This window comes from Aeromonas sp. S41-2 (assembly GCF_027705845.1).
Lineage (GTDB): Bacteria > Pseudomonadota > Gammaproteobacteria > Enterobacterales > Aeromonadaceae > Aeromonas > Aeromonas hydrophila.
In genome coordinates this window covers 115,344-173,014 of record NZ_JAPDCG010000001.1, presented here as the reverse complement: position 1 = coordinate 173,014, position 57,671 = coordinate 115,344, and the positions used below count along the sequence as shown (strand labels likewise).

The 57,671-nt window shown below is 60.5% G+C and carries 46 protein-coding genes (2 of these 46 cut by a window edge); 26 read left to right on the top strand and 20 right to left on the bottom strand.

Translation table 11 applies throughout. The features are described 5' to 3' along the window. The 6 genes from OKC44_RS00760 to OKC44_RS00735 form a co-directional block, all read right to left on the bottom strand. Nucleotides 1-930 carry the 5' portion of an Lcl C-terminal domain-containing protein gene (locus OKC44_RS00760; RefSeq protein ID WP_270810462.1) on the bottom strand. The gene continues 444 nt to the left of window position 1, outside the view, so 930 of the gene's 1,374 nt are visible here — the first part of the coding sequence; the start codon lies at nt 928-930; its stop codon lies off the left edge, out of view. 59 nt (nt 931-989) lie between these two features. After that, nucleotides 990-3,404 (bottom strand): proprotein convertase P-domain-containing protein, encoded by a 2,415-nt coding sequence (locus OKC44_RS00755; RefSeq protein WP_270810460.1) that lies wholly within the window; start codon nt 3,402-3,404, stop codon nt 990-992. A gap of 32 nt (nt 3,405-3,436) precedes the next feature. Next, nucleotides 3,437-5,515, bottom strand: coding sequence for a prolyl oligopeptidase family serine peptidase (locus OKC44_RS00750; RefSeq protein WP_270810458.1), 2,079 nt, complete (start codon nt 5,513-5,515; stop codon nt 3,437-3,439). Further along, the gene (locus OKC44_RS00745; protein WP_270810455.1) at nt 5,515-7,677 is read right to left on the bottom strand and encodes a TonB-dependent hemoglobin/transferrin/lactoferrin family receptor; all 2,163 of its coding nucleotides are present in this window, start codon (nt 7,675-7,677) and stop codon (nt 5,515-5,517) included. Before OKC44_RS00745 ends, OKC44_RS00750 begins: the two co-directional genes overlap by 1 nt. Before the next feature lie 307 nt (nt 7,678-7,984). Further along, entirely contained in the window at nt 7,985-9,835 is a 1,851-nt protein-coding gene (locus OKC44_RS00740) for a DUF3413 domain-containing protein (protein ID WP_016350314.1), read from the bottom strand. A 43-nt stretch (nt 9,836-9,878) separates the two neighbouring features. Next, a complete protein-coding gene (locus OKC44_RS00735) occupies nt 9,879-10,106 on the bottom strand; it encodes a DUF1414 domain-containing protein (protein WP_011705556.1) in 228 nt (75 codons plus the stop codon). Nucleotides 10,107-10,179: 73 nt separating this feature from the next. Between OKC44_RS00735 and yejK the strand changes: the two genes are divergently transcribed. The 5 genes from yejK (at nt 10,180) to OKC44_RS00710 (ending at nt 16,643) form a co-directional block, all read left to right on the top strand. Then, on the top strand, nt 10,180-11,229 hold the full coding sequence (gene yejK / locus OKC44_RS00730) for a nucleoid-associated protein YejK (protein ID WP_016350315.1): 1,050 nt from the start codon (nt 10,180-10,182) through the stop codon (nt 11,227-11,229). Between the two features lie 395 nt (nt 11,230-11,624). Beyond that, entirely contained in the window at nt 11,625-12,806 is a 1,182-nt protein-coding gene (gene malE, locus OKC44_RS00725; RefSeq protein WP_011705558.1) for a maltose/maltodextrin ABC transporter substrate-binding protein MalE, read from the top strand. Nucleotides 12,807-12,881: 75 nt separating this feature from the next. Further along, nucleotides 12,882-14,534, top strand: a complete 1,653-nt coding sequence (malF, locus tag OKC44_RS00720) for a maltose ABC transporter permease MalF (protein WP_011705559.1) — start codon at nt 12,882-12,884, stop codon at nt 14,532-14,534. Nucleotides 14,535-14,546: 12 nt separating this feature from the next. After that, nucleotides 14,547-15,437, top strand: a complete 891-nt coding sequence (gene malG, locus OKC44_RS00715) for a maltose ABC transporter permease MalG (RefSeq protein WP_005299600.1) — start codon at nt 14,547-14,549, stop codon at nt 15,435-15,437. Nucleotides 15,438-15,506: 69 nt separating this feature from the next. After that, the gene (locus OKC44_RS00710) at nt 15,507-16,643 is read left to right on the top strand and encodes an ABC transporter ATP-binding protein (protein ID WP_011705560.1); all 1,137 of its coding nucleotides are present in this window, start codon (nt 15,507-15,509) and stop codon (nt 16,641-16,643) included. A gap of 115 nt (nt 16,644-16,758) precedes the next feature. On the opposite strand, the gene ppk2 is transcribed toward OKC44_RS00710, so the two are convergent. Further along, nucleotides 16,759-17,574 carry a polyphosphate kinase 2 gene (gene ppk2 / locus OKC44_RS00705; RefSeq protein ID WP_270810453.1) on the bottom strand — a complete coding sequence of 272 codons (816 nt, stop codon included), beginning with the start codon at nt 17,572-17,574 and terminating at the stop codon, nt 16,759-16,761. A gap of 112 nt (nt 17,575-17,686) precedes the next feature. On the opposite strand from ppk2, the gene OKC44_RS00700 reads away from it, so the two are divergent. After that, nucleotides 17,687-18,487 (top strand): alpha/beta fold hydrolase, encoded by an 801-nt coding sequence (locus tag OKC44_RS00700; RefSeq protein WP_101615835.1) that lies wholly within the window; start codon nt 17,687-17,689, stop codon nt 18,485-18,487. A gap of 72 nt (nt 18,488-18,559) precedes the next feature. Here the strand turns inward: OKC44_RS00700 and OKC44_RS00695 are convergent, their stop codons facing one another. From OKC44_RS00695 to OKC44_RS00685, 3 genes are read right to left on the bottom strand one after another with little or no spacing between them, the layout of a single operon-like run. Next, the gene (locus OKC44_RS00695) at nt 18,560-19,366 is read right to left on the bottom strand and encodes a MipA/OmpV family protein (protein WP_270810451.1); all 807 of its coding nucleotides are present in this window, start codon (nt 19,364-19,366) and stop codon (nt 18,560-18,562) included. 35 nt (nt 19,367-19,401) lie between these two features. Further along, the gene (locus OKC44_RS00690; protein WP_039215776.1) at nt 19,402-20,469 is read right to left on the bottom strand and encodes an AI-2E family transporter; all 1,068 of its coding nucleotides are present in this window, start codon (nt 20,467-20,469) and stop codon (nt 19,402-19,404) included. 15 nt (nt 20,470-20,484) lie between these two features. Further along, a complete protein-coding gene (locus OKC44_RS00685; protein ID WP_270810449.1) occupies nt 20,485-20,727 on the bottom strand; it encodes a sulfurtransferase TusA family protein in 243 nt (80 codons plus the stop codon). A 128-nt stretch (nt 20,728-20,855) separates the two neighbouring features. Here OKC44_RS00685 and OKC44_RS00680 point away from each other — a divergent pair, with 128 nt between their 5' ends. Further along, nucleotides 20,856-22,310 carry a beta-barrel assembly-enhancing protease gene (locus OKC44_RS00680; protein WP_442865688.1) on the top strand — a complete coding sequence of 485 codons (1,455 nt, stop codon included), beginning with the start codon at nt 20,856-20,858 and terminating at the stop codon, nt 22,308-22,310. Between the two features lie 119 nt (nt 22,311-22,429). Here the strand turns inward: OKC44_RS00680 and OKC44_RS00675 are convergent, their stop codons facing one another. Further along, a complete protein-coding gene (locus tag OKC44_RS00675; RefSeq protein ID WP_270810446.1) occupies nt 22,430-22,912 on the bottom strand; it encodes a TlpA family protein disulfide reductase in 483 nt (160 codons plus the stop codon). Nucleotides 22,913-22,972: 60 nt separating this feature from the next. Between OKC44_RS00675 and arsC the strand changes: the two genes are divergently transcribed. The 3 genes from arsC (at nt 22,973) to OKC44_RS00660 (ending at nt 25,081) form a co-directional block, all read left to right on the top strand. Then, on the top strand, nt 22,973-23,323 hold the full coding sequence (gene arsC, locus OKC44_RS00670) for an arsenate reductase (glutaredoxin) (protein WP_011705568.1): 351 nt from the start codon (nt 22,973-22,975) through the stop codon (nt 23,321-23,323). Further along, nucleotides 23,320-23,715 (top strand): DUF2069 domain-containing protein, encoded by a 396-nt coding sequence (locus tag OKC44_RS00665; protein WP_139391999.1) that lies wholly within the window; start codon nt 23,320-23,322, stop codon nt 23,713-23,715. The genes arsC and OKC44_RS00665 overlap by 4 nt, the downstream gene beginning before the upstream one ends. Before the next feature lie 295 nt (nt 23,716-24,010). Then, nucleotides 24,011-25,081, top strand: a complete 1,071-nt coding sequence (locus tag OKC44_RS00660; protein ID WP_270810442.1) for a linear amide C-N hydrolase — start codon at nt 24,011-24,013, stop codon at nt 25,079-25,081. Nucleotides 25,082-25,117: 36 nt separating this feature from the next. Here the strand turns inward: OKC44_RS00660 and OKC44_RS00655 are convergent, their stop codons facing one another. Further along, nucleotides 25,118-25,738: an acyl carrier protein phosphodiesterase gene (locus OKC44_RS00655; RefSeq protein ID WP_270810440.1), complete on the bottom strand. Its 621-nt coding sequence runs from the start codon at nt 25,736-25,738 to the stop codon at nt 25,118-25,120. A gap of 175 nt (nt 25,739-25,913) precedes the next feature. Here OKC44_RS00655 and iadA point away from each other — a divergent pair, with 175 nt between their 5' ends. Further along, nucleotides 25,914-27,044, top strand: coding sequence for a beta-aspartyl-peptidase (iadA, locus tag OKC44_RS00650; protein ID WP_270810438.1), 1,131 nt, complete (start codon nt 25,914-25,916; stop codon nt 27,042-27,044). A 109-nt stretch (nt 27,045-27,153) separates the two neighbouring features. On the opposite strand, the gene OKC44_RS00645 is transcribed toward iadA, so the two are convergent. Then, nucleotides 27,154-28,056, bottom strand: coding sequence for a lysine exporter LysO family protein (locus OKC44_RS00645; protein ID WP_073352391.1), 903 nt, complete (start codon nt 28,054-28,056; stop codon nt 27,154-27,156). Nucleotides 28,057-28,589: 533 nt separating this feature from the next. On the opposite strand from OKC44_RS00645, the gene OKC44_RS00640 reads away from it, so the two are divergent. From OKC44_RS00640 to OKC44_RS00625, 4 genes are all read left to right on the top strand, one after another. Beyond that, nucleotides 28,590-29,360 carry an ABC transporter ATP-binding protein gene (locus tag OKC44_RS00640; protein WP_011705574.1) on the top strand — a complete coding sequence of 257 codons (771 nt, stop codon included), beginning with the start codon at nt 28,590-28,592 and terminating at the stop codon, nt 29,358-29,360. A gap of 65 nt (nt 29,361-29,425) precedes the next feature. Beyond that, the gene (locus OKC44_RS00635; RefSeq protein ID WP_011705575.1) at nt 29,426-30,199 is read left to right on the top strand and encodes an ABC transporter substrate-binding protein; all 774 of its coding nucleotides are present in this window, start codon (nt 29,426-29,428) and stop codon (nt 30,197-30,199) included. 204 nt (nt 30,200-30,403) lie between these two features. Further along, nucleotides 30,404-31,144, top strand: coding sequence for an ABC transporter permease (locus tag OKC44_RS00630; RefSeq protein WP_011705576.1), 741 nt, complete (start codon nt 30,404-30,406; stop codon nt 31,142-31,144). 3 nt (nt 31,145-31,147) lie between these two features. After that, nucleotides 31,148-31,840, top strand: coding sequence for an ABC transporter permease (locus OKC44_RS00625; RefSeq protein WP_039214955.1), 693 nt, complete (start codon nt 31,148-31,150; stop codon nt 31,838-31,840). A gap of 51 nt (nt 31,841-31,891) precedes the next feature. Here OKC44_RS00625 and OKC44_RS00620 read toward each other — a convergent pair whose 3' ends face one another. The 3 genes from OKC44_RS00620 to OKC44_RS00610 form a co-directional block, all read right to left on the bottom strand. Continuing rightward, nucleotides 31,892-32,533, bottom strand: a complete 642-nt coding sequence (locus tag OKC44_RS00620; protein WP_227289780.1) for an energy-coupling factor ABC transporter permease — start codon at nt 32,531-32,533, stop codon at nt 31,892-31,894. A gap of 86 nt (nt 32,534-32,619) precedes the next feature. Further along, complete coding sequence (pflA, locus tag OKC44_RS00615; RefSeq protein WP_011705579.1) at nt 32,620-33,438, bottom strand: pyruvate formate lyase 1-activating protein; 819 nt, start codon at nt 33,436-33,438, stop codon at nt 32,620-32,622. Nucleotides 33,439-33,503: 65 nt separating this feature from the next. Further along, complete coding sequence (locus OKC44_RS00610; RefSeq protein WP_227289778.1) at nt 33,504-36,443, bottom strand: sensor domain-containing phosphodiesterase; 2,940 nt, start codon at nt 36,441-36,443, stop codon at nt 33,504-33,506. 134 nt (nt 36,444-36,577) lie between these two features. On the opposite strand from OKC44_RS00610, the gene OKC44_RS00605 reads away from it, so the two are divergent. From OKC44_RS00605 to pbpC, 3 genes are all read left to right on the top strand, one after another. Next, nucleotides 36,578-38,266: an FAD-dependent oxidoreductase gene (locus OKC44_RS00605; protein ID WP_270810434.1), complete on the top strand. Its 1,689-nt coding sequence runs from the start codon at nt 36,578-36,580 to the stop codon at nt 38,264-38,266. Between the two features lie 165 nt (nt 38,267-38,431). Further along, nucleotides 38,432-43,321: an alpha-2-macroglobulin family protein gene (locus tag OKC44_RS00600; protein WP_442865685.1), complete on the top strand. Its 4,890-nt coding sequence runs from the start codon at nt 38,432-38,434 to the stop codon at nt 43,319-43,321. Next, a complete protein-coding gene (pbpC, locus tag OKC44_RS00595; RefSeq protein ID WP_270810430.1) occupies nt 43,287-45,695 on the top strand; it encodes a penicillin-binding protein 1C in 2,409 nt (802 codons plus the stop codon). Before OKC44_RS00600 ends, pbpC begins: the two co-directional genes overlap by 35 nt. A gap of 101 nt (nt 45,696-45,796) precedes the next feature. On the opposite strand, the gene OKC44_RS00590 is transcribed toward pbpC, so the two are convergent. Further along, nucleotides 45,797-46,756, bottom strand: coding sequence for a hypothetical protein (locus OKC44_RS00590; protein WP_270810429.1), 960 nt, complete (start codon nt 46,754-46,756; stop codon nt 45,797-45,799). Between the two features lie 178 nt (nt 46,757-46,934). On the opposite strand from OKC44_RS00590, the gene thiI reads away from it, so the two are divergent. Further along, a complete protein-coding gene (gene thiI / locus OKC44_RS00585; protein ID WP_270810428.1) occupies nt 46,935-48,383 on the top strand; it encodes a tRNA uracil 4-sulfurtransferase ThiI in 1,449 nt (482 codons plus the stop codon). A 76-nt stretch (nt 48,384-48,459) separates the two neighbouring features. On the opposite strand, the gene OKC44_RS00580 is transcribed toward thiI, so the two are convergent. Then, nucleotides 48,460-48,852 carry a hypothetical protein gene (locus OKC44_RS00580; protein WP_039214967.1) on the bottom strand — a complete coding sequence of 131 codons (393 nt, stop codon included), beginning with the start codon at nt 48,850-48,852 and terminating at the stop codon, nt 48,460-48,462. Between the two features lie 101 nt (nt 48,853-48,953). Next, on the bottom strand, nt 48,954-49,586 hold the full coding sequence (locus tag OKC44_RS00575) for a trimeric intracellular cation channel family protein (protein WP_270810427.1): 633 nt from the start codon (nt 49,584-49,586) through the stop codon (nt 48,954-48,956). A gap of 416 nt (nt 49,587-50,002) precedes the next feature. Between OKC44_RS00575 and OKC44_RS00570 the strand changes: the two genes are divergently transcribed. The 7 genes from OKC44_RS00570 to OKC44_RS00540 all read left to right on the top strand — a co-directional run bounded on the left by OKC44_RS00570 (nt 50,003) and on the right by OKC44_RS00540 (nt 57,164). Continuing rightward, nucleotides 50,003-50,923, top strand: a complete 921-nt coding sequence (locus OKC44_RS00570) for a flagellin N-terminal helical domain-containing protein (protein WP_073349729.1) — start codon at nt 50,003-50,005, stop codon at nt 50,921-50,923. A gap of 580 nt (nt 50,924-51,503) precedes the next feature. After that, the gene (locus OKC44_RS00565; RefSeq protein ID WP_073349730.1) at nt 51,504-52,421 is read left to right on the top strand and encodes a flagellin N-terminal helical domain-containing protein; all 918 of its coding nucleotides are present in this window, start codon (nt 51,504-51,506) and stop codon (nt 52,419-52,421) included. A 36-nt stretch (nt 52,422-52,457) separates the two neighbouring features. Then, nucleotides 52,458-52,880 carry a flagellar protein FlaG gene (locus OKC44_RS00560; protein WP_073349732.1) on the top strand — a complete coding sequence of 141 codons (423 nt, stop codon included), beginning with the start codon at nt 52,458-52,460 and terminating at the stop codon, nt 52,878-52,880. A 24-nt stretch (nt 52,881-52,904) separates the two neighbouring features. Further along, the gene (fliD, locus tag OKC44_RS00555; RefSeq protein ID WP_073349734.1) at nt 52,905-54,305 is read left to right on the top strand and encodes a flagellar filament capping protein FliD; all 1,401 of its coding nucleotides are present in this window, start codon (nt 52,905-52,907) and stop codon (nt 54,303-54,305) included. A 23-nt stretch (nt 54,306-54,328) separates the two neighbouring features. Further along, entirely contained in the window at nt 54,329-54,751 is a 423-nt protein-coding gene (gene fliS / locus OKC44_RS00550; protein WP_073349736.1) for a flagellar export chaperone FliS, read from the top strand. Then, on the top strand, nt 54,748-55,074 hold the full coding sequence (locus tag OKC44_RS00545; protein WP_224480281.1) for a hypothetical protein: 327 nt from the start codon (nt 54,748-54,750) through the stop codon (nt 55,072-55,074). Before fliS ends, OKC44_RS00545 begins: the two co-directional genes overlap by 4 nt. Beyond that, nucleotides 55,074-57,164, top strand: coding sequence for a motility associated factor glycosyltransferase family protein (locus tag OKC44_RS00540; RefSeq protein ID WP_083557437.1), 2,091 nt, complete (start codon nt 55,074-55,076; stop codon nt 57,162-57,164). Before OKC44_RS00545 ends, OKC44_RS00540 begins: the two co-directional genes overlap by 1 nt. Before the next feature lie 12 nt (nt 57,165-57,176). Here the strand turns inward: OKC44_RS00540 and OKC44_RS00535 are convergent, their stop codons facing one another. Continuing rightward, nucleotides 57,177-57,671, bottom strand: the 3' portion of a protein-coding gene (locus tag OKC44_RS00535) for an acylneuraminate cytidylyltransferase family protein (protein WP_224480283.1). Its footprint extends 198 nt past the window's final position; the window shows 495 of its 693 coding nt (coding positions 199-693); the start codon falls outside the window, past its right edge; the stop codon is at nt 57,177-57,179.

Genomic DNA, 57,671 nt, shown 5'->3' with positions numbered 1-57,671 from the left:
GGTGCGGTGCAGATCGCGCGGGCTGGCGGGATCATCGAGCTTCTTCTCCCAGACCAGGCCGGTGTTGAGATCCTCCACGCACTCCCAGGCGGGGGCGTCATCGGCCAGCGGCTGACCCTGGCCGTCGAGCTTGCGATAGCGCAGCGGCGCCTTGTTGAGGCTGGCTTCCTGCCCCGGGTGGTCGGCGGGCTCCTGGGTGAGCAGGTAATCGACCCCGTCCGTGTAGGTGGTGACGCCACTGCCGGTGATCAGTGGATGGGAGTGCTGTTGCAGCAGCCGGGCACTGACGCGCTCCTGCTGGCTGGCCAGCTCGCCGTGCAGGGCAAAGTGGCTGGCCAGCTCGGGCAGCAGGCTGCCGATGGCCGGCCACACCAGCATATGCAGGGTGGCGGTCGAGAAGCCCTCCTGCGCCTGTAGATCGGTCTCGACGACCGCCTGCAGCAACTGACCCAGCGCCAGGTTGAAGTCGCTCAGCCGTGAGAGGGCGGCCAGATCCTGGCCCGGTTGCAGCGGTGCCAGCGCGCTCAGCAGCTGGTCGAGGGCCTGCCTCGGGGGCTGCCCCTCGGCGATGCGGTATTGCAGCAGGGTGCTGAGCGGGCTGGGGGTGAGGTGCTGGCCGTCGAGCCGGGCGGCGGGGTGCAGCAGCACGGGGGCGGCCGGGTTGCTTGGCAAGAACAGCAAGGTACTGGTCAACAGCGCCGGGGCGCTGCCGCTCAACCGGTGAGTACCGGCCGCGCCGCTGACACTGGGTTCCCCCGCATCACAAGATGCATTCTGGTTGAGGTTGACGCACAGGGTGCCGGCTTCGGGCAGGGTCACGGTCAGGCTGTAGTCGGGGGCCGCCAGCGGCGCCTCGTCCGAGCCGCCACCGCCACAGGCGGTGAGCAGGGGGGCCAGCAGGCAGGCCAGGCGGGAGTAATGTGGTGTCATCTCTTGTCCTTGGGCAAGGGGGCCTTGGCCCCCTCTTCTTATATATGGATGGGGTGGATTCAGGTGCGCTGGCGCAGGCGGCGCCAGAACGTCAGCGGCAGCAACCAGAGCAGGTTGGCTGCCCCGCCGCCGCTGCCGTCGTCCACCTGGAAGTGGATGATGCCGTCATCGGGCGGAGTGATCGGCTTGCTGCACTGGGCGCCGGTGCGCTGGCTGATGCTCCAGCCGTTGATGCGGCCCCGATTGCCGGGCTTGCTGTCCACTATCTCCAGGGTCCAGCGGCCGGCCAGCGGCTCCCCTTCCAGCGCGCTGAAGGGCTGCAGGGGCAGCAGCTCGGTGGGGAACACCCCCTTGAGGCGCGGCAATGGGCTGTAGCCCTTGTTCCAGATCTGGATGCGGGTGCCGGAGGGGGAGTTGAGCCAGATCTCCAGCTCATCGAGCGCCGGGTGTTGCAGATCCAGGTTCAGTTGCAGCCGGTCGCTCACCCTGGCCTCGCTGCTCCCTATCAGCAGGCTGGTTTCACTGAGGCCACGCACCTCGTCGCTCATGGCATCGCTCAAGGTCAGCGGCTGGCCGCTGGCACGGCTGACGATGGGGGCGCCGATGGGCAGGGTCAGCGACTGCTGCCACTGGCGCTCGGTCGGGCTGGTGCCGCTCATGGCGAGGCTCACCGGCAGCGCCACCTCGTCGCCACAGGCGAGCGGGCTCTGGGCCAGCAGGCGCAGGGTGGTGGTCATGCTGGCACCCGCCGCGAGGGTCGCCGGTTGCCAGCTGTAAGGATCGGCCTGCAACCCGGTTGGCAGGGTGAGGGCCAGCTCATTGAGGGTGACCGGCGCCTTGCCCTGGTTGGTGAGGGTCAGCTGCACCGACTGGCGCTGCCCCAGCTCGATGACACTGCCATCACTGAGGCCCACATTGACCGGTGCCTGCAACAGGCCGTGCTGGCGAAACGCCTGCTCCAGCAGCCTGGCATAGGGGCGCGCCGGGTAGAGCCGGGCGGCGGTATCCACCGTGATGCGGGCCAGCTGCGGCATGCGGATGGCCGGGCCGAGACCGAAGTGGGACTCGATGATCAGGCGATCAAACTCGTCCCGCGCCCCTTCGCCCTGCTCGGCGACCGCGGCCAGCAGCGCCTGGAACAGCGGAGTGCCCCACAGCTGGTCGCCATTGCTGCCGTTGATGGTGCGGTGGGCCGGGTAGTTGTAATCCGGGTGGTAGCGGGCGCGCAGATCGTCCAGCTGGCGCGGGGTGCGGTCGGTGAAGCGGGCATCCCAGTTGAACACCATGGCGGGTTCGAACTGGCGGCCGGCCTCGCTGCGCTGGCGGTGGCTGGCCGCCAGGTAGTCGCTGAAGCCCTCGCCGATGGCACCCCAGTCCGCCTCGTCCCCCAGATCCGGCACTATGTGATGTTGCACCGCGTGGCCGAACTCGTGCCAGATCACCATGGGGTCCTCGGCATCGGGCACGCCGCTGCGACCCAGCTCCAGCCGGCGCTCGAACGGATCGTAGAGGGAGTTGTCCTGATAGCCGGCTTCGGTATCGATGTCGAGCGCCCCCGGGATGAGATCGGCAAAGCCGAGGCGCTTGAGGTGGCGCTGGGCCAGATCCAGGTGGTAGTAGGCGTTGATGTCGGCAAAGCCGCGATCATCGCGGGTGAGGCGAAACGCCTGCGGGTTGTCGGCGCTGAAGGGGGCGGTGTCTGGCTCCATGGCATCCACCACCCGGGCGTGGGGGCCGCTCAGCAGATAGCGTCCACCCGCCAGGGTGACCGGCAACAGCACCTTGTCCTGATAGGCGGCATCCGCCAGTTGCAGGGCTTCGTGCCAGACCAGGCTGGCGTCGCGCAACTGGGTACGGGGATCCGGATCGAATACCCGAGCCTCCAGCTGGGTGTCGCCGGCGTCGGCGACGCGGCTGGCCTGGGTGGTGGCGGCATCCATCCAGCGACCGAGCTCACGGCTGCCGTCACAGCTGGCGAACAGCTGCACATAGCTGGCCTTGGCGTTGCCCGCCTGATGCTCGCGCACCCGTTGGCGCAGGGCCGGCACCAAGGTGTCGCCGTCGCGCCAGTACCAGGCTTCAACCGGACCAAGGGTGTCGATGTCACTGCCGCCATCGCGCAGCTGCTCCAGCAGGGGAGCCAGATTGCCAGCGGCGTCGCAGCCGGGTTCGTGGCTCTGCAGCGGCCGGCTGTTGTGATAGATGCGCCAGGGCTTGCCTGTTTGATCGACGCTGACGGCGGCCTGAATGGTGGCCACCGGCAGGCCGTTGACCAGCTGGCGGAAGCTGTAGTGATGGCCGAGCAGACTGGCCCGCTCGTAGTCGGGGGCCAGGCTCACACCCAGGCGCTGTTCGAGCCAGAGCTTCGGCGTGGTGGTCAGCGGTTGTTCATCGACAAACAGCAGCTCGGCCGCCAGCAGCGGCTGAGAGAGCAGGGTTGCCGCCAGCCAGAGGGCCAGGGAAGAGGGTTTCATGGTTTACTCCAACACAAAAATGAGAAAAGGGATCACCGGCCGGCTCCCGCCAGGGTGAGCAGGAAGGCGTACTCGCGGGCCGCCTGCTGGCGTGCGTTGCCCGGGCTGGTGCGGTGGCCGCCGTCGAGGGCCGTGCTGAGCAGATAAGGGCCCGCTCCCGTGCTGTGTTCCCGCAGGCGGGCCACCCACTTGAGCGGCTCCCAGTAGGGCACCTGACTGTCGTGCAGCCCGGCCGTCACATAGACGGGGGGATAGGGGGCCGCGTGCAGGTTGTCGTAAGGGCTCAGACGGCGCATGGCGACGTAATCGGCGGCAATGGCCGGGTTGCCCCACTCGGCGTACTCCTGGCGGGTGAGCGGCAGTTCGGGATCGCTCATGGTGCCGATGAGATCGACGAAGGGCACCTGCAGCACGGCCCCGGCGAAGCGGGTCGGTGCCTGGTTGAGGGCCGCCGCCACCAGCAGGCCGCCGGCGCTGCCGCCCATGGCGAACAGCCGGGCGGGGTCGATGGCGGGATCCTGGGCCAGCGCAGCGGCCACGGTCAGGAAGTCGTCCACGCTGTGCTGCTTGTGGCGACCGCGCCCCGCCAGATACCACGCATCCCCCAGCATGCCGCCGCCGCGCACGTGGGCGATGGCGTAGACGAAGCCGCGATCCAGCAGGCTCAGCACCTGCGGCTGGTAGTAGGGGCGCATGGGGGTGCCGTAGGCACCATAGCCGTAGAGCAGCAGGGCCTTGGGGGTGTGGATATCCTTGCGCCACACCAGGGAGACCGGCACCTTGACGCCATCCTTGCCCACCACCCAGCGGCGCTCGCTCTGGTAGGGGGAGGGGAGGGCGGCCCGGGAATCCGGCAGCCAGCGGCCGCTGGCGAGATCGAGCTGGCGCTGGTGCGGCGGCTCGGCCATGCCCTGGCGACGGATCAGGATCTGCCCGCTGGCGGGGTCGTGGGCGCCCTGGATCCAGGCCGTGCCGGCCCCCTCGGTCAGCGGCAGACGATGGCTGAGCCGGCCGCGGCCATCCAGCACATCGAGCCAGTCATCCCCGTGATGGCGATATTGCAGCACCGTGTAGTCGGTAAACAGGCGCCACTTCTCGAGACTCCTCTGCTCGCCAGACCAGAGCGGCTGCCACTCTCCCTTGGCCACCTGGCTCAGGTCGGCCACCTGATAGAGGCCGAGGGCACCGTCCCGGTTGCTCTTGAGCAGCACCCGCTCCCCCTGGGTATCCAGGTAGTACTCAAGGCCGGCCTGACGAGCCTTGAGCAGAGCCGGTGTGCCCTCGTCCAGCAGGTACTGCTCGGCGCTGTCGTGGTTGTTGCTCTGCAGCAGCAGGTGGCGCCGATCCGTGGTGCGATAGAGGCTGAGCAGCCAGGCGGGGTCCGCCTCCTGGTGGATCTGCTGCTCCTTGCCATCCTGCCAGGCCCACAGCTGCCAGGGGCGCAGGGTGCGGGGTTCGTTGGCGATGGTGTAGAGGGTCTTGCCATCCAGGCTCCAGAGCAGATCGCTGGCCCGGTGGGCCAGGGTGGCCAGGGGCTTGCCGTCGACCAGGTCGAGCAGGGTGATGCGGTAATCCCGATCGCCCTGCAGATCTTCGGCCAGGGCCAGCCAGCGTCCGTTCGGGTGCAGGGCCCAGCTGGCGAGCTCGTAGTAGCCGCTGGCCGGCTGGCGGGGCGCCAGCCGTTGGCGGGGCTCAGCCTGCTCGCCGTCTCGCTGCCACAGGCTGCCGTCGGCTTCCATCCGCCACTGGCTGCCCGCCTCGCTCAGCCACTCTTGCGGCATGGGCTCACCGCGCGCTTGTGCCTGCCACTCGGCCTGCAGCGCCTGCTCCAGCGGCCGCTGCGCGGCGAGCTGCTGCTCGGTCCAGCGGTTCTGCTCGCCCAGCAGGGCCAACAGGGCGGGATCCTGACGGCTGTCGTCACGCCAGCCGCCATAGGGGTCGAGCCGGGCCCGCTCTCCCGGCATTGGCAGCGGGCGGTGAGGAATAAGCGGGGCCACGAGCGGCGCCGAGGTGGCGACAGCCTGGCTCTGGGTGTCGGCAGTCGCAAGAGCGACAGGCTGGGCCGGCGCCGGATTGGCCAGCAGGCTGGCCAGCATCAGGAGTGCGTGCATCAGAGCCCCACGAAGGTGTAGCGCAGGCTGGCGCTCAGGGAGCGGCCCGTCTGGGTGTAGAGGCCCGCATCCGTGCCCGCTTCCAGCCCGGCCACATCCTGATAGCGGGTGTAGCGGGTGTCGAGCAGGTTGTCGAGCTTGAGGTTGGCCTTGAGGGCGTCGGTGATCTGCCAGTCGGCGGTCAGGGCGAAGCTGAGCCAGCCGGCGGTTTTCAGGCACTCGCCCTGCTGCTGGGTCAGGCTGTTGCCACAGCTGGGCACCCGGCTCATGGCGGCGGCGTAGTCGGCCTGCAACCCCAGGTTCCAGTCGTTGGCCTGATAGCTGAGGCGGGTGTTGCCCTCGAGCGGCGTGAGGTTGCGCGGCGATTCGCCCTGGCTGGTCTTGCCGTCGACCCAGCCCAGCTTGGTGGCCAGTTCCCACTGCTGGGTCAGCCAGTAGCTGGCAGCGATCTCGGCGCCCCAGGTTTCGGACTTGGCGACGTTGCGGTATTGACGGAGCATGACCCCGTCGCTCAGGCGAAAGCCCACCTGACGCCAGTCGACGAAGTTGTAGTAGCGGTTGTAGAACAGGGCCGGCTTGATGCTCCACTCATCCCCTTCACCGCTCACCCCCCACTCGAAGCTGTGGCTGGTCTCCTCCTTGAGGTTAGGGTTGGCGATGATCTCGAACGGCGGCAGGGCAAAGTAGTGGGGGATGTTGCCGTACACCTTGTCGTAGGAGGGGGCGCTGAAGCCGTTGGCGTAGCTCAGCCAGCTGCGCCACTGCTCGTTGAAGCGGTAGCTGGTGGCCAGGCTCGGCGAGATATGCCAGCTGTGGTTGCTCTCGCCCCGGCCATCCTGCGGGCTCAGCCACTGCTGATCCATGCGCAGGGTTGGGGTGAACTGCCACTGGCCCAGGGTCGCCACGTCTCCCAGCCAGATGCCGGCCCGATCGGTGCGGGCGCTGCTGAAGGGGGCGGACTGGGTGGGCTGGGGAATGCCGGCTTCCAGCATCAGCTTCTCCACCGGGCGCTCGTGCCGGGTGCGCGCCAGCTCGATGCCGTAGCTCAGCTTGTGCTCGATGGGGCCGGTGACCAGATCGCGGCGGATATCCAGCTCGCTGCCGATCAGCTGTTCGGTGAAGGTGGCCAGCTCCCGCTCGCTGCGATAGCGGGGGTAGCCGCTCAGCTCGTCATTTTGCAGCAGGCTGCGCTTGTTGGCGGTGTTCTTGGCGTAGTTGCCGTGCAGGTTCCAGGTAAAACGGTCGGCCAGCGGGTGGCCGAGATCCTGCGCCTCCCAGCTCAGCTTGCCGCCCTGGGAGCGTTGGGTGCCGTTCTCGCGATACTGGCGCACCTGCCACTTGCCGTCGGGCTGGGGAATTTCACGCGGCCCCTGATCCCGCTTGGCGTTGTCCTCGAAGTAGTCGAGCTCGAGGCGCAGCAGATGCTGCTCATTGAGAGTCAGACTGGAGCTGGTGGAGGCGCTGAGGCCATCGAGATCCGCCGGGATGCGGCTCTGGTCGTAGTTGGCGGTCTCGTGCCCCTGCCAGCCGGAGAGGCGCAGCAGGTGGGCGCTCTCGCCCCAGCGGGCGGCGCCGGTGGCGCTCAGTTTCTGCTTGTCGCTGCTGCCATCGTGCAGCACCTTGCTGCTGAGGTAGGCATCCTGCCCCTGCAGGTAATCTTCTGGCTGCTTGGTGGTGATGACCACGGTGCCGCCGATGGCGTCCGAGCCGTGCAGGGCGGAGCCGGCCCCCTTGGCCACCTCGATCTGCTTGACGTCATCGAGATCGAAGCTGAAACGGCCCACCTTGTCGTTGAGATCGTCGGCGCCGAAGCCGTCGCTGACCCGGACCCCGTCCTTGATGATCAGCACCCGGTTGCCACCGATGCCGCGGATGCTGATGTTTTGCGGCCGGCCCGCCGAGCCGGTCACCGAGACGCCGGGTTCGTTCTTGAACACGTCGGTGAGCTCGGTGGCTATCTGGCGTTCCAGATCCTCTTCGGTGATGACGGTGATGGAGCCCGAGATGTCGGACAGTTTCTGTTCGACCCGCTGACCCTTGACCACTATGGTCTCGCGCGCCTTGGGTGGGGTGGTGCCGGAAGTGTCTATGCCGGCGGGATCGCCGGCGGCCAGCGCTGTACCGGACAGCAGCATGGGCCAGTAGTGAAGCAGTGTTTTCATATTGAGAATAATTATTATTTGAGCCTGAAGGCCGCGGATTATTGCAGAGAGGTCCAGTCAGATCAACGATTGATAATCATTATCATTTTGTTTTTATGATCCTGATCAGACTGCATTTTTTGATTAAGGCATCAGTAGCAACGCGGGCCAACGTTTGCGCCCGCAGGGCGCTGGGCGGGCTGACAGGGGATGAAACGGGGGAGGGTGGCAAGGTGTTGGCTTGAGGGCTTGGCAGCTCATGCCAAGGTGATATCGGCAATAAAAAACCCGCTGCAGGAGCGGGTTTTCAAAGGGCACGAGGCAGTTATCAGGGGGCGCGATAGAAGCGGTTCAGCTCGTTCATCACCTGGATCATGACGCCCATGTCGGGGGTGCCGTGCTTGATGGGACGGTAGCTGTTTCGCTCCAGCAGCTCGAAGTCACCCTGCTTGTTGAAGTGGGTGATGGTGTTGCCCTGATAGATGGCAAAGTCGCGCTGATCCCCCGCCAGCAGCCAGTTGCGCGGGCTGGTGTCGAACAGGTTGCGGCCGATGCTGTAGTCCCGTGGCGCATTGCGCACTCCCAGCATGCTCTGCATCAGGGTCGGCACCAGATCCAGGTGGCTGCTCACCGGGCTCGTCGGCAGGGTATCGTTGCCCGGCCAGGCCAGCACGAACGGCACCTGCACCTGATAGGGCGAGTAGTTGGTGCCATAGCCCCAGCTGTTGTTCTGGGTCTCGTTGAACTCCTGACCATGGTTGGCGGTGACCACGACGATGGTCTGTTCGCCAAGCCCCTGCTGTTGCAGCTGGGCCAGCATCTGTTCCAGCAACTGGTCGGTGTAGAAGACCGCATTCTTGTAGCGGTTCTCCAGCTTCACCAGATTCTCGGCCTGATAGGCGGTGGCCGGGTTGAACTTGGTGAGCTCCGGCTGGAAGGGCCCCTTCACGTTGGCCGGCAGCTGATAGTCACCCGGGCTCGACAGATAGACCAGCGAGAACCAGGGGCGGTCCGGCGAGCGCTTGGCGAGCCACTGCTGCCAGTCGCCGATGAGCTGGGTGTCGTCGGTCTGCTCGGAGACGAACACCTGCTTGCGCAGGCCGGAGAGAATGCTCTGACGGTACTTCTGGGCATCCTCCAGCGCGCCGAACAGGCCGAACTGGTAGTCCTGGCGCAGCATCTCGTCAAACAGCACCGGCGGCGTCTTGTCGTTGCGAATGTCGTCGTAGTAGTGACCCGGCAGGCCGTAGAACAGGCTGAACATCCCCATCACATCGTCGTTGCCGCCGCTCATGTGGTTGGCAAAGTTGAGGTGCTGATCCGCATAGCGCTGCAGATTGGGCATGTTGATGTTGTTGAGCATGTCGGCACGCAGGGAGTCGACCACCACGATCAGCAGGTTCTTGTGGGTCAGCGGGGCGTTGACGCTGAGCGGACGCAGCGGGTAGCGCAAGCGGCTCGCATTGTCACCATCCTGTGACTCGGCCTTTTTCTCGTACTGATCCAGATCCAGCCAGCCGTGCTTGGCGAGGAAGCTCTTGGCGGTCATCGGGTAGGAGAGCGGGAAGTTGGCGCGCTGCATGGTGATGGGCTGATACAGGGTGGCATCGGCCCAGCTGTTGACCACGTGGGTCAGGATAAAGCAGACCAGCAGGGCCAGCCCCACCTGATTGCCGTACTGACGGCGCTTGCGCTTGTTGATCTTGCGCCAGACATAGGCCGACAGCAGCAGCTGCACCAGGAAGATGGTGGGCACCGCCACGAAGATGATGCTCCAGATCGAGCCCTCCTCGGTCTGGGCCTGATCCAGCAGCAACTGCCACACCTGGCCGTTGAGGTGGAACTTGAACAGCTGGAACACCTGGGTGTCGATGAGCAGCAACACCAGCGCCAGGGTGGCGATGATGGCCGAGATGAAGCGCAGTGGCTTCTCTTTGGGCAGCACGAAACTCAGGGGGAAGATCGTCAACAGATAGGTGACAAAGCTCAGAAACGAGAAGTGACCGATCCAGCTGATGATGAGATAGGTCACGCCGAGCGTGGTCGACGGCCAGCTGATCGCCCCCAGGTAGCGGGTGGCAATCAGCATGGCCAGAATGATGTTGAAGAAGGAGAACCAATGCCCCCAGGTGATCAGGCGAGAAACATTATCACGATAGGGGTTGCCGGTTTCGACCATAGTGATCCATCTGCTTGAAAAACATCAAAGAATGCGAAGAGACTCAGTGAGCATCGTGGCGATGATCCACCGAGGCGGTGAGCGCCTGGATGTATTTTTCGGTGATCGCCTGACGCTGGGCCGGGGCCATGCCATTGATGATATTAGTGGTCAGGTTGCCGAGCACCATCAGACTCAGATCCACCGGCGCCTTGTGCTTCTCCAGGGCGGTGATCAGGTCGTTCATCAGGGCGTCAAACTGCTCGTTATTGTACTTTGATACGATGGGCATAATCTTGGGTTCATCTCGGTTCAAAGCGCCTTATAATACTTCACCCTTTCGGCTAACACTATGGCTTTGTGACATGAGTCTCGATATCGACAAGATCATTCTTCACTCCCTGCGCCAGGGCGGCGATGGTCAACCTCACGCCGACACCCGCAGCCAGCTTCTGCCTGCCGATGAGGCGGTACAGGGGCTGATGGCGGAGCTGCATCGCATTTACAACGGCAAGGGTGGCAAGGGCTTCGGCTTCTTTGCCGACCCCGAGGCCGCCGTCGCCGAGCTGGCGGAGGGGGAGAGTGCCCCCAAACAGCCTTCCCCGCTCTTTCGCATCGCCCTCGAACGGCTGCTCGGCGAACAGACCGACTTCGTCCCCTTCTCGGTCGAGATGACCCAGCTGCTGGTCAAGCAGCTGGTGGAGCACGCCCTCGACGAGCAGGGGGTGCTGCTGTTTGCCAAATACAACTACGTGGGGGTGGATTATCTGATGATCGCCCTGCTGGAGGGCAAGGAGAGCGTCACCGTCAGCGAGGCGCTGGAGCTGCGTCACATCCAGTATCTGGATATCGGCAAATTGAACCTGGTGGCCCGCATCGATCTGACCGAATGGAAAACCCAGCCGGATTCGCGCCGTTATATCACCTTCAGCAAGGGCCGGGTCGGTCGCAAGCTGGGGGACTTTTTCATGGATCTGCTGGGTGCCCGCGAGGGGATGGATGCCAAGATCCAGAATAAGGGGCTGCTGCAGGCGGTGGACGATTATTGCGACAGCCGCCAGCTCGAGCCGGCCGAGCGCAACGACTACAAGAAACAGGTCTTCAAATATTGCACCGAGCAGGCCAGCGCCGGTGAAGAGATCGAGATCAAGGAGCTGTCGGCGGAATTGCCAGGCGATGGCGACCTCGATTTTTACAGCTTCATCGGTCAGGAGTACGAGCTGGAAGATCGCTTCCCGGCCGACCGTTCGACCCTGCGCGGCTTGACCAAGTTCGTCGGCTCCGGTGGCGGGCTGACTTTGAGCTTCGAGCAGAAGCTGCTCAACAGCCGGGTGTTCTACGATCCCCAGACCGATACCCTGACCATCAAGGGGGTTCCGCCCAACCTCAAGGATCAGCTGCTGCGCCAGTCGTAATGTGATCTGCTTTCCAGTTTTGGCAAAAAGACACCGCACTTCGCTGCGGTGTCTTTTTATTTAACGGGGTAGGCAGCAGCGAAACCAACTCGGTGCTTTGTTAACAAATTAAACAGAATAATCCCCGTGAAAGGGTTTTCAGTGAGGTGAAAACCCTTTCATTCATGTTTTTTTATTTCTCTTTGGTAATTTAATTTCTTAATTTGGCGATAAATATGCCAATAAATGGCGATAACCCCCTGAAATAAGAAAATGTTTTCAGAACTTTCTGGAAGAAAATACGTAATTGCGTTTCAAAAATGCGAGTTGCGTCATGTGAGGCGGTAACGGCTTGGGATAATATTCATCTCGCACACAATGCTCTTACAGCGCGGAACTAATACAAGGAAAGGCTCATGAAAAAGAAATTGCTGTCATCCCTGATCGGTCTGGCTACTCTGGGCGTGGCTTGCTCTGCCACTGCCGCCATTGACGAAGGTCAACTGACCATCTGGATTAACGGTGACAAGGGATACAATGGTCTGGCTGAAGTAGGTAAGAAGTTTGAAGCCGAAACCGGCATCAAGGTGACGGTTGCGCACCCTGATCAGGTGGAAGTGAAATTCCAGCAAGCCGCTGCCACCGGCAACGGTCCGGACATCTTCTTCTGGGCTCACGACCGTTACGGTGAGTGGGTCAAGGCCGGTCTGCTGGTCCCCGTGACCCCGAATGCAGCCACCAAAGCCAAGTTTGAACAGTTCGCCTGGGATGCCATGACCGTCGATGGCAAGACCTACGGCTACCCGGTTGCCGTGGAAGCGGTCAGCCTGATTTACAACAAGGATCTGCTGCCGGAGCCGCCGAAGACCTTCGAAGAGATCGCCAAGATTGACGAGACTCTGAAGAAGAACGGCAAGCGCGCCATCATGTGGGCCTATGACACCCCCTATTTCAGCTACCCGCTGGTGGCTGCCAACGGTGGTTATGCCTTCAAGAAAACCGCTACCGGTTATGACGTGAAAGATACCGGCGTGGCCAACGCGGGTGCCAAGGCCGGTGTCGGCTACATCTCCGAGATGATCAAGTCCGGTCACCTGGAAAAAGGCATCGACTACGGTGTGATGGACGCCAAGTTCAACAAGGGCGAAGTGGCCATGATGATCAACGGTCCCTGGGCCTGGAGCAACCTGGACAAGAGCGGCATCAAGTACGGCGTAGCGCCGCTGCCGACCCTGAAGGGTAAACCGGCCAAGGCCTTCGTCGGCGTGCTGGGTGCCACCATCAACGCCGCCAGCCCGAACAAGGATCTGGCCATCGAGTTCCTGGAAAACTACCTGCTGACCGACGCCGGTCTGGCACCGGTCAACGCCGACAAGCCGCTGGGCGCCGTGGCGCTGAAGTCCTTCCAGAAGACCCTGGAATCCGATCCGCACATCAAGGCAACCATGCAAAACGCCCAGAATGGCGAGCCGATGCCGTCCGTGCCTGAGATGAGCCGTTTCTGGTCCTCCTTCGAAACTGCCCTCAAGAACGTAACCTCCGGCCGTCAGAGCGTTGACGAAGCCCTGGATACCGCTGCCAAGCGTATCGTTCAGTAAGCACGCACTACCCGGGAGGCCGCAACGGCCTCCCACTCTCTCAAATCTCTCTTGGCGTTATAAAGGTTAATTGGCATGGAAGTAGTACCTTCTATTGAATCCTATGCCGGTCCGAAGGATAAGCACACCTGGCTTAAGTGGACCATTGCTGCTCTGGTAGCCATCCTCAACGGTTATGCAGCCGTGATGATGTACGCCAGCGGTGAGTGGGTATTCGCTCTGCTGGATCTGGTGGTGGTCTCCGTCGGTCTGTATGTCTTCATGAACAAGAAGACCTATGCCCACCGCTATATCTTCCCCGGTGTGGCCGGCATGGTTGTTTTTATCATCTTCCCTCTTGCCTACACGATCGGCATCGCCTTCACCAACTATTCGGGATCCAACCTGCTCTCCATCGAGCAGGCGCGAGATTACCATCTGAAAAAAACCTACAAGGTGGCGGGCGGTGAATTCGATTTCACCCTCTTGGGTGGTGAGAACAATCAGTTTCAGCTGCTGCTGAAACAGGACGACCAATCCTTTATCAGTCAACCCGTTACCCTGATGAGCAACAAGGCCCGTGAACTGGCTGTCCGTGAGGGCAGAGTCCATGAACCGGTGCAGGTTGTTCAGCTGCAACACCTGGAAGGGGAGGCCGTGGACAAGGTGGCACCCATCCGGGCCATCGTCGACCATCGCACTCACCTGAGCGCACTCGATCTGGTGCTGCCGGATGGCGGAACCCACCTGACCCTGAGCAGCCTGCGCAAGTTCGCCGCCCAGAAGCAGCAGTACACCCGTCTGCTGGACGGTGCCGTGCTCAAGTCCGGGGTGGTGATCAAAGACAGCAACCTGCTGCGTGACAACCAGAGCGGCGAGCTGATGCTGCCCAACGGCGACACCGGCTTCTATCAATACATCGACGAGCAGGGCCAGTTTGTCGGCAAGAGCGTGGCACCAGGCTTCGTGGTGAGCGTGGGCTGGAAGAACTTCGCCCGCATCGTCACCGATCCGGGTATCCAGGCACCGTTCCTGCAGATCTTCATCTGGACCGTGATCTTCTCCGCCTGTTCGGTGGGCTTCACCCTGGCCATCGGCATGGTGCTGGCCTGTCTGGTGCAGTGGGAGTCCCTCAAGGGGCGCGGCTTCTACCGGGTCATGCTGATCCTGCCCTATGCCATCCCGGCGTTCATCTCCATCCTGGTGTTCAAGGGCTTGTTCAACCAGAACTTCGGTGAGATCAACCTGTTCCTGGAAGCGGCGTTCGGCATCAAGCCGGACTGGTATACCAACCCCTTCCTGGCCAAGGTGATGATCCTCATCGTCAACACCTGGCTTGGCTACCCCTACATGATGATCCTCTGCATGGGCCTGCTCAAAGCCATTCCGGAAGATCTCTATGAAGCGTCCGCCATGGACGGTGCCGGTCCGGTGCAGAACTTCTTCAAGATCACCGTGCCGCTCTTGATGAAGCCGCTGACACCGCTGTTGATTGCCTCGTTCGCGTTCAACTTCAACAACTTCGTGCTCATCCAGTTGTTGACCAACGGCGCGCCGGACATCATAGGCGCCAGCACCCCGGCCGGTACCACCGACCTGCTGGTGAGCTACACCTACCGGATCGCGTTCCAGGGCTCGGGTGGTCAGGACTACGGTCTGGCCAGTGCCATCGCCACCGCCATCTTCCTCATCGTGGGTGCGCTGGCCTTGCTCAACCTGAAATTGTCCAAAGCCGACAAGCAACTGTAAGGAGGCTTCAACATGGCAATCGTACAACCCAAATCAGTCAAATACCGGGTGTGGGCAACCCACCTGGTGATGTGGGGCTTCCTGGCACTGATCATCTTCCCGCTGATCATGGTCATCGCCATCTCGTTTAGAAACGGCAACTTCGCGGTAGGGGAGATCATCCCCTCCAACCCGACCCTGGATCACTGGAAGCTGGCGCTGGGCATGTCCATCACCAACGCCGACGGCAGCATCACGCCGCCGCCGTTCCCGGTGCTGACCTGGTTGTGGAACTCCATCAAGATCGCGGGCATCACCGCCCTGATGATCGTGGTGCTCTCCACCACCTGTGCCTATGCCTTCGCCCGCCTGCGTTTTCGTGGCAAGTCCACCATCCTGCAGGGCATGCTGATTTTCCAGATGTTCCCGGCGGTGCTGGCACTGGTGGCCATCTATGCGCTCTTCAACAAGATTGGTGACTACATCCCCTGGCTGGGTCTCAACACCCACGGCGGCCTGATCCTGGCCTACATGGGCGGTATCGCCCTGCACGTCTGGACCATCAAGGGCTACTTCGAGACCATCGACTCCTCCCTGGAGGAAGCGGCGGCCATTGACGGTGCGACTCCGTGGCAGGCATTCCGCCTGATCCTGTTGCCGCTGTCGGTGCCCATTCTGGCGGTGGTGTTCATTCTGGCCTTCATCGGTTCCATTACCGAGGTGCCCATGGCCTCCATCCTGCTGCAGGATGTGAACAATCTGACCCTGGCGGTCGGGGCCCAGCAGTACCTCTATCCGCAGAACTACCTGTGGGGCGACTTTGCCGCAGCCGCCGTGCTGTCCGGCTTCCCCATCACAGTGGTGTTCCTGCTCGCACAGCGCTGGTTGGTAGGTGGTCTCACTGCCGGCGGCGTGAAAGGTTAAGGTTCATGGCCGGGGGAGCCGACTCCCCCCGCCATCACGATTTGCAAAGATTCAAGAGCGGAGCTCGACATGGCTGAAGTAGTACTCAACAACGTTCGCAAAAATTACGACCCGGCTGTTCACAAGGACACCCTGCGCAATATCAACCTGGCCATCAAGGAAGGGGAGTTCATCGTCTTCGTCGGTCCCTCAGGTTGCGGCAAGTCCACCTTGCTGCGGATGATCGCGGGTCTGGAAGACATCACCAGCGGGGAGCTGACCATAGGCGGTCGTTACATGAACGACGTGCCGCCGGTAGAGCGCAACGTGGGCATGGTGTTCCAGTCCTACGCCCTCTATCCGCACATGAACATCTACGAGAACATGGCCTTTGGTCTGAAACTCAAGAAGATGGACAAGGAGAACATCCACAAGCGGGTGATGCGCGCCGCCGAGATCCTGGGTCTCGAGCCGCTGCTGGACCGCAAGCCCAAGGCACTCTCCGGCGGTCAGCGCCAGCGGGTCGCCATCGGCCGCTCCATCGTCCAGCAGCCGCAGGTGTTCCTGTTCGACGAGCCGCTCTCTAACCTGGATGCCGCCCTGCGGGTCAAGATGCGCATCGAGATCGCCAAGCTGCATAAGGAGCTCAACTCCACCATCATCTACGTGACCCACGACCAGGTGGAGGCGATGACGCTGGCCAACCGCATCGTGGTGCTGAGCCCGCTCAAGGGCGAGGCGACCACCAACCTGGAGCAGTTCGGCACCCCGCTCGAGCTCTACCACAACCCGGACAACAAGTTCGTGGCCGGTTTCATCGGCTCTCCCAAGATGAACTTCCTGGCCGGCGAGCTGGTGGAGATTGGCGAGCAGGAGTGCGTGGTCAAGCTGACCACCGGCGATACCGTGCGTGCCCGGGTCGATGCCCGCAGCGGCGCGGTCGGCGACAAGGTGGAACTGGGCATTCGTCCCGAGCACCTGGTGCCGCTGGATCACCCCCATGCCGACAGCAAGGTGAGCGGGGTGGTACAGGTGGCTGAACACCTGGGGGCTGAATCCTTCGTCTACATGGACGTAGCAGGGCACGACTTCACCGTCAAGGCCAGCTCCGACGTGGACGTGGCCACCGGTCAGCAGTACAGCGTCGGCATTCCAGCCGAAGCCTGCTATCTGTTCGATGCCAAGGAGCAAGCCTTCCCGCGTACGGCCAAATACATCCGCACCTGACCAGGGGCGGCTGCCGAGGTTTTCCTTTCTTTAGATTCAATGCCTTTTTGCCGGTCGCAAGACCGGCTTTTTATTGCCTGCCGTTTGGTGAGAACGGCAGGCAAGGTGGCAGGGCTCAGGCCTCGAGTGCGGCGGTAATGTCGGGCACGAAGTGCTGGCTGGTCAGCGGCGGGCGCTCATACCCCTCGGTGTTGATGGGGGGCAGGGTGATGGGCTCGTAGTGGATCGCCTCGTAGGGCACCTTGCCCAGCAGGTGGGAGATGCAGTTGAGGCGGGCGCGGCGCTTGTCGTCCGCCTCCACCACGAACCAGGGGCAATCCTCGGTGTCGGTGTAGGTGAACATGTCGTCCTTGGCGCGGGAGTACTCTACCCAGCGCGAGCGGGACTGCAGGTCCATCGGGCTGAACTTCCAGCGCTTGATGGGGGTGTTGATCCGCTCCTTGAACCGTTTTTCCTGCTCCTCGTCGCTGACCGAGAACCAGTATTTGATCACCGTGATGCCGGCGCGGATCAGCATCCGCTCGAACTCGGGGCAGGCGCGCAGAAACTCGCGATACTCGTTGTCGCTGCAAAAGCCCATCACGCGCTCGACCCCGGCCCGGTTGTACCAGGAGCGGTCGAACAGCACCATCTCGCCAGCGGCGGGCAGGTGCGCCACGTAGCGCTGAAAGTACCACTGGGAGCGCTCGCGGTCCGAGGGGGCGGGCAGCGCCGTGACCCGGCAGACCCGGGGGTTGAGAGGCTCGGTGATCGCCTTGATGACGCCCCCCTTGCCAGCGGCGTCACGGCCCTCGAACAGCACCACTACTTTGAGCCCCTCCTGCTTGACCCACTCCTGCAGCTTGACCAGCTCCTCCTGCAGATGGGCCAGGTGGTGCTCGTAGGTCTTCTTGTCCAGGCGCGGGCGTTTCTTGCTCTTGTCCTTCGGCATGATCGTCTCCTTATTGACACTTTTCCAGATTGCACCAGGCAGGCGTCACTGCCAAGAGGGTCGTGCTACACTGCCGCCCCGTCAATAGTCGGCACCAGAAACAGGAGAAAACATGAAGCAATTTATGGAGATCGCGGGTCGCCAAATGGCCTATCTGGACGAGGGGCAGGGCCCGGTACTGTTGTTTGGTCACAGCTACCTGTGGGACAGCGCCATGTGGGCGCCGCAAATCGAGGCCCTCAAGGGGCAGTATCGCTGCATCGTGCCCGAGCTGTGGGGTCACGGCGATTCCGACGCGCTGCCCGAGGGGGCCTGCACCCTGGCAACCCTGGCGCGCGATCATCTGGCGCTGCTCGATGCGCTCGGCATCGATGAGTTCGTGCTGGTGGGTCTCTCCATCGGCGGCATGTGGGGCGTCGAACTGGCACGCATGGCACCCGCGCGTCTCAAAGGCCTGGTGCTGATGGACAGCTTCGTCGGCCTCGAGCCGCAGATCACCTGCGAGCGCTACCTCGGCATGCTGGCGATGATCGAGCAGCTTGGCACCATCCCGGCCCCCATCGTCGAGCAGGTGGCGCCGCTGTTTTTTGCCGACCAGCCGGATGCCGACCTGATGAGCGGTTTCAAGGCGCGCCTCGCCGCCTGGCCGGCCGACAAGGTGGCCGCCATGGTGGCGGTGGGCCGCAGCTTCGTGACCCGCGAGGATCGCATCGAGTGGCTGGAAGCGATCAGCGTGCCTGCGCTGGTGATGACCGGCAGTCAGGACAAGGCACGGCCGGTGCTGGAGGGCTATCTGATGGCCGAGGTACTGGGCTGCCCGTTCAGGGAGATCCCAGCGGCTGGCCACATCGCCTCGCTGGAGAACCCCGCCTTCGTCAATGAGCAGCTCGGCGCGTTTCTGGCTGCGCTGTAAGCCTGACGATGGTCGTGAAAAAGGGAGCCGAGGGCTCCCTTTTGTTTGTTCGTATTTCACGGAGAATCACAATTACCAGATATAGCCGAGGGCAAATCCTGCATAGAGTTCGCCATCGTGCTGAACGATGGGGCTGTTTTTAATATGCCGATCATACAATTCGTAGTTCATGGCAAACATGCCAATCCAGTTGGGGCTGAAGCGATAGCTGGTGATGAGCGCCGCCATGGGGGAGAGGGTTGACCCCGTATCCCAGGCCGGGCGCTGGGCGGTGGCCTCGCTTTCGGCGATGCCGCCGAAGTAGTAGTTGGCCATCTTGTCGCTGCGCAGCATCAGCCCCATCCCCGGCATGATCAGCAGGTTGTCGCGCTGGATGGGGAAGTCGGCCCACAGCAGCAGCTCCTGACCCTTGCTGCGGCCGCTGATGTCGCTGTTGGCCCGCACGGTCAGCAGGGCGTAGGGAGTGATGATGTTGCCACCGATCCCGCCTTCCAGCTGCCATTTGCGCTGTTCCATGCCGCTGAAGGCGGGCGAATCCTCGGGATCCAGATTGCCAAAACGCACCCGGCCATAGCCATACAGGGCGACATCTTCATCCTTGTGGAAGTAGTAACGCGCCCGATCGCCGAGAAACATGAACTGCTTGCCGAAGTAGATAACGCCCGGGATGGCGTAGGTGGCATTATCCTGCGCCTCATAGCGGGCTTGTCCCCCGATGAGCGCCGCACCGGCGACAAAGCCTTGTGGCACCGGGCTGGTGGGACTGTCGCTGGTGAGCAGATCCATGGAGCCAAGGTCGATATCGGCACGGGCGGGCATGGCGGCAGCGAGCAGCAGGGCCGTCAGCCCTGCTGCTCTGATTTGACGCAAAAAGGTCATGGACACTCCGTTGTCATGATTGCATGGGAAGTGGGTTATTTCGCTGCGGGCAGCTCTTCGCGCTTGGGCCAGGCGTTGAGCACCGCCTTGACCAGGGTGGCGAGGGGAATGGCGAAGAAGACCCCCCAGAATCCCCACAGGCCGCCGAACACCAGCACGGCGATGATGATGGCCACCGGATGGAGGTTGAGCGCCTCGGAGAAGAGGATGGGCTCCAGCACGTTGCCGGTGAGCACCTGAATAACGGTGTAGACCACCATCAGCCAGGTGAACTCCGGGGTCAGTCCCCACTGGAACAGGGCCACCATGGCCACCGGTACCGTCACCGCCGCGGCGCCAATGTAGGGGATCAGCACCGAGAAGCCGACCGCCACCGCCAGCAGCACCGAGTAGCGCAGCCCCAGCATGGCGAAGGCCACATAGCTGATCACCCCGACGATCAGGATCTCGATGACCTTGCCACGGATGTAGTTGAGGATCTGCTCGTTCATCTCCACCCAGACCCGGTTGACCAGGGTGCGGTTGCGCGGCAGGAAGCGGCGCAGTCCGCCCATCAGGATCTGCTTGTCCTTGAGCATGAAGAACACCATCAGCGGTACCAGGATGGCGTAGATGAGGATGGCCACCACGTTGATGAGGGAGCTGAGGGAGGCGCTCACCAGCTGCTCGCCCCCGGTCAGGATGCGCTGGCGGATGTTGTCGATGATGGTTTCCACCAGGGTGACGTTGATGAGCTCGGGGTACTGCTCCGGCAGGGTGCGCACATAGTCCTGGGCATGGGAGAGCATGGCCGGCGACTCCTTGGCGAGGTTCAGCCCCTGGCTCGCCAGGGTCGGGATGAGCCCGAGGAACGCCATGGCGGTGAGGGCGATGAACAGCAGCAGGATGAGGCTGGTGGCCAGGGTACGGGAGAGCCCGGCCCGCTGCAGCCGGCTCACCGGCCACTCCAGCAGGTAGGCCATCACCAGCGCCACCAGCAGCGGCGCCAAGAGATCACCGAACAGCCAGAGCACGGCGAAACAGGCCACCAGCAGCAGGAACAGGGTGACGGCATCGGGATCGGAGAAACGGGTCTGATACCAGCGCTTGATGACTTCTAACATGGCGACATCCTTAGGTTACTGGGGCTTGCCGTGGTGCTTGGCCCCGACCACCAACTGCAAAGAGAGGGTATTGTCTGGCGCCTCCAGCAACGTGAAGGCATGACCCTGGCGTTGCAGATAGGCGGGAATGTCCTGCCGGGAGCCGGCATCGGCCAGCCGGATGGACAGGGATTGACCGGCGTTGGCCTGACGCAGCCAGAGCTTGAGCCGGATCAGCGGTTCGGGGCAGCGCCAGGGGGTCAGGTCGAGGTATTCCATGGAGGCTCCATCGCGCGTGAGGCGGCTATTATGGCCGTGATGAGAGCGCGAAACAACGCTTGTAGCCCTTGATGGGCAAGGGTATTCTGCCGGTGTCCCGGTAGGGTCTGATTGGAGATAGAGATAACGTGGCACGCTTTTCCCCCCTGATGGCATCGCTCCCCCTGCTGGCTTCCCTGATGGGTGCCACTTTCCATGCCCAGGCCAACAACCAGCTTCCCGATATCGGCACCGCCGGGGTGGCCGCCCTGCCCATCGAGCAGGAGGTGCGCTACGGCAACGCCTTCATGCGCTTTGCCCGGGCCGGCTTGCCGATCATCGATGATCCCGTGTTGAGCCAGTACATCGACGATCTGGGCCAGCGGCTGCTCTCCAACGCCGATGGCGTGCGTTTCCCGTTCACCTTCTTCCTCATCAACGACCCCAGCATCAACGCGGCCGCCTTCCTCGGCGGGCGGGTCAAGGTGCACACCGGCCTGTTTCTCTATGCCGACAGCGAGAGCGAACTCGCCTCGGTACTGGCGCACGAAATCACCCACGTGACCCAGCGCCACATCGCCCGCTACATGGAAGCGCAGGCGAGCAGCTCCGCCATGACCCTGGCCGGGCTGGTGGGCTCCATCGCGCTGGCGGTGATCAACCCCACCGCGGGCATCGCCGCGCTGCAGACCACGCTCGGTCTCTCCATGCAGTCGGCCATCAACTACACCCGCGACAACGAATACGAAGCGGACCGGATCGGCATGAAGACCCTCTACGACGCCGGCTTCGATCCCATGGGCATGGCCAACTTCTTCCAGAAGCTGGCGGCCGAGTATCGCTACGCCAGCAAGCCGCCCGAGATGCTGCTGACGCACCCGCTGCCGGAGACCCGGATCAGCGAGGCGCGCGCCCGGGCGGGCAGCTATGGCCGCCGGGATCTGCCGCCGAGTCTCGACTTCTGGCTGGCCAAGGTGCGCATCCAGGTGCGTTTTGGCACCGAAAGCCCGCAGGCCCTGCTCACCTATTTTGACAACCGCCTGCAGAAGGGGGACTACCCGCTCAAGGATGCGGCCACCTACGGCAAGGCGCTGGCGCTGCTGCAGCTCAAGCGCACCGATGAGGCCGATGCCCTGATGCAGGAGCTGGCGACTCGCCACCCGGAAGATCTGTTCGTGGTGGATGCCCTCACCGACATCGATCTCGCCAAGGGGCGCAGCGCCCAGGCCATCGCCCGGCTCGAGAAGTTCCGCACCCGCATGCCGGACAACGAGGTGGTGGTGGTGAACCTCGGCAACGCCTATCTGGAAGGGGGCAACTACAAGAGGTCCATCGCCATCCTCGACCCCTATGCCCGCGAGCACGAAGAGAACAACCTGGCCTGGAGCCTGCTCTCCGATGCCTATCGCAAGGCGGGCAGGATGACCGATCTGCACATGGCACGGGCCGAGATGCTCTCCCTGCGCGGTGACTACCAGGCGGCCATCGACGAGCTGATCGTGGCGCGCGGCACCACCAACGACAAGTTGACCCTGGCCAGGCTGGAGGCGCGCATCACCGAGCTGGAGCGGGCCAAGAAGGATCTCGACAGCCTCAAGGGTTGACGGGCCAGCGGCTCTCACTCATGACAAGGGCGCACCTCGGTGCGCCCTTGTTGTTTTATGATGGCGAAGAGAATGGTGGCAAAGCCAGCCAGCTGGCGCCGCCGCCAACGGCTTTGGCGTCAGTGGCCCACCGGCTTGATGGATGCCCTGAGGGCCTCGAGTCGCGATGGGGTGAGCTCGCCCACCAGGGTCTGCTGGAGCTTGCCCTCGCCATCGAGCAGATAGCTGGTGGGCAGCCCGGCGGGGCGGGGGAAGGGGAGGCTCGCCTCCTGCCGGGCGATGAGCAGCGGCACCTTGATGTGGTACTGCCCGGCCAGTTTGCCGAGCTCGGCCGGTGTGGCCGGGTCGTAGTTGACCATCACCACGGCAGTTTGCCCCTCCCGCGCCAGCGCCTCCAGCAGCGGTATCTCCCGCAGGCAGGGGGCACACCAGGGAGCGAAGTAGTTGACCAACAGCGGCTTGCCGGCAAAGTCGGCCAGGGCCACCGGCTGGTTCTGGCTTCCGATGAATTGGGGAGCCGGGCTGCAGGCCGTCAGCAGGCCGGCCACAATCAGCCAACAAATTCGTTTCAATTCCTGCACTCTCGCGCTTACCCTGACCATCAGTTTCCCCTACAATAGCGCCGTTTCTTGTCCCATCTTGCGATTAATCAGGGAGTTATCATGAGCGAGACCCAAATCTACCACAATCCGCGCTGCTCCAAGAGCCGTGAAACCCTGGCCTTGCTGGAACAGCACGGGATCGCCCCGGATGTGGTGCTCTATCTCGAGCAGGCTCCGAGCGAGGCAGAGATCCGCACCCTGCTGAGCCAGCTGGGGTTCAGCGATCCGCGTCAGCTGATGCGCACCAAGGAAGAACTCTACAAGGAGCTGGGGCTTGGCGAGGTGAGCGGCGATGACCTCATTCGCGCCATGCACCAGCATCCCAAGCTCATCGAGCGGCCTATCGTCATCAAGAACGGCCAGGCCCGCATCGGCCGTCCGCCCGAGCAGGTGCTGGAGATCCTCAAGTGAGCACCCGCTTCGCTCGCCTGCTGACCCTGGTCGGCTTCTTCGGCCTGCTGGGCTGGGTCATCCTCTGGCATCTGTGGCTCTCGCCCCACCCGGATCTCAACCCCTGGCTGCTGCCGGTGATCTGGACGGTGCCGCTGCTGTTCCCGCTCAAGGGGATCGTGCAGGGCAACCCCTACACCCATGCCTGGGGCAACTTCGTGTTGATGCCCTACTTCCTGCACGCCCTGACCCTGATCACCACGGATGAGGGGGAGCGGTGGCTGGCGGTGGTGGAGCTGGCGTTCACCGTGCTCGCCTTCATCGGTACCATCTATTACGCCCGCCTGCGCGGCCGCGAGCTGGGCCTGAGCATTCGCAAGAAGAAGGGTGAGCCTTCGGCGCAAGACCACTGAGGTCCGCGTCAGCGCGCCTGCTCTGTGCAAACCGGACCTGGAGTCCGGTTTTTTTATGGATGCGCAGCCCCGGCATGATACGACCAGAATCGACGCAACAGCGGGTGAGCTAAGTGCCTGCTGGCAGCGCAGATGTCCGCTGTATCTCGCTGATCTTGCAGCAACTATGTCGACGTGATCACATCTTGACCGCCACGAGGTGGGAGGGGGGCGGGCGGCTGACTATCCTCATTAAGCTCCCATACAGCGGCAGCCGTTAGCCTGTCCTTTTCACCAGCCTTGAGTGATGCACCCTATGAAACGCCAATCCCGCCCCCTGTTCCAGAAAACCCTGTTGGCCTTGACCATGGCCTTGTCGGTCAGCTCGCTGGCCGATGCCTGCACCCGCGCCGTTTATCAGGGCGATGGCGGTCTGGTGGTGACCGGCCGCACCATGGATTGGCGCGCCGCCATGCCGACCAACCTCTGGGCCTTGCCGCGAGGCATCGAGCGGAGCGGGGCGGCCGGGCCGCACTCCATGACGTGGAACGCGCGCTATGGCTCCCTGGTCGCTGCGGGGTTTGACGCGGGCACCGCCGATGGCATGAATGAAAAGGGGCTGGTGGCCAACCTGCTCTATCTGACCGAGTCCGAGTATGTGACTCCGAGCGACAAGGATCCGCGCAAGACGCTCTCCATCTCCCTCTGGGCCCAGTATGTGCTGGACAATTTTGCCACCGTCAGCGAGGCGGTTGCCGCCCTGTCGAAGGACGAGTTCTATGTGGTGACCACCCTGACGCCCGATGGCAAGCCGGGCCAGCTGCACCTCTCCATCTCGGATGCCAGCGGTGACTCGGCCATTTTCCAGTACATGGATGGCAAGTTGCAGATCCACCACGACCGCAGCTATCAGGTGATGACCAACTCCCCCGTGTTCGACAAGCAGCTGGCACTCAACGAGTACTGGGAGGAGATAGGCGGGCTCACCATGCTGCCGGGTACCAACCGGTCGGCGGATCGTTTCGCCCGGGCCTCTTTTTATATCAAGACTCTGCCCAGGACGGATCAGGCCAATGAGGCCGTGGCCGGTGTGATGAGCGTGATGCGCAACGTCTCGGTGCCCATGGGGATCAGTACACCGGATCAACCCAACATCTCCACCACCCTGTGGCGCAGCGTGTCGGATCAGCAGCATCGCCGCTACTTCTTCGAGCTGACCCATTTGCCCAACACCTTCTGGGTGAGCATGGACCAGCTGGATCTGAGTGTGGGTGCTCCGGTCAAGAAACTCCCGCTGACCGAGCGTCAGCTCTATGCGGGGGAAACGGCGGACAAGTTTGTGCCGGCCAAGGCGTTCACCTTCCTGCCAGCCACGCCAGGGGCCTGATGAAGCGTTGGTAGAAGGCCCCTCACGGGGCCTTTTTTATGGCCGCAAGCCGGCGTGGCCGCCGGTCTCGCGATAGTGGGCCAGCTGCTGCACGCTGTGGTTCATCAGCTGGGGATAGAAGCGCAAAAAGCCCGCCTCGCACCCTTGCCATTGCGCTCCCTTGAGGGTGAGTAGCGCATCGCCGAGCGGCAGGGGGCGGCGCAGCCGGCGGCCGATGCCGTTGAGGGCCTGCGCCAGCCCCTCTTTGTGCTGATAGGAGGCGATCCAGTTCTGCTCCGCCATCCGTCTGAGGGGCAGCGGCAACCCATCCGGGAGGCTGTCTGCATCCATCAGCAGGTGCCGGTAACTCTGCTGCAGGAAACGGGGCAGGGCTTCGTCATGAAACTGCGGCCAGTGCAGGCTGAGCCAGTGGTCGTAGAGCATGTCCACCAGGATGCCGCCAAAGCGGCGCCAGGGGGCCTCGAAGCAGGCCACTGCCGCCCTGTGTTCGGGGTGACTGTCGGTAAAGGCGTCTATCTTGCGGTGCAGCCAGATCCCCTCGTCGAGTTCGGTGCCGAGCGTGCTCGGCAGGGCACCCTTGACGAAATCCCCCAGCAGATTGCCGGTGAGGGAGCTGTGGGTATGGGCTGCCAGATGCAGGTGGGCGAGATAGTTCATGAAGGGGGAGGTCAGCCAAGGGGATTGTCGCTGAGCCTAGCGGATCCGGCGGCCCTTGCCTACGGGAACGGACGCTCGGCCGTGAGGAAGTGCTTCCCTCCATGACCGCAGGCTGGGTAGAGTGCAGCATGGCTGGCGCTTTGTGGCGCCCATCATCATCACGAGGAGCATGCACATGTTGACCCTGATCGAGGGCGCCGAACTCTATGGCCCGACTGCGCTGGGCCGCCAGGATCTGTTGGTGGCCGATGGCCGCATCGCCTGGATCGGCAGTGGCTTGTCCGTCCCCGCCGACTGGCCGCTGACGCGGGTGGATGGCCGCGGCCGCTATCTGGTGCCCGGGCTGGTGGATCCGCTGGCCCACATCACCGGCGGTGGCGGTGAGGGGGGCTTTGGTTTTCGCACGCCGGAGCTGGCGGCAAGGGAGGCGCTGAGTGCAGGGGTCACCACCCTGGTGGCGGCGCTCGGTACCGACAGCCTGACCCGCAGCCCGGCCCAGGTGCTCGGCAAGGTGCGCGAGTTTCGCGCCGCGGGGGTGAGCGCCTTCATGTATACCGGCTCCTACCATCTGCCGGTCAAGACCCTCACCGGTACGGTGGAGTCGGACATCATGCTCATTCCCGAGGTGCTGGGGGTGGGGGAGGTGGCCATCAGCGATCACAGATCCAGTGCGCCGACCCACGACGAGCTGGCCCGCCTGGTGAGCGAGGCGCGGGTAGCCGGGCTGCTCGCCGGCAAGAGCGGGGTCAGCTTCTTTCATCTGGGGGACGGGCGCGGGGCGCTGGCGCCGCTGCGGGCCCTGCGCGATGGCACCGACATCCCGCTGCGTCAGCTCTATCCCACCCACTGCAACCGCAACCCCTGGCTGTTTGCCGAGGTCATCGAGTGGGGGCGGGCCGGCGGCTGGGTCGATCTCACCACCTCGAGCTTCCCGGACTTGCTGGACGATGGCGAGCGGCTGGCGGCCGACGCCCTGGTGGAGTTGCTGGCGGCCGGGGTACCCGCCGATCGTATCAGCTTCAGCTCGGACGCCAACGCCAGCCTGCCACGCTTCGATGGCGAGGGGCGCCTCATCGAGCTGCGCTGCGGCCAGATAGGCAGCCTGTGGCAGGCACTGGTGGAGAGTTGCGGCAAGGGGGTCGCGCTGGAGGTGGCGCTGGCGGTGGTGACGGCCAATCCGGCCAGGGCACTGGGGTTGGCGACCAAGGGCACGCTGGTGGTGGGGCAGGATGCGGATCTGCTGCTGATCGACCCCGATACGCTTAACATCGAGCGGGTGATGAGCGGCGGCCGCTGGCGCACCTGAAGACTGCTAGTTGACGGCGGGGCTGTCACGCCCGCTCCCCTCTTTTAAACGACAAGCCCGGCAGCAGTGCCGGGCTTGTCGTTGTTGGCGGTGGGTGGCTCAGGGGCAATCAGATGGCCAGGAAGCCCAGGATCAGGATGGGGCCGAGCAGGCTCAGGATAAATCCGGAGACGATGGCCACCGGCACCACCTGGATGCCGCCGGATTTCTGGATGACCGGCAGGGTGAAGTCCAGCGCGGTGGCGCCGCCATAGCCGATGGCGGCGGAGGGGTGACGGCGCATCAGCATCGGAATGATCAGGATGGCGATGAGCTCGCGGCCCAGATCGTTGATGAAGGCGGCGGAGCCCAGTACCGGCCCCAGCTTGTCGGCCACCAGGATGCCGGAGAGCGAATACCAGCCGAAGCTGGAGCTCAGAGCCAGGCCGTGGGTCAGCGGCATGCCGAGCAGTTGGGCGGCCAGCAGGCTGCCCAGCCAGCTGCTGAGAATGACGGTGACGGCGATCTTCATGCCCCAGGGGTTGAGCAGGATCTGGCGCAGCCGCATGCCGGAGTTGCGCATCTGCACCCCGATGAGAAACAGCAGCAGCATCAGTGCCCACTCGCTCCACTTGTCGATGGGCAGGGCACGCAGGTCGACCAGCAGCCCCAGCAAGACGCCGCCCAGCACCACGAAACAGAGTTGCAGCGACTCCCACAACAGATGCAGCTTGCTCGGCATCTGGCCCTCGCTGGCCTCGTGGGTGGGAGGTGAGCGCCTGTCCAGCCACCAGAGGGCCAGCAGGTTGCACAGGGTAATGGCGGCGAGCATCACCCCGGCCACCTTGAAGATCACCGCCAGATTGCTGCCCAGGTTCTCCACGTAGGCGAGCCCCAGCCCCATCAGGAACAAAATGAGATAGACCATCTTGCCCAGCGATTGATTGACCAGCTTGATCAAACGGGCAGAGGAGAGGGGTACCAGATAGCCGATTACCAGCGGCAGCAGGATCAGCAACACATTGAGCAACATCGGGGCCTCGATCACAAAAACTGACAAAAATGACACCTTATCATCACTTATTGGGCCTGTGTCACATATTTGTGTGTTTGCCTGCTCCATCCGGAGCTTTTTTATCAATATGTTATGTTTTTGGTGCGAAATGAGGCCCGCTGTTGGGGCGCCGGCCCATTCTGGTGCAGCCAGAATGGGGTCTGACAGGCCCATTTTTCAACAGGATGCGTGTACTGCATGGTTGAATAAAGTCAATCTGGATAGCTTGCGGCCAAAACGTAGGAATCTTCTTGCCAGCATTGCTCTGGGGGTATAAAAAGGCGGTGTCGTCAGGCAGGGTGGATTAGCGTTTTATGCAGACAAAGTGCTGAAAAATACCTGTTTGGCCAATAAAAATACAGACAAAACACCAAAGACCTCGGTTCTGTATTGTTTTTTAACTATCCGAGTGATATTTTCGCTGAAGGTTGCCATCGGTTAACTTTTTGTTAAATAAGCGATGGCGTGAGTCACGCCCCAGCGGCGTCTAGGGACAGACAAGGTTGTAATGGATGAGCGACGTTGCCGCACTGGAAGTTCGTGATCTGCACAAGTATTTCGGCACCCACGAAGTGCTCAAGGGCATCGATATGACCGCCCACAAGGGGGATGTCATCTCCCTTATCGGCTCCTCCGGTTCGGGGAAGTCGACCTTTCTTCGCTGTATCAATCTGCTGGAAACACCCTCTTCCGGCACGGTTTCCCTCCATGGCGAACTTATTCGCATGAAAACCAACCGGGCCGGTGAACGGTTGCCGGAGGACGTGCGCCAGGTGGAGCGCATTCGTAGCCGCTTGGCCATGGTGTTTCAAAGCTTCAATCTCTGGTCCCACATGACCATCATGCAGAACATCATCGAGGTGCCGATCCAGGTGCTCAAGGTGCCCCGCGCCGAGGCGATGGCCAAGGCGGAACACCTGCTCAACCGGGTGGGACTGTGGGAGCGGCGCGACTACTACCCAGGTCACCTCTCCGGCGGCCAGCAGCAGCGGGCGGCCATTGCCCGGGCGCTGGCGGTGGAGCCCGAGGTGATGCTGTTTGACGAACCCACCTCGGCGCTCGATCCCGAGCTGGTGGGGGAAGTGCTCGGCCTGATGCGCGAGCTGGCCGAAGAGGGGCGCACCATGCTGGTGGTGACCCATGAGATGTCGTTTGCCCGCGATGTGTCGAACAAGGTAATGTTTTTGCATCAGGGCCGCGTGGAGGAGGAGGGCAATCCCAAGGAGATCTTCGCCCATCCCAAGTCCGAACGGTTCAAGCAATTCATCTCCTCCATCTATTGATGGCCGGGGCTGATCCCCAATAATCTGCAATTGCAACAGTCGATGATTTTATCAAGGAGAGATACATGAACAAGCTGATGCTGGCGACCGCCATAGTCACTGCCCTGTCTTCCGGCAGCCTGATGGCCAAGGAGTGGAAAGAGGTGCGGATCGGGGTGGAAGGTGCCTATCCCCCCTTCTCCTGGACCGAGCCGAGCGGCGAGGTGAAAGGTTTCGACATCGACATCGCCAACGCCCTGTGCGAGGAGATGAAGGTGAAGTGCACCCTGATCAAACAGGACTGGGACGGTATCATTCCGGCGCTGCTGTCGCGCAAGTATGACGCCATCATCGCCACCATGGACATCACCGAAGAGCGCAAGAAGAAGGTGGACTTCACCCAGAAGTACCAGCACATTCCGGCCCGTTTCGCCGCCAAGAAGGGCACCGAGATCAAGCTCGACAAGGAGTTCATGAGTGGCAAGACGGTGGCCGTGCAGCGCGCCACCTCCATGGACACCTACATCACCGACAACTTCCCCAACGCCACCATCAAGCGTTATGGCACTGCAGACGAGGCCTATCTCGATCTGAAATCCGGCCGGGTTGACTACGTGATGGCCGACTCCGCCGCCATCAGCGACGGTTTGCTCAAGAAAGAGGGTGGCGATGCGTTCGAGTTCATCGGCCCGAAACTGACCGATCCCAAGTGGTTTGGCGAGGGTGCCGGCATCGCGGTGCGCAAGGCCGACAAGGATCTGAAAGAGAAATTCAACGCCGCCATCCTGGCGCTGCGTGCCAACGGCAAGTACAAGGCGATCAACGACAAGTACTTCGACTTCGACGTGTACGGCGAGTAACCCCGAAGGCGCGCTACCCCGGTAGCCGCCGGCGCAATTGCGGCGAATCATCACGACAGGTTGACCCTAGTCTGTAGTCATCGGGCCCGTTGTCTCTCGCAAGGGAGCGATGGGCCCGCTTAGTTGCAATGGAGCTGCATGTGTTTGGTTTGAAAGGATATTGGGACGGAAGATTCCGCTCAATGAGTTGCAATGGAGCCGCATATGTTTGATTTGAAAGGATACGAAACCTCCCTGCTGGAGGGGGCATGGGTCACCCTGGAAGTGGCGCTGGCCTCCCTGCTGCTGGCGCTGGTGCTCGGCATGCTGGGGGCGCTGGCCAAGCTCTCCCCCTACAAGTGGGCCCGCGGTTTTGCCACCGCCTACACCACCGTCATTCGCGGCATCCCCGATCTGGTGCTGATGATGCTGCTGTTCTTCGGCGGCCAGGTGCTCATCAACAACCTCTGTACCTGGGTCAATGAGAGCTACAACAATTACCTGCTGGCGAGCAATCCCAACCAGGAGTGGGTCTCCCTGCTGCCCGATTACATCGACATCAGCCCGTTTGCGGCCGGGGTGGCCACCATCGGCTTCATCTTCGGCGCCTACATGACCGAGACCTTCCGCGGCGCCATCCTGGCGGTGGACAAGGGCGAGCTGGAAGCGGCCCGCGCCTTCGGCATGCGGGCAACCCAGGTGTTTGTGCGGATCCTGTTTCCCCAGATGATGCGCCACGCCCTGCCGGGGTTTGGCAACAACTGGCTGGTCTTGCTGAAAACCACGGCGCTGGTCTCCATCATCGGGCTCGATGACATGGTGCGCAAAGCGTCCCTGGCGGCGGGTTCGACCCAGCTGCCCTTCACCTTCTACATGGCGGTGGCCCTGATCTTCCTGATCTTCACTGCGGTCTCCACCTCGGCACTGAAATGGGCCGAGCGTCACTATGCGATAAAGACGAGGTAAGCCATGGATTTCTCAATCATTCTCACCGAATGGCCCACCTACTGGCAGGGCCTCTACACCACGGTACTGCTGGTGGCGGCTTCCTTGATCCTCGGGCTGATGCTGGCGGTACCGCTCGGCATCCTGCGCAACAGCCGCAACTGGCTGATCAAGGGGCCGATCTGGGCCTATATCTACTTCTTTCGCGGCACCCCGCTGCTGGTGCAGCTGTTCATCATCTACTACGGCGCCGCCCAGTGGGAGTGGCTGAAAAACAGCATCGCCTGGGATCTGTTTGCCGAAGCCTGGTTCTGCGCCCTGCTGGCGTTCACCCTGAACACCGGGGCCTACACCGCCGAGATCGTGCGCGGCGCCGTGCTCAACATGCCCAAGGGGCAGATTGAAGCGGCCAACGCGTTCGGCATGACCCGCTGGCAGACCCTGACCCGGATCATTTTGCCCAACTCGTTTCGTCGGGCACTGCCGGCCTACAGCAACGAGGTGATCTTCATGCTGCAGGGCTCGGCGGTGGCAGGCATCATCACCATCGTCGATCTGACCGGCGCCGCGCGGATCATCAACTCCCGCTACTACAGCCCGTTCGAAGCGTTCCTGACCGCCGGCCTGCTCTACATGCTGCTGACCTTCGTCATCGTCTGGCTGTTCAAGAAGTGGGAAGCTCGCTGGCACGCCCACCTGCGCCCCCGCACCGTGTAAACGCCATAAAAAAAGCCCGCAATTGCGGGCTTTTTTGTCGCTGCGTGTTGCTTAGCGGCCCAGGTATTCCCGGTCGAAGAAGGTGTTGACCCAGTGGGGGCGGTAGATGGCGAGCAGGGTCATGGTCATGCCGTTGAGCAGCGCTTCGGGGAAGAGCAGCAGCGGCCAGATGGAAAGATAGTCGGCGCTGATGGTGTACCAGGGGTAGGTGTCGCTAAGGCCCATCAGGAGGGCGCTGGCCACCACCTTGACCGAGATGGAAAGGGCGCCGCCAAGAAAGGCCACCACGAACAGGTAGACGAACAGGTGGCGCGGCAGCCAGGCCCAGCTGGCCAGAAACAGCAGCCAGGTGGTGGCGACCGGCAGGGCCACGCCGAGGAGGGCCTGCCAGCCGATCTCGGCTAGCGGGATGACGCCAAAATAGCTGAGCACCAGCAGGGTGAGGCAGGGGGCGAGCAGGGCGAGACGCCAGCCCAGCAGCAGGGTCAGGCTGGTGAGGCCGAGAAAGTGCACGTCCAGTCCCTCGTGCAGGCCGGCCCGCAGGGTCCAGAGCGGTACCAGCACGATGGCGCCGCCGAGGCAGAGATGCTGATAGAGCGGATTGTGGTAGAGGGTGCGCAGCAAAGTGCCGCGCAGGCTGAATATGAGCAGCAGTACCCAGAGCAGCAGGGCGGCGGCTTGTCCTTCACTCATGGCAGATCCTTGTCCGGTGACGGCATGCAGATGGGCGAAGCCCTATGTGAAAGGGGCCGGCGTTTTCCCGGCCAGCCCCTGCGCTATCAGTATTTTACGTTGTTGTGGTACTTGGCGAGGATGCCCTGGACGCGGTCCATGGTCTCCTTGCTGGGCGGCTTGATCCCGTTGAGGTCATAGGTGTCGCCCAGTACGTCCCACTTGTGCTTGCCAAGTTCGTGGTAGGGCAGCAGCTCCACCTTCTCGACGCACTCTCCCAGTTCGGCGATGAACTGGCCGAGCCCTTCGGCGCTCTCGTCGTCGTCCGACCAGGTCGGCACCACCACGTAGCGGATCCACATGGTCTTGCCCTTGGCAGCCAGATAGCGGGCAAACTCCAGGGTGTACTTGTTGCTGACGTGGGTCAGCGGAATGTGCTTGTCGTCGTTGATCTGCTTGATGTCGAGCAGCACCAGATCGGTATTGTCGAGCACCTTGTCGAGCTGCTCGTCGTAGTGGCGCACGAAACCGTTGGTGTCGAGGCAGGTGTGGATGCCCTTCTCCTTGCAGGCGGCGAACAGTTCGGCGATGAAATTTTGCTGCAGCATGGCTTCGCCACCGGAGGCGGTGACGCCACCACCCGAGGCATTCATGAAGTGACGATAGCTGGTGATGTCGCTCATCAACTCCGGCACTGTCACCTCGCGGCCGCCCTGGGTGTCCCAGGTGTCGCGGTTGTGGCAGTACTTGCAGCGCATCAGGCAGCCCTGCATGAATACGATGAAGCGTATTCCGGGGCCATCGACAGTGCCGCAGGTTTCAACGGAATGGATCCGGCCAATGACCCCGGATGCATCGGCGGTCACACTGGTTTCAGCGGCGGTGGCGCTGACTTCGACAGCGGGGATCCGATTAATGACAGACATAGACGACTCCAATGATTCGAGCAGGCCGTTATTTTATTACATAAAGCCCTATAAATCCTACATGTTTAGCCCGGTACCGCGGCACCCAGCAGGCTCTCGAGGGCTTTGGCGGTGAGCGGCCGGCTGGTCAGGAAGCCTTGATAATGCTGGCATCCGAGGGATTTTAGGATGGCAAGTTGCTCTTCATCCTCCACCCCTTCGGCGGTGACGGTAAAACGAAAAACCTTGGCCAGTTCCAGGATTGCCTTGACGATGGCCTTGTCCTGTTCGCTGTGTACCAGGGTCTGAATGAAGCTTCGGTCGAGCTTCACCTCGTCTGCCGGCAGGTCGCGCAGGTAGGCGAGCGACGAGTAGCCGGTGCCGAAATCATCGATGGAGAGCAGAATGCCGAGCTCCTTGAGCTGGCGCATTCTGGCGATGCTCTCCAGCCGATTTTCCAGCACCACGGACTCGGTCACCTCCAGCAGCAGGCGGGAGGGGGGCACCCCGGTATCGCGCAGTATGTATTCCACCTGTTGCACGAAGCCGACGGTGTGGAACTGGCGGGCGCTGACGTTGACCGACAGATGGGGAATGGCCAGCCCGCGGTTGAGCCAGAAGCTGTATTGGGCGCAGGCGGTCTTCATCACCCAGTAGCCGATATCCTGGATGAGGCTGGTCTCCTCGGCAATGGGAATGAACTCCGCCGGCGGCACCATGCTGCCGTCGCTGCGCTGCCAGCGCAGCAGTGCCTCGATGCCGGACAGCGCGCCGTTGTCGACCCGGTATTGTGGCTGATAGTGCAGCTGCAGCTCGTGGTGGCGCAGTGCGTCGCGCAGCTGGTTGTTGAGCGCCAGCTTGCTCTTCTCCTTCTCGGCCATCGCCTCGCTGAAGAACACATAGTTGCCCTGGCCGGATCGCTTGGCCATGTGGGTGGCGGTGTCGGCCTGCTGCATCAGCACCAGGTGATCCTTGTCCTCGCTGGAGAAGAGGCTGATCCCCACCGAGGCGCTGCAGTGCAGCTTGTGATCCTCGATGTCGAACGGAATGCGAAACAGCCCCATCAGCTCGCGGGCGAAGTGCTCGGCCAGGATCTTGGCGGTGACATAGCCCTGGCCCAGGGCGGTGAACAGCAGGGCGAATTCGTCCCCCGAGATGCGGGCTAGCACCAGGTTGTCCTGCGGCAGCCCCTTGAGCCGCTCCACCACCGCCTGCAGCAGCAGATCGCCGCAGGCATGGCCGAGGGAGTCGTTGATCGACTTGAAGTTGTCCAGATCCACCAGCAGCAGGGCGCCCCACTGGCCGCCGGCCTCCTGCAGAGTACGCTGCATGATGTCGTTGAGGCTGCGGCGGTTGTAGAGGCCGCACAGATCGTCGTAATAGGCGAGCTGCTCGATGTGGCGCGCCGCCTCTTTCTCCTTGCTGATGTCGTAGAAGCTGCAGACGTAGTGGCTGATCTCGCCGTGCTCGTCCTGCACTCCGCTCACCATCAAGCGCACCGGGAACAGGTGGCCATCCTTGTGCAGGCAGCGCTCTTCCCCCATCCAGAACTCCTGGGCCGCCACTGCCTGACGTACATCCTGCTTCAGGTGATCGCCATAGTAGGTGGGCCTGAGCCGGACGATATGCTGGCCGATCATCTCATCGTCGGCAAAGCCGGTGATGCGGGTAAAGGAGTTGTTGACCTTGAGGATGATCCCCTTGTGATCCATCACCAGCAGGCCGTCGTGGGTGTTGAAAGCCACCTCGGCCAGCCGCAAGGCTTCGTCGGCGGCCAAGCGCTGCAGTTCAACGGCGGCCCGCTCGTGCTGGCTGCTGAGAGCATCGAGCAGCGGCATGGGGTCCGCCAGCGGCGTGTCGAGCAGCAGGGTGAGCTGGCCGATGGGGGCACCGTGCTGGCCGTGCAGCGGAATGCCGACATAGACGGGGGCATTGAGTGCCAGCAGCTGGCTGGCCTGGGGATAGCGTAGAGGCAGGTCTTCAACATAGACCGCCTGGCCGTGCTGGAACAGCTCCTGGCCGGGGCCCGGATCCATCTGGATGGGTTTGAGTACCGAGAAGGTCTCCCCCTCCAGCACGCAGCGCGGGATCATCCACAGTTCCTGGCCGCGCGGCTGGTACTCGCCGATCCAGCCGATGCGGGCGCCGCTGACGCTCATGCCCCAGCGCACCAGGGCGCGGCAATAGGCGATGCCGGTCAGCAGGGTGAGCTCGGCCGGCAGGGCCAGAACTGGGTTGTGCACAGGTTCGGGGAGCGGTTGCCAGTGGCCGAGCAGCTGGGCGCTGTGCCGCACCAGTTGCAGCATCTCCTCGCTGAGCGGGGTGGCGTTGAGGTATTCGAGGCTCAGCACGCCGATGAGTTTTTCCTGCTCCAGCAACGCGCCGTCCAGGCGCGAGCTCACCCCCGCATTGGCCAGATAGTAGTGCTGGCTCAGCATGGGCTGGTGCGCCGCCTCCGAAAAGCTCAGGGATTTGCGGGTGCGCAGGGCGCGGATGTAGCGGCTGTCGCCGCGAATGGCAGCCACATCGTCGGCCCCCAGGGTGAAGACCGGGGTCAGCTGCTCGCTGCCGAGGGGCCCGTTGGCCTGATAGTGCCAGAGGATCAGGCGATCGGCCCCCAGGCTCTCCTTGAGGGTCTCCAGCATGGCGGCAAACTGCTGCTGGCTCGCCATCTGGCTCAGGCGCGGCAGGTGCAGCGCCAGATCGGCCACCGGCTCCTGGCGCAGGGTCTGCAGGCAGATGAGCCAGAAGGCATCTTGTTCGTGGGAGAGGGCGACGTGCCACTGCTGGCCGGCAAAGCGCAGCACCAGCTTGCCGCCCTGGCCGCTGGTGAGCGCCTGCTCGATGGGCAGGCGCAGCGCATCCGGCAACTGGGCCGGCCAGGGGCCTCTGGGCTCATCGAGCCAGTAGAGCGGGGTTTGCATCACATCGGTCAGGGCGACCAGCCGCTGGCTGCGCACGTCCAGACGAAAGAACAGCGGTGTCTGGCTGGCAGAAGAAAGGTGACTGAGCGCGGTTGACGACATGAACTGATAACATCCTGTTGAACGACTGTCGGGTGGCAAGAATACTGCAAAATCGGTACAAACAAAATTTCATTGAATTCTAAATTAGAAAATACTAATTTAACGGCAATCTGTCGTTGACTGGAGTCTTGCTGATGAAACGGATCCTGATTGTAGGCGGTGTGGCCGGTGGTGCCTCTGCGGCGGCCAGAGCTCGCCGTCTGAGCGAAGAAGCGGAAATTGTGATGTTCGAGCGGGGCGAGTTCGTCAGTTTCGCCAACTGCGGGCTGCCTTATCACATCGGGGGCGACATCCCGAACCGGGATGCCCTGCTGTTGCAGACCCCCCAGAGCTTCAAACGCCGCTTCAACGTGGATGTGCGGGTCTTTCACGACGTCATCGAAATAGACAAGGCCGGCAAGAGCCTGTTGGTGCGCAACCTGCTGACCGGCGAAGAGCGCCGTGAAGCCTATGACGTGCTGCTGCTGAGCCCGGGGGCAGCCCCCATCCGGCCTCCGTTCCCCGGCATCGACAGCCTAGGTGTGCACACCTTGCGCAATATTCCCGACATGGATCGCATTCTGGCGGCGCTGGCGCACGATCAGCCGCGCCATGTCACCGTGGTGGGGGGCGGTTTCATCGGGCTGGAGATGATGGAGGCGCTGCACCAGCGCCAGCTGGCGGTCACCCTGCTGGAGCTCTCCGATCAGGTGATGGCGCCGGTGGATAAAGAAATGGCCAACATGCTCCATGCCCGCATCCGGGAGGAGGGGATCGATCTGCGTTTGCGCACCGGCCTCTCTGTCATCGAAAGCCTGGATGTGCCTGCCGAGAAGACCTCGGCGGTGGCGACTGCGCAACGGGGTGGATTGCGCCTGACCCTGAGCGATGGCTCCCGGCTCGATACCGGCCTGCTGATCCTCGCCATCGGCGTCAAGCCCGAGACCCTGCTCGCCGCCAAGGCGGGGCTGGAGCTGGGGCCCCGCGGCGGCATCAAGGTGGACGCCGGCATGCGCACCTCGGATCCCTTCATCTATGCGGTGGGGGATGCGGTGGAGGAGACCGATTTCGTCACCGGCGAGTCTGTGTTGATCCCGCTGGCGGGGCCTGCCAACCGGCAGGGGCGCATCGCCGCCGACAACATGCTGGGCCGAGCCGAAACCTACAAGAAGACCCAGGGCACCGCCATCTGCAAGCTGTTCGATCTGGCGGTGGCCAGCACCGGTCTCAGCGAGAAGCGGTTGCTGCAGCTGGGGCTGCCGTTTGAGAAGGCTTATGTTCACCCGGGCAGCCACGCCGGTTACTACCCCGGCGCCCACCCGGTCAGCCTCAAGCTGCTGTTTGCCCCCGATGGCAAGATTTACGGCGCCCAGGCCATCGGCAAGGACGGGGTCGACAAGCGCATCGACGTGTTGGCGGTGGCCCAGCGCGCCGGTCTCACCGTGTTTGATCTGCAGGATCTGGAGCTCACCTATGCACCGCCCTTTGGCTCGGCCAAGGACGTGATCAACATGGCCGGCTTCGTGGCCAGCAACCACTTGAAGGGGGATACCCTGCTCTGCCACGCAGCGGAGGTCGAGGCCCGTCACCCCCATCAGCAGGTGCTGGACGTGCGCAATGGCCCCGAACTCGACAAGCTGGGTCGCATCCCGGGTGCGCTGCACATCCCCCTCGATGAGCTGCGCGGCCGCCTTCACGAGCTGCCCAGGGATAAAGAGCTGCTCATCAGCTGTCAGGTAGGCTTGCGCGGTCACGTGGCCTGTCGCCTGCTGAGCCAGCACGGCTTCAAGGTCAAGAACCTCTCCGGCGGCTTCAAGACCTGGCAGATGGCGGTGATGGAATAACTCGCCCCAGCCGCAAGAGAGCGCCGACCCCAGGGTCGGCGCTGTTGCATCTGGCGGAGGCTGCCGGCGTTTTAACTGCAATGAGTTTTGTGTCAAGCGAGCCTGATCCCTTATCCTGTTGGCTATTGCGCTGCACTGGCAGCGAGCCAATCAGGGATGACATTTATGCGCCGCGTCGACTCTCACCCTCGCTTCTCTTGTTCCTCACCGCAACAGACTGCCGTTCCCGGGCGCCGCTGGCCGAGCCTGCTGCTGGCGGGATTCACGGCGCTGCTGCTGAGCGGCTGTGGCCCCGACAAGCCTGTTGCCAATGGGCCGACCACGCAACCTGCTGCCCAGCAGGAGGCCGGGGCGCCGAGTTCAGTCGTACAAGCCAATGCCCGCCAATATCGGGATGCCCCGGCGCTGGCGCTGGTCTTCTCCGGCCCCTTGGCGCCCAAGGCAAACTGGCAGAGTTGGCTCGGGGTCAGTGAAGGGGGCAAGCAGGTGCAGGGGGAGTGGATCCTCGCCGACGATGGCCGCACCCTCTATTTCCCGAACGTGCAACCCGACAAGAGCTACGAGGTGAGCCTCAAGGCGGGGCTGGGCCCATCCCCCCAGCGCTGGACCCTCAAGACCCGGCCGCTGGAGGCGGGGGCCTCCTTTACCGCCAGTGGCATGGTATTGCCGCTGCGCGACGAGCTGCGCCTGCCTATCAGCGCGGTCAATGTGGATGAGGTCAATATCGACTTCTTTCGGGTCGATGCCGAATACCTGCCCCGTTTCCTGGCCGAGTATCGCCCCGGTGCCGGCATGGGCAACTGGGAGCTTGAGCAGATCACCAAGCGGGCCAAGCGGGTGTTCAGCGGCCGCTACGGGCTGGAGCTCGATGCCAACCGGCGCGAGACTCGTCTCATCAATGTGAAGGAGCCGCATCTGGCTGAGGCCGGCGTCTACTTTGCGGTGATGTCGCCCCTTGGCAACTACGACTGGCGCAAGGAGACCACCTATTTCGCGGTGAGCGACATGGGGCTAAGTGCCCGCCGTTACCGCGATCAGCTGGAGGTGTTCGTCAGCTCCCTGGCCAGCGCCGACCCGCTCAAGGATGTGCAGCTCTCCCTGCTCGACGAGAAGGGCAACCGGCTGCAGGTGCAAAACACCGATCCGCAAGGCCATCGCCGCTTCGATCAGGTGCAGGGGGCTCGCCTGCTGCTGGCCGAGCAGGGCAACCATCTGGCGGTGCTGCGACTCGATGGGGCAGCGCTCGATCTCTCCACCTTCGATCTCGGTACCCAGCCCTGGCAGGCTCAGCAGCCTTATCTGTTCAGCGGGCGCGATCTCTATCGCCCCGGCGAGCGGCTCGACAGCGAGATCCTGCTCAAGGGGCAGGATGGCCAGCTGTTGCCGGGCATGGCGGTGGAGCTGGAGGTGAAACAGCCGGACGGCCAGCTGCTCGAACAAAAGCGCCTGCTGCCCGATAGCCTTGGCGCCGCTCACTACGGCCTGCGCCTGCCGGACGATGCGCCGCTCGGGCGCTGGACCATCAACCTCAAGACCGCCGCCGGCAGCCGCTTCGAGTGGCCCTTTTTGGTGGAGGAGTTCTTACCGGAGCGGCTGAAACTGCAGCTTGGCAAGGGGCTGGATGGCGAAGTCACAGATTTGGACACCGCCCTGACGCTGCCGCTGCAGGGGGACTATCTCTACGGCGCGCCAGCCAGTGCCACCAAGGCCAAGGCGGAGGTGAAGTTAAGCCGTGCCACCATGCCCTTTACCCAGTGGCAGGAGTTCACCCTGGGTGACGTGCTGCTCGCCGAGCAGGGCAAGGATCTTGAACCCCTCAATCTCACCCTCGATGCGCAGGGGCAGGGGACTTTTTCGTTAGCTGATGAGCTCGATGGAGTGCGCGCTCTCGGGCCGCTGGAGGTGGCCTATCGGGTGTCGCTCGCCGAGCCCGGCGGTCGCGCCGTCAATCGCAGCCGCACCCAGTATGGCTGGCCTGCGGGTAGCCAGTGGCCTGCGCTCAAGGCCGACTTCGTGGCTGATCGGGTAGAGGGGGGCAAGCCGCTCCCCTTCCAGATCCTCAACCTCGATAAGCAAGGCCAACCGGTGGCGGGTGCGGTGAAAGTGCGCCTTATCAACGAGTACCGCGACTACTACTGGCACTACGCCGATGGCGAGGGGTGGAAGTACGAGTTCAACAGCCAGCCCTATCTGGAGCAGGAGCAGACCCTGCAGCTGGATGGCAAGGGGCCGACCCCGCTCACGCTGCAACTGGCGGCGGGCTGGTATCGATTGGAAGTGGAGAACAGTCAGGGCCATCAATCGAGCCTGCGGGTGGAGATCGGCAGTTACGCCTGGGGCGGCGGTGGCGAGCAGGCGCGGCCCGACAAGATTGCCATTACCCTCGACAAGCGCGCCTATCAGGCGGGCGACAAGGCCAACGTGACGCTGGTGGCCCCGCGACCCGGCAAGGGGTTGCTGTTGGTGGAAGATGGCGACGGCCTGCGCTGGTGGCAGCGCATCGAACTCAAGGGGGCCGGTGGCGAGGCCAAGGATGCCCGCGGCGAGTTCGAGATCCCGGTCAGTCCCGAGTGGCAGCGCCATGACCTGCATATCTCGGCCCAGATCGCCGCGCCAGACAGCGCCTCCAAACCGGTTGGCAAGCCGCAGGGGCAGAGCCTGCGTTCAGTCGGACTGGTGCCGCTCACCCTGGACCGGGAAGCGCGCCGTCTGCCGCTCACCCTGATCGCGCCGGACAAAGCCGTGCCGCTCACCCGACTGGAGGTGACCGCCACCTCCACCCCCAACAGTCATGGCCGCGTGGTGCTGGCCGCGGTCGATCGGGGCGTGCTCAATATCAGTGACTACCAGCCCCTCGACCCGTTCGAGATCTTCTTTGGTCGCAAGCGCTTCGCCCAAGATTTGTTCGACAACTATGGCCAGGTGATCCCGCCGCAAGATGGCAAGCTGGCCCGCCTCAACTACGGCGGCGATCGGGCGCCGCTGAAAAAGGGTGGCGCGCTGGAGAGCCGGGTCGAGATCGCCGCGCTCTGGAGTGGCGAGGTGAGTTTTGACGAGAGCGGCAAGGCGGTGATCCCGCTCGACCTACCCAACTTCAACGGCGAGTTGGCGCTGATGGCGCTGGCCTGGAATGAACAGCAGGTCGGCGAGGCCGAGCGTGCCGTCAAGGTGGTGGCGCCCTTGGTGGCGGAGATCGGCTGGCCGCGCTTTGGCGCCAGAGGGGATGAGACCCGTGCGCTGGTGCAGCTGCGCAACATGAGCGGCGAGGATCAGACCCTCTCCCTTGTCTGGACCCTCAATGGTGGGTTGAAAGCAAACGGCGAGCTGCCCCGCACCCTTTCCCTTAAAAACGGCGAGGAGCAGTGGCTGACCCTGCCGCTCACCGTGACCGGGGCAAGCGGTGTGGCGAGCCTGCAGTTGGCGGCCAGCGGCAAGGATTTTGCGATAAGTCGCGACTGGACTTTGCCGCTGCGCTCCCCCTGGCCGGCCGAGACGCGCCAACGCTACCAGATGCTGGCCCCCGGCCAGCAGATGACTTTTGCGCAAGGTGAGCTGGCCGGGCTGGATCGCAGCAATCTGCAGGGGCTGCTCAGCCTCTCCGGCACTCCCCCTTGGGATCCGGCAGCCCAGTGGCAGGCGCTGGCCGACTACCCCTACGCCTGTCTGGAGCAGACCCTGTCCCGTGCCTGGCCTTACTTGCTGACCACGGCGGATGAGCGCACCGCCTGGAGCAAACCCGCAGAGGGCAAGAAAGCGGCGAGCGAGGCGGACGTGCAACGCGCCCTGTTGCAACGGCTGCAGCGGTTGCAACTGCCAAGCGGCGGCTTTGGCCTGTGGGATGGTCGCTCCGACGAGGAGCAGTGGCTCACCGCCTATGCCGCCGACTACCTGCTGGCGCGCAAGGAGGCGGGCGACGCCGTGCCGGAGGCCATGCTCAATCAGGCGCTGAACCGGCTGCAAAGCTATCTCACCGACAGCCAGTACGGCGAGCGCTGGAGCAGTGCCCCCGAGCACAGCCGGCTGGCCTATCAGGCCTACAGCGCCTATGTGCTGGCCCGGGTGGGCAAGGCGCCGCTCGCTACCCTACGTCTTATCTGGGAGCAGCAGGCCGATCACGCCCGCTCCGGCTTGCCGCTCTTGCACCTCTCGCTGGCGCTCTCGGCCATGGGGGATGAGCAGAACGCCGCCAAGGCCCTCAGCCGGGCATTGGCGACCGAGCGCGGTGACGACTATCTCGGGGATTACGGCTCGCCACTGCGCGATGAAGCCCTTGAGCTCTCCCTGCTGCGCCAGCACAAGCTGGCTGCGGAGCGCTGGTCAGCCCTCAGCGCCAAGGTGGCCGATAGCTTGGCCCACCGTCAGTGGCTCAGCACCCAGGAGCGGCTCGCCCTGCTTCGACTCGCCCGCTTCGATCCGGCCGCCGACTGGCAGGCCAGGATGACTTCCTCTCTTGGCAGTGGATCCCTGAGCGGTTCGGCCCCGCTGCAGCAGGGCGCCCCCGAGGCACTGGCCGCGAGCGCCATCACCAACGAGGGCAAGGGCTCCCTCTATGTGCAGCGTACCCTGATTGGCTACCCCGAACAGGCACCGGCACGGGTCAGCAAGGGGATGAGTGTGACCCGCAGCTGGTTCAACAGCGATGGTCAGCCGTTTGATCCCGCCAAGGTGAAGGTCGGCGATCTGGTGGTGGTGCGGCTCAACGTCAGCAGTGAATCGGCGGTGCCCGACGCCCTGCTGGTGGAGATGGTGCCCGCCGGCTTCGAGCTGGAGAACCCGGCCCTTGGCAACAGCATCAAGCTCGAAGATCTCTCCATCGAGGGGAAACCGGCGTGGCAGAGCGAGTGGAACGACTACCTCAAGCATCAGGAATTTCGTGATGACCGCTACACGGCGGCGCTGGATCTGAGCGAGGGGAGCAACCAGCAGCTGGTCTACCTGATGCGGGCGGTGACGCCGGGTCGCTATCAGGTGCCACCGACCCAGGTGGAGGATATGTACCGACCCGAGATCCGGGCTGTGGGTGAGGATATCCACGAGGTGCGTATCTCTGAGTAACAAACCCTCCCTTGAGCGGGTTCGCCCGCTCACTTTTTGGCAGCGTGGTTGGCTGAGCCTGGGTCGCAGTGGCCGCGCAGGCTGGCGCTGGCTTGGCGATCTGCCGCGCTGGCTGCGCTTTTCGGTGCTGGGCGTTGTCGCACTGCTGCTGTCATTGCTGGCGCTGGATCGGATTTTCCCGCCGCCGCCACTCGACCCCGCCTATGCGCGGGTGGTGCTCGACATGAAGGGGCGACCGCTGCGCGCCTTTGCCGATACCAGCGGGGTGTGGCGCTACCCCGTGACCCTGGAGCAGGTCTCCCCCCGCTATATCGAGGCGCTGCTGGGCTACGAGGATCGCTACTTCTGGCGTCATCCGGGGGTCAACCCGGTGGCCATGGTGCGCGGCATCGGTCAGTGGCTGCGCTACGGGCGTGCCGTGTCGGGCGGCTCGACCCTCACCATGCAGGTGGCCCGCCTTATCGAGCCCTACCGCAGGAGCGTGCCCGGCAAGCTGCGCCAGATGGCGCGCGCGCTGCAACTGGAGTGGCACTACGACAAGCGCACTCTGCTCACCGTCTACCTCAACCGGGCGCCGTTTGGCGGCAATCTGGAGGGGGTGCAGGCGGCAAGTTTTGCCTATCTCGGCAAGAGCGCCGCCAAGCTGACCTATGCCGAGGCTGCGCTGTTGGCGGTGCTGCCGCAGGCGCCCAGCCGCAACCGGCCGGACCGGCATCCCGAACGGGCTCGCACCGCCCGCGACAAGGTGATGCAGCGGCTGGTAGCACAGGGTGTCTGGCCCGAACAGGTGTGGCTGGAGGGGCGCATCGAGCCTGTGTTGGCTCGCGGTCACTTCACGCCGATGGAGGCGCCGCTGTTTGCCCGTCTTGCCGCCGATAATCAGGCGGGAGCGCTGGTGCATACCACTATCGACGGCGATCTGCAGCGCTGGCTGGAGGGACGGGTGGCAAGCTATATCCGTCGCTTCCCCGAGCAGACCTCCGCGGCCCTGCTGCTGGTAGACAACAAAACCATGGCGGTGCGCGCCTATGTGGGCAGCGCCGAGTATGGCAATTTGCGCCGCCACGGTTACCTAGACATGGTGCAGGCGATCCGCTCCCCCGGCTCTACGCTCAAGCCCTTTATCTACGGTCTGGCCATGGACGAAGGGCTGGTGCACTCGGCCTCCCTGCTCTCCGATGCGCCGAGACTGGGGTCTGATTATCGCCCCGCCAACTTTTCCGGTGCCTTTCAGGGGCCGGTGACCCTGGCTCAGGCGCTGCAGCAATCCCTCAATGTGCCAGCGGTGCAGGTGCTGGAGGCGCTCGGGACCGACAAGCTGGTCAGCCGCCTCGACAATGCCGGGGTGCGGCTGGCACTCTCCGACAAGCCCAACCCAGCCATCGCGCTGGGGGCGGCGGGCATTCGGCTCGAACAGCTGGTGGCGCTCTACAGTGCGCTGACCCGCGAGGGGAAGGTGGCGATGCCGGTCTGGCTGGCGGGGCAGCAGGCGGTGTCACGCCCCTTGCTGAGCCCGGGAGCGGCCTGGATCATCTGGCAGATATTGAGCGCGCAGGGGCGGGCGGATCAGTCCTTTGCCAGTGAGGCGACCGGCCGGGTCAATCGACTGGCCTGGAAGACCGGTACCAGCTATGGCTATCGCGACAGCTGGGCGATGGGGGTCTCAGGTCGCTGGACCATCGGCGTCTGGCTGGGGCGCCCCGACGGCACCCCCATGCCCGGTTTTTACGGCCAGAGCGCGGCGGTGCCGCTGCTGCTCTCTGTCTACTCGCGGCTCGCTGACAACAGCCCCCTGCCGGCGCAGCCCAACACGGTGAGCGAGGCCGAAGTGTGCTGGCCGCTGGGGCGCAAGGCCAACGCGACCCTGCCTGAGGCCTGTTTGCAGCGTCAGAGCGCCTGGTTGCTGGAAGGGCGCGATCCTCCCACCTTGCCGGATCCCATGGACTGGCCCTCGCCGCTGCGTCAAGTTGCATTGACCGCCGCGGGCAAGCCGACGCTGACCCGTTGCCAGGATGCGGCGCAATCCGGTTTTAGGGCGCTTTGGCCATTGTCGCTGGAGCCGTGGCGGGTGCCTGGCGAGCGGCGGCAGGTACTGCTGGCCAGCGGCTGCGCGGGGGAGGGGCAGAGCGCCGAGCTGCAGGCCCCCATTCGCATCGTAGCGCTGGGGGAGGGCAATCTTATTCGCAGCCAGCGCTATCGGCTGCAGCCCAAGGTGCTGGGTGGTATTGGCAAGCCGGCCTGGTTTCTCAACGGTCAGCGGCTGCGCTGGGATGGGGATCAGGTGCTGAGCGAGGCGGGTCGTTATCAGCTGGTGGTGGTGGACGAGGCGGGCAACAGCGATCGCATCGAGTTTCGGCTGGAGAATCCCTCCTGAGGGGAGGCGCCTCTCTTTGGGGTGTCAGAATATTGACGACATCGGGGGATGGCTCCGATGTCGTCAGCGGATTGTCGATTTCCCCGCAGGGCGTCGCGGATTCAGGGCTTGACCTGACCCAGCCGGGTGAAGAAGTGCTGACTCTTGCGCTGGTGGAAGTGGCTCTTCTTGATGGAGTGAAACACCAGCTTGCTGTCCGGATGGCTCGCCTTGAGGCGATGGATCATCGCCATGGCTGGTAAGCCAGTACTGACGAGCGTGGTGAGAGGCAGACTCTGGGTCTGCGGCCCCAGCAGCTGGTTGAGCCCCTGCTGGGCCTGCTCGAAGCGGGTCAGCGCGGCGGGCTCGGCGTAGCCGCTGCCCAGCATGGCGAGCAGGGCATCGAGCGCCTGATTAAATTCGGCCAGCTGCTGGCGAAAGCCGCTGCGACTGCGCAGGGCGATCAGCTCTGCAAACGGGATGTCGGCCAAGTGAGTGGGTACTTGCAGCGGGATCTCCAGATGGAAGCAATCCTGGCCACCGCGGTTGTGATAGCGGGACTCAAGCAGGTGGAGCAGCCGGTCCAGATAGTCGTGATCGGTGATGAGCGCCCCCTCATTGGCGAGCGCCCACTCGCGGGCGAGCCGCATGGATAGCAGGTTGGCAAAGCGGCGCGCCATCCTGAACCCGCCCTCTTCCTGACTGGCAAAACCGTGCGCCAGGCAAAAGCCGTGCAGCCGCTCCAGCCCCGCCTGGGCCGGGCAGAAGCAGTCGTGGTTGGCCGGCGTGCGCCAGCGACCGATCAGCTCCTTGTTGCCAAACACCTTGTGACGCACGAAGTCGGGGGCGAGCAGGCTGCTCAGCTGACTCTCCAGCTGGGGAGTGATGGTGGCGAAGAAGGCGTCATCCGGCCGCTCGGCCAGCAGATCCGTCTCCTGTTCGAGCGTCTGCAGCAGGGCGGTGAGGCCGCTCTTCTCACTGACGGTGAAGACGAAGGCGAGCCGCTCCAGATAGAGCAGGGCAAACTTGAGCCACAGCTCGTCGCGCACTTCCATGCCGGGGTAGTAGATATAGGTCTTCATCGAATGGGTCTGTGGTCAGGAATGTTGCCGGGACGCAGGTTCGGGAATATACGCAAGATTGCCTCGGTGCGGCAAACATTGCGTGGGGGAATGTGAGCAAACGCTCATCCAGTAGGCGCTGGCCACAAAGTTCTGATATAATTCGCGCCCTTAAATCAAGGTCACCCGAGTCATTACCATGAAGTTCATTATCAAGCTGTTCCCGGAAATCACCATCAAGAGCAAGTCGGTTCGCCAGCGTTTCATCAAGATCCTGCAGGGCAATATCCGCAATGTCCTGCGCCGCTTCGACGACGATGCCCGGGTGCGGATGGATTGGGACAAGCTGATCGTGAGCTCCCGCAATGACCAGTTCCGTGAACAGGCCATCGAAGCCCTGGCCTGCATTCCCGGCATTCAGGCTTTCCTCGAGGTGCAGGCCAGCAAGTTTACCGACCTGCACGACATCTTCGAGCAGGTGAAAGCCGTGTGGGGTGACCAGCTCGAGGGGAAAACCTTCTGCGTGCGCGCCAAGCGCCACGGCAAGCACGAGTTCTCCTCCCTCGAAGTGGAGCGCTACGTGGGCGGTGGCCTGAACCAGCACTGCGTGAGCAACGGCGTGCGCCTTAAGAACCCAGATGTGAAGATCAACCTCGAGATCGATGGCGAAGAGCTCTTCATCGTCAGCGCCATCCATCAGGGCTTGAGCGGTATGCCCATCGCGACCCAGGAAGATGTGTTGAGCCTCATCTCCGGCGGTTTTGACTCCGGTGTGGCCTCCTTCCAGTTCATCAAGCGCGGCTGCCGGGTGCACTACTGCTTCTTCAATCTGGGTGGGGCCGCTCACGAGATCGGCGTCAAGCAGGTGGCCTATCACCTGTGGAACCGCTTCGGCTCTTCCCACCGAGTGCGTTTCACCGCGGTGGACTTCGAGCCGGTGGTGGCCGAGATCCTCGAGAAGATCGACAACGGCCAGATGGGCGTGGTGCTCAAGCGGATGATGATGCGTGCCGCCGCCAAGGTGGCCGACGAGTTCCAGATCCCGGCGCTGGTGACCGGTGAGTGTGTGGGTCAGGTCTCCAGCCAGACCCTCACCAACCTGAACGTCATCGACCGGGTGACCGACAAGGTGATCCTGCGCCCGCTCATCACCTGGGACAAGCCGGACATCATCAGTGAAGCCCGTCGCATCGGCACCCTGGAGTTTGCCGAAACCATGCCGGAGTACTGCGGTGTCATCTCCAAGAAGCCGACCGTGAAGGCCGAGCTCTCCCGCATCGAGGCGGAAGAGGAGAACTTCGACTTCGCCATTCTGGACAAGGTGGTGGCCGAGGCCCGTTACCTCGACATTCGTCGCATCGGTGAAGAGACCGCCGCCGAGGTGCAGGAAGTGGAGACCACCACCGAAAGCGGTGACAACGAGGTGATCCTCGATATCCGCTCCATGGACGAGCACGACGAGAAGCCGTTGCTGGTGGAAGGGCGTGAGGTCATGCATATCCCCTTCTTCAAGCTGGCTACCGCTTTTGGCGATCTGCCCAAGGAGAAGACCTACCTGCTCTACTGCGATCGCGGCGTGATGAGCAAGCTGCAGGCGCTCTATCTGAAAGAGAAAGGCTTTGCCAACGTCAAGGTGTACCGTCCGTAATGTGACGTTCACGCATGCATAAAAAATCCGGCCATGAGCCGGATTTTTTTATTTCACTCGGGGGAGATGATGTTCGTTAAGGGCAGGGCACCGGGGTAAAGGTGGATTGCCCCTGACAGCGCCACCCCATCTCCGCCTGGCGCATCTGCCACAGGTTGTTGCTGCGAAACAGGGTCAGGATGTAGATCATGTCGCTCTTGGTGCCGTCGAGGGCAACGGAGAGCACCAGATCGTTATCCAGCTGTTGTGCCTGGATGCGACTGGGGATGTCGCTGTGGCCGACAAAACGCAATGCCACTTCACGATAGTCATTGACCCAACTCTGCTGGGCAGTGCTTGCCTGTCGGATCTGCTGGTTGAACTGCTGCACCGGGGTGGAAGCGAGCCGTCCAAACAGTACCTGCGCTTCGGCCTGCGCCGTTGCCACATTCATCAATAGCAGTGATGTGATGAGTCCAAGTTTTTGCATGAGGGATTCCGGCTTACAACACTGGACCTTATGACAACAGAAAAGCCTGCTTGGTTCAACGCAACCTGGCCAGGAGTGCGACTCGACCCCTGACCACGGCATCAATTGCGCTGCAGGGAGAAGGTGGGCAGTGACAAATGCCAATAGATGGCCGCCACTCGCAAACCGAACACCCCCGTCATGCAGATGAGCATGGCGGTCACCCGATCCACGTTTATCTCCAGCGCCAGGGTATAGAGGATGCCCCCCAGGATACAGGCGGTGGCATAGATCTCTTTTTGCAAGACCATGGGCACCTCACGGGCCAGCACGTCCCTGATCATGCCGCCGGCCACCCCTGTCATGGTGCCCATCAAGACGGCGATCAACCCCGATGTACCAAAGTTGAGGGCTTTTTGCGCCCCGATCACGGTAAAGAGTGCCAGCCCGAAGGCGTCGGCGACCGGCAGCACGTACCAGGGCATGCGGCGGGGCAGCTTGACCATCCACATCCCGATGAGTGCTGTTGCTATCACCACCCAGATGTAGAGCGGGTCGCGTACCCAGAAGACGGGGGTGGCCCCCAGGATCATGTCGCGGATGGTACCGCCCCCGATGGCAGTGACTGCCGCCAATACCATGACGCCAAAACCGTCCATCCTGAGGCGGCCTGCCACCAAAACCCCCGAAAACGCGAATACCGCAGTACCAAACATGTCGCTGATGTAAACAATCTGCTCAACCAGTGTCTGCATGGAGAACAACTCACGTCCAATTGTTGATGGGGCCGCGATTTTAGGGGGGATTGCGGCGTCTGACCAATGGCTGCCTGCAAGAAGTGGGAGCCAGACCAAGTTTTTGCGGGCGGTGATGATGCCGGTTGGTGTCATGGCGCCAGAGCGGTGCCAGATCGCCGGCAAGGCTCACACTGTCTCATCCATCGCCCTCTGTTGTTTGCCTCATGAACCTTACAGGGAGAACAGGGCATTTTTTTCCTCAAGTTCAACGAGAACATGCCGATAAATAGGGTAAGCGGCGTTAATGCGATGAAGCGTTGAAAATAATGCTAAAGACATCGAAAAATAGGCCGTTAAATAAGACGAATCGAACAGGAAAGACAATAAAGTTCGAGCAAATTAGATAGTAAATTTAATAGCTTAGGAGAATAGTTATGGCCATGTATATCAATACTAACGTTTCGTCACTCAACGCTCAGCGTAATATGACAAACTCGACCAAATCACTTGATACATCTTATACTCGTTTGGCATCTGGCCTGCGTATCAACAGCGCCAAAGATGATGCCGCGGGCCTGCAAATCTCCAACCGTCTGACCTCTCAGATTAACGGACTGGATCAAGGTAACCGTAATGCCAACGATGGTATCTCTCTGGCACAAACTGCCGAAGGGGCGATGGATGAAGTGACCGGTATGCTGCAGCGCATTCGTACGCTGTCTCAACAATCAGCAAACGGTTCCAACTCTACCAAGGATCGTGAAGCGTTGCAAAAAGAGGTGGATCAGCTGGGCGCAGAGATCAACCGCATCTCCAGTGCGACAACGTTTGCTGGCACCAAACTGTTAGATGGGAGCTTTGGTGGATCTTTCCAGGTTGGGGCTGATGCAAACCAGACTATCGGTTTTAGCCTCTCTCAGACCGATGGTTTCAGTATTTCTGGAATTTCTGTCGCTGCGGGAACCACGATCGATGTCATCAGCGGCTCGACTGGTAGTGTGACGACAGCTGTTGGCATTAGCACTATTTTTACTGGTGGTGGTTCTGGTGGCATCAATATCGGTAGCCAGAGTGAGGCACAAAAGGTGTTGGCCGCAGCAGATGCCATGCTGGGGGTGGTCGATAGTAAGCGTGCCGAGCTGGGTGCAGTGCAGAATCGGTTGGATTCGACCATTCGCAACCAGGCCAATATCTCGGAGAACGTGTCTGCTGCCCGCTCGCGTATTCGCGATGCGGACTTTGCCACCGAGACCGCCAATATGACCAAGCAGAACATTCTGCAGCAGGCTGCATCTAGCGTTCTGTCGCAAGCCAACCAGCGCCCGCAGGCCGCGCTCCAACTGTTGCAGGGCTAACAAAAGAAAACAGGGCGGTTGTTCAGGCCGCCCTGGTCAAGAGATGGAACAAAGGGGTGTTCGGGTTAGCACTCTGTTCTATCGGGTGAGAATACATTCTCTACTAGTAATGCCAAGGGTTGTCCAGATGTTCAGTTCTGTCACCCTTGGTCATATTCTCCTGAGCATATGCTCAACTTTAGGCCGGTTTACCGGCCTCTTTTTATTGTGTCGTCAAATTGACGTCACTCCTTCTTGACTTAGCACAAAACGTGCCAAGATTATCTCGCCCTGCGAATACACCACTATGCCAACCGGGCATAATGTGGTGCCTCCTTTGAACGTTGTCATTTGCCGCTTGCCGGATAAAAATTGCCGCTTTCGGCAAGGATTTTCCTAAAGCTTGTCGTCTTGAGGCCGTTACATAAAGTGAAGCAATCGAGGGGTGTTCGGAATCCAACGTTTGCACTACTGCGGGTGGCCTGTTCGTTCAAACAGCCACCCGCCAGAAGAGAGAGGCATGTTCAACCTGCTCTTCTAACGGTGGGACGTCGTTTAGGCGACGCAACCCGCAGTCGCATGTTCTTCGGGAGAAATTATTATGGCTATGTATATCAACACCAATACATCATCACTGAACGCCCAGCGTAACCTGATGAATACCAGCAAGTCTTTGGATACTTCGTATACTCGCTTGGCATCTGGCTTGCGTATCAACAGCGCCAAAGATGATGCGGCTGGCTTGCAAATATCCAACCGTTTGACTTCACAAATCAACGGTCTGGATCAAGGTAACCGCAACGCCAACGATGGCATCTCGTTGGCGCAAACAGCGGAAGGCGCTATGGATGAGGTGACCGGCATGCTGCAACGGATGCGCACTCTAGCTCAGCAATCTGCCAACGGTTCCAACTCAGATAAGGATCGTGCTGCTCTGCAAAAAGAAGTTGACCAGCTCGGTTCTGAAATCAACCGAATTTCGAAAGATACCACCTTTGCAGGTACCAAGCTGCTCGACGGTTCTTTTGGTGGATCTTTCCAGGTTGGGGCGGATGCAAACCAGACTATCGGTTTTAGCCTCTCTCAGACCGATGGTTTCAGTATTTCTGGAATTTCTGTCGCTGCGGGAACCACGATCGATGTCATCAGCGGCTCGACTGGTAGTGTGACGACAGCTGTTGGCATTAGCACTATTTTTACTGGTGGTGGTTCTGGTGGCATCAATATCGGTAGCCAGAGTGAGGCACAAAAGGTGTTGGCCGCAGCAGATGCCATGCTGGGGGTGGTCGATAGTAAGCGTGCCGAGCTGGGTGCAGTGCAGAATCGGTTGGATTCGACCATTCGCAACCAGGCCAATATCTCGGAGAACGTGTCTGCTGCCCGCTCGCGTATTCGCGATGCGGACTTTGCCACCGAGACCGCCAATATGACCAAGCAGAACATTTTGCAGCAAGCGGCCTCAAGTGTATTAGCACAAGCCAATCAACGTCCTCAGTCGGCTCTATCTCTGCTTGGCTAACGATGGACTGTGGCTGATTGAAATGGGAGAGATAAGATGACAACTGAACTCGGTAATCTGTCATCTGCCAATGGTGCTTCCTTACAGCTAAGTGACAAGAGCGGCCAAGTGGCCGCTCAACTGCTTTCTGGTTTAATGGAAGAACCTGGTATTGCACTGCGGAAAAATCAGGATGTGGCAAAAAGTGATCTCCGGCAGGTACAAAGCCAAGCAGAGATTGAAAAACAGGTACAAAATTTGCAGGATTTTGGCTTGCAACAAGGCTGGACTGTTAATTTCAGCATGGAGCAAGACCTGGGGCAGGTAGTGATCAAGGTGGTTGACTCTGACACCCGATCTGTTATACGGCAAATTCCGAGTGAAGAGCTGATCGCAATTCACAAGCGAATCCTAGCACTGCGTCAGGGGGATGCGGGGGCTAACCCGAAACTGGGCTTGCTGCTAGATAGTGAGATTTAAATCAATAAATGAGGAGATGATAGCATGGCCATTACTTCTGCCGGGGCTGGCTCTGGACTTGATCTTGAGAGTGTGATTTCTGCTAGCGTGGCTGCTAAGAAAGCCCAGCTACAGAAACCCATTTTGACCAAGCAAAACAGCACCCAGATCAGCATATCTGGTATAGGTCAGCTGAAATCGTCCCTCACAGCATTTACTGACATTCTCGATACCTTGAGCAAACCCGGTGCTTTCAACAAGCGAGCCGTAACGATCACCCAGGATAAAGATAATCCAGTGATGAAGGTGGAGAGTAAAAGTGGGGGGTCTAATGGCCAGTACAATATCACTGTCAATAAATTGGCTACAACTAGCCGTGTCGAAGGTGAATTTAGCAGCTCGACCACTCCACTTGTCACTCAAGATGGCCAGTTGACTTTAAAAGCTGGCGACAAGGAGTTCAAGGTTGATGTCAAAGCAGGGGATACCTTGCAAGACATTCGCAAAAGTATCAATAGCAATGGTGATAACTTCGGTCTTAGTGCAAACATCGTCAATACGGCAGACGGTAAGGCAAAGTTTGTTATTGACTCCGGTATATCTGGAGATGGTAAAGATTTGGTTATCACTGGTAATAATTCTGAACTGGATATATTTTCTACAGGTGCCGCTGGTTCGGCGATGAGCCAAAAGCAAGCGGCTAGCAGTGCCGAAATTACTATTGATGGCAATACACTTAAAAGTGATACCAATGTGTTTGACGATTCTATTCAGGATTTGAAATTAACGATTCTACGAGTATCTGATAAAGAGAGTGATGGCACTACACTGAAGCCCAATAAAGTTGCAATAACAACTGATAAAACTGCCATTCAGGATATGGTCAAGCAGTTTATTGATGGTTATAACGCTCTGCAAGATAAAATGGATGCGTTGGGTAAGCGTAATAGTATTGTTGGTGGAGTTAGACAAGATGATGGTGGTGCACTTGCTGGTGATGCCAGTACACGAACCATTAGTAGTTTTATGGCTAATACAGTAACAAATAAAGCAGGGACAAGTACTACTTATTCAACCATCTTCGAAGTTGGAATTAAAATGGACAACAAGGGGAAGTTGTCTCTTGATAAAACGAAATTCGACGAAGCTGTGGATAAAAACTTTGACCAAGTCGTTGGACTTTTTGGTGGAGAAAAGGGTATTGCCGCAACTTTGAATGCAGGTTTAAAAGAGTATTCCAAGTCTAGCGGTGTGTTGGATCAGCGTACAGATATTTTGAATGCTGATTTGCGCAGCTTGAACCAGAAGCAGGCTACATCTAATGCTCAATTGGTTAAATACGAAGCTTCACTACGAGCTCAATATGGCAGCCTGGATGCCTTGTTGGTTAAAATGAATCACTCAGCGTCAGCACTGCAATCATTACAGATTAATAACCAGAAATAAATTTATATTACGAGGCGCAGGCGATGTACCAGCGAAATCTAAAAGCATATAAAGCAACCAGTATCGCGGCTGACCTTGCTGTCGCAGATCCTCATCGCGTTATTCAACTCATGATGCAGGGCTTTTTAGAGCGATTGGCACAATCTAAAGGGGCGATAGAACGTGGTGATATGGAAGCAAAGTCTATTGCAGTCTCTAAAGCTCAAGGGTTATTACATGGATTACAGGATGCACTTGATACAAGTCAGGGCGCAATTGCTGAAGATTTGTACAGTCTCTATGCATATATGGATGAGCGGATTTGGGATGCTAGTTTGGCGCGAGATGTCACACCCCTTGACGAGGTTATGGCTCTAATGGTGACGATCAAATCTGCTTGGGATCAGTTGCCGGAAGCCGAAAAGCAGCGTGGCTATCAGATGCGACAAAAGTTGGGTGAATTGTGAAAGTTACTCTTATCTCCCTCAATGAGGCATTACAGGATAATTTCCACTTGATAGAGGGCCTATTGCAACAGCAGAAATATGATGAGGCTATACAGTGCATGGATAATCGATTGGCCTTAATAGATCAGCTGGCGCAACTAGCCAAAGAGTGTCAGCTGCAACGGCAGGTGGTGGCAGAATTCGCTGCAAAGCTGTCTATTCAAGAAGAAACGCTACAAGCATTAACTATTAGTTATCATAATATTGTTTTTAAGAAGCTGGTTCAAGTCGGGAAAGGCAACAAGGCTGGACAGGCCTATAACCTGAATAGCAAGGAGTTCTGATGTCGGTCAATATTGATGCGATGCTATTAAAAGCTGAACAGGAAATGCGAAGACTTCAACAACAAGCAGAGCAAGAAGCTGCTATGATGGTAGCATTACCGCTTCGTTTTACTCAGAATATTGAGGCCTTTCGTCAATATATTCCACACATCGCTGATATGTATGAGAATTATTGCCCAAGCCGTCCGTTCAAGTTTTTTTGTAATGAAAATGGTCAACCAAACCTTAAATGGCTTGATGATGACGTCGTTGTTTATGGGGCTGACCCCTATCTTATCTGTGAGACACTTGTGGCTGAATTCATGGATAAGGGGGTATTGTCAAAATTTGCCTTCCGTCAGGAAGCGAACCCAATGGGTTCTATTCATGTTGAGCACCTTAACAATCTTAATATTTATAAGGATGAAATATCATCACAAGCAGAACACCTCGTTAAAGTACCAGATCAAGTCCCCTGCGCATTGATCTTTGGGGTCGGTTTGGGTTATCACCTTGGTTATCTTTATGAGCGTTGCAAAGTTAGCACATTGTTCTTGTTTGAGCCAGACTTGGATTTATTTTACGCATCATTGTTCTGCTTCGATTGGGCTCCACTGCTGGCTTATTTGTATCAGGAGAACCTGGGGTTGCACATTCTGTTAGGGCAGGATGAACAAAATATTGTCAGAGATTTTTCATCGGCAGTTAGTTGTCGAGGTGCTTTTTTGGTTGCAAACTCTTTCATTATGTGGGGCTATCAGAACGATGAAGTAAAAAGACTGATGAAAACGATACAGCAGCAATATTATCTGTTAGCGATGGGGTGGGGTTTTTTTGATGATAGCCTGATCGCACTGTCCCATTCTATGCGTAATATTGAACGTGGCGTGCCATTTTTTAAGAAAAATAAGAAAATTTCGCAAAAACACCAAAGAGTTCCTGTATTTATCATTGGCAGCGGCCCATCGCTAGATGATTCACTACCCATTATTAAAGCGAATAAAGATCGTGCTATATTGATATCTTGCGGCAGTGCGATATCTGCTTTGCATAAGCATGGGATCAAGCCTGATATAGAAGTTCAAATTGAACGTACCAAATCAATCTATGATTTCATGGTTAATCTGGATGATCCTGAATACTTACAGGATATTTTGTTTTTGAGCACTGATGTCGTTCATCCAGATTGTGCAACCCTGTTCAAAGAAACGGTTCTTGCGTTCAAGAGCAATGAACCAGGTGTGATGATGTGTCAGACATATTTCTCTGTCGTCAAAGATTTTTCCGCTTGGCAGGCAGTTAATCCCTTTGTTGGAAATATAGGGGTTCATGCACCTATCCAACTTGGATTTAAAAATCTATATCTGTTTGGTTTAGATAACGGTTATAAAGATAAAAATCACCATCACGCTAAGTCTAGTGCATATTATAATAATGAAATAAATGCCAAAATCTTGACTGAGTTGGTGTGTAGCGACAATGAACGGCAATGTGAGGGTAATTTTGGGGGTATTGTCATAAGTAATGCGATGTACGATACTTCGAGATATATTATTGAAGGTGTATTAGCCATCAATAAAGATGTACATTGTGCTAACTGTAGTGATGGTGCCAAAATATTGGGGGCTAGGTCTGTTCCCGCCAATGACATCGGACTATATCAGCCTATTGACAAGTCAGCTATCCTGCATGAAATTACGAACCGTCTCTGTGCCCCCTTGGTGCTACCAGTGCATGATTTTAACTCATTGCTTGATGTTGATTTTTTCAATCATGTTGTTGAGAAGATAACAGATGAATGGCAACGTGATTTTTCATCTAGAAATGAGATAAATCAATTGATGCTAAAGCATTTTGGTTATCTTTCTCAAATATCTACAACTAAAAATAGAGTAATAGCACAAATGTTGTACGGTTCAATGAATCATATGTTCGCTATGCTGAGTTCTATTCTTTATCTGTTTAAAGAAGAAGATAAAGCATTAGCCATGATGAAACCCGCAATCGAAATTTGGTTAGATTTTATGAGAAAAGCACAAGAGATGTATCCCAATGCCCTTAACAGCATAGATACAGTTGATGATGAAACAATAAATTTGTTTAAGAAATAAAAAAGCCGACCTTTAGGTCGGTTTTCTATTTTTAATACACTCGGACAGATATAAATCAAATGCATCATCGATGTCTATAGATGCACTTTTTTCCATAATATAGGCAAAAGAGTTACTAGAGTAAATATCTGACAATGAACCAACGTATTGTCTGTCAAAGATATAAATTGCACCATTTACTCGATAATAACGTTCTAGTTCTTGGCTACGTCGATTTGCAATAGTTGGAATAAAGCCTGCCATACTTAAATTGTCTGGTAATTTATTGCAATATTGAATTGGGTGTTCGAGTTCGCATACAGAGATGACAGCAGACGCATTTTTCATATTATAAAGAGCCATAGCTCTTTTAATATGATTTGCATTCCGCAATGGAGATGTTGGTTGTAGTAGTGTGACCATATCTACTGCTCTATATTGTGATTCAACCCACTTAACCATGTGGCTAATGACATCATTAGTGGTAGCCGTATCAGTTGCTAATTCAGCGGGTCGTATAAATGGCAC

Bases quoted from the DNA above. Each gene is read 5' to 3' on its own strand.
- OKC44_RS00630 (WP_011705576.1), top strand. From the start codon at position 30,404: ATGTTTGATTTGAAAGGATACGAAACCTCCCTGCTGGAGGGGGCATGG.
- OKC44_RS00735 (WP_011705556.1), bottom strand. From the start codon at position 10,106: ATGCCCATCGTATCAAAGTACAATAACGAGCAGTTTGACGCCCTGATG.
- OKC44_RS00750 (WP_270810458.1), bottom strand. From the start codon at position 5,515: ATGCACGCACTCCTGATGCTGGCCAGCCTGCTGGCCAATCCGGCGCCG.
- ppk2 (WP_270810453.1), bottom strand. From the start codon at position 17,574: ATGCCGAAGGACAAGAGCAAGAAACGCCCGCGCCTGGACAAGAAGACC.
- malE (WP_011705558.1), top strand. From the start codon at position 11,625: ATGAAAAAGAAATTGCTGTCATCCCTGATCGGTCTGGCTACTCTGGGC.
- OKC44_RS00660 (WP_270810442.1), top strand. From the start codon at position 24,011: ATGAAACGCCAATCCCGCCCCCTGTTCCAGAAAACCCTGTTGGCCTTG.
- OKC44_RS00620 (WP_227289780.1), bottom strand. From the start codon at position 32,533: ATGAGTGAAGGACAAGCCGCCGCCCTGCTGCTCTGGGTACTGCTGCTC.
- yejK (WP_016350315.1), top strand. From the start codon at position 10,180: ATGAGTCTCGATATCGACAAGATCATTCTTCACTCCCTGCGCCAGGGC.
- OKC44_RS00675 (WP_270810446.1), bottom strand. From the start codon at position 22,912: ATGGTCAGGGTAAGCGCGAGAGTGCAGGAATTGAAACGAATTTGTTGG.
- OKC44_RS00740 (WP_016350314.1), bottom strand. From the start codon at position 9,835: ATGGTCGAAACCGGCAACCCCTATCGTGATAATGTTTCTCGCCTGATC.
- OKC44_RS00560 (WP_073349732.1), top strand. From the start codon at position 52,458: ATGACAACTGAACTCGGTAATCTGTCATCTGCCAATGGTGCTTCCTTA.
- fliD (WP_073349734.1), top strand. From the start codon at position 52,905: ATGGCCATTACTTCTGCCGGGGCTGGCTCTGGACTTGATCTTGAGAGT.
- OKC44_RS00575 (WP_270810427.1), bottom strand. From the start codon at position 49,586: ATGCAGACACTGGTTGAGCAGATTGTTTACATCAGCGACATGTTTGGT.
- OKC44_RS00745 (WP_270810455.1), bottom strand. From the start codon at position 7,677: ATGAAAACACTGCTTCACTACTGGCCCATGCTGCTGTCCGGTACAGCG.
- OKC44_RS00710 (WP_011705560.1), top strand. From the start codon at position 15,507: ATGGCTGAAGTAGTACTCAACAACGTTCGCAAAAATTACGACCCGGCT.
- OKC44_RS00570 (WP_073349729.1), top strand. From the start codon at position 50,003: ATGGCCATGTATATCAATACTAACGTTTCGTCACTCAACGCTCAGCGT.
- iadA (WP_270810438.1), top strand. From the start codon at position 25,914: ATGTTGACCCTGATCGAGGGCGCCGAACTCTATGGCCCGACTGCGCTG.
- OKC44_RS00590 (WP_270810429.1), bottom strand. From the start codon at position 46,756: ATGAAGACCTATATCTACTACCCCGGCATGGAAGTGCGCGACGAGCTG.
- malF (WP_011705559.1), top strand. From the start codon at position 12,882: ATGGAAGTAGTACCTTCTATTGAATCCTATGCCGGTCCGAAGGATAAG.
- OKC44_RS00610 (WP_227289778.1), bottom strand. From the start codon at position 36,443: ATGTCGTCAACCGCGCTCAGTCACCTTTCTTCTGCCAGCCAGACACCG.
- OKC44_RS00605 (WP_270810434.1), top strand. From the start codon at position 36,578: ATGAAACGGATCCTGATTGTAGGCGGTGTGGCCGGTGGTGCCTCTGCG.
- OKC44_RS00640 (WP_011705574.1), top strand. From the start codon at position 28,590: ATGAGCGACGTTGCCGCACTGGAAGTTCGTGATCTGCACAAGTATTTC.
- OKC44_RS00700 (WP_101615835.1), top strand. From the start codon at position 17,687: ATGAAGCAATTTATGGAGATCGCGGGTCGCCAAATGGCCTATCTGGAC.
- OKC44_RS00600 (WP_442865685.1), top strand. From the start codon at position 38,432: ATGCGCCGCGTCGACTCTCACCCTCGCTTCTCTTGTTCCTCACCGCAA.
- OKC44_RS00685 (WP_270810449.1), bottom strand. From the start codon at position 20,727: ATGGAATACCTCGACCTGACCCCCTGGCGCTGCCCCGAACCGCTGATC.
- OKC44_RS00565 (WP_073349730.1), top strand. From the start codon at position 51,504: ATGGCTATGTATATCAACACCAATACATCATCACTGAACGCCCAGCGT.
- OKC44_RS00695 (WP_270810451.1), bottom strand. From the start codon at position 19,366: ATGACCTTTTTGCGTCAAATCAGAGCAGCAGGGCTGACGGCCCTGCTG.
- OKC44_RS00625 (WP_039214955.1), top strand. From the start codon at position 31,148: ATGGATTTCTCAATCATTCTCACCGAATGGCCCACCTACTGGCAGGGC.
- arsC (WP_011705568.1), top strand. From the start codon at position 22,973: ATGAGCGAGACCCAAATCTACCACAATCCGCGCTGCTCCAAGAGCCGT.
- OKC44_RS00580 (WP_039214967.1), bottom strand. From the start codon at position 48,852: ATGCAAAAACTTGGACTCATCACATCACTGCTATTGATGAATGTGGCA.
- OKC44_RS00755 (WP_270810460.1), bottom strand. From the start codon at position 3,404: ATGAAACCCTCTTCCCTGGCCCTCTGGCTGGCGGCAACCCTGCTCTCT.
- OKC44_RS00635 (WP_011705575.1), top strand. From the start codon at position 29,426: ATGAACAAGCTGATGCTGGCGACCGCCATAGTCACTGCCCTGTCTTCC.
- fliS (WP_073349736.1), top strand. From the start codon at position 54,329: ATGTACCAGCGAAATCTAAAAGCATATAAAGCAACCAGTATCGCGGCT.
- pflA (WP_011705579.1), bottom strand. From the start codon at position 33,438: ATGTCTGTCATTAATCGGATCCCCGCTGTCGAAGTCAGCGCCACCGCC.
- OKC44_RS00645 (WP_073352391.1), bottom strand. From the start codon at position 28,056: ATGTTGCTCAATGTGTTGCTGATCCTGCTGCCGCTGGTAATCGGCTAT.
- OKC44_RS00690 (WP_039215776.1), bottom strand. From the start codon at position 20,469: ATGTTAGAAGTCATCAAGCGCTGGTATCAGACCCGTTTCTCCGATCCC.
- malG (WP_005299600.1), top strand. From the start codon at position 14,547: ATGGCAATCGTACAACCCAAATCAGTCAAATACCGGGTGTGGGCAACC.
- OKC44_RS00655 (WP_270810440.1), bottom strand. From the start codon at position 25,738: ATGAACTATCTCGCCCACCTGCATCTGGCAGCCCATACCCACAGCTCC.
- OKC44_RS00540 (WP_083557437.1), top strand. From the start codon at position 55,074: ATGTCGGTCAATATTGATGCGATGCTATTAAAAGCTGAACAGGAAATG.
- thiI (WP_270810428.1), top strand. From the start codon at position 46,935: ATGAAGTTCATTATCAAGCTGTTCCCGGAAATCACCATCAAGAGCAAG.